Here is a 56909-nt window from a genome sequence, read left to right as displayed (position 1 = left end):
GACGCCTATATCGGAGCTACGGCATCGCGCACGCAGATGCTGCTGCTCGAGCGTCGCGACGATGATCTCGTCGTGCTCGGCCCACTGGATATTCCGCCGATCTCCATCGGATTGGCGGTGCCTCGGGACCGCGCGATGCTGCTGCAGATCCTGCGCAAGGCCGAAGCGACGGTTACCGCGGACGAGGTGGCGCGCCTGCGCTTGCGCTGGGGCCTCAACACCGATCCCTCCGTCCCCCTGGCGCGTGAACCCACCACGTCCGAACGCGACTGGCTGCGTACCCTGCCGTCGCTGCGAATGGGGTACGAGACCGATCGCTATCCCTACACGTTCCGCGACAGTCGAGGGCAGTTCGATGGCCTGGCTGCCGACTACATGGAGATCCTGCAGAAGCAGCTCGGGCTGCACATCGTCGCCGTGCCGGCGAGGGATTGGGGCGATCTGCAGCGCATGGTGCGCGCTGGCGAGATCGACCTGGTCGCGGCGGCGATGCCTGAGGACTTCGATCCGCAGTTCATGGTGTTCAGCCGCAGCTATGAGCACTTCCCGACGGTCATCGTGGGACGGACCCATGGCCCGACCCTGTTGGGTCCGGAGGATCTCCCGGGACATGCGGTAGCCGTGCGCAACGAGGCCAGCCTGCTGTCGCGACTGCGCGGCCTCGCGCCCGGCGCGCATTGGCTATCCGTGGGCAGCAACGAAGAAGGGCTGGCCATGGTCGCTTCCGGTCAAGCGGATGCCTACGTCGGCACGCTGCCCGCGCTGGACGCGCTGATTCGCGATCGCTACGCGGCGACCCTGCGAGTGGTCGGCCCCGCGGGCGTTGACCAGGACTTCACCGTAGGCATCGCCAACCGCTACGACCGGCTGGCACCCATGGTCAACCGTGTTTTCGCGAGCGTGAAAGACAGCCAGCGCCAATCGATCCGCGGTCGCTGGCTGACCGCCCAATACCACTACGGCGCGCCATGGAAATGGGTGCTTGTCGGCCTGGCCGCAGCGCTGGTCGTCGTCGGCCTGGTGAGCATTTCCTATCTGCGGCAGCGACGCGCCATGCGTGCGCAGCGCGAGGCGGAGCAGGCGCTGGCCGCCCAGTTGAGGTTCCAGCAGGCGCTGCTGGAGACGATTCCCTATCCCGTCTTCGTCAAGGATGAGGAGGGGCGATATCTCGCCGTGAATCGTGCCTATGAAGACATGTTTGCTTGCTCGCGCGAATCCCTGCTTGGCCACACCATGATCGAGACGCAGCACGCGATGGGCGTGGACGCCGCAGCCTTGCATGAGGCCGACATGCAGGCGATGGCGCGCAATCAGGGCGGTCTCCGCGAGCTCTACATCGGCCCGCCGGAAGAGGGCGGTGAGGCGCGCGACGCGCTGCTGTGGCGGCACACCTTCGAACGCGGCGTCGGCCAGGGCCGAGGCCTGCTGGGCACCCTGGTGGACGTGAGCGACCTGCGCCGCGCCGAAGCGCGGGCGCTGGCCTCCGAACAGAAGCTCATCGACACCAACGAAAGCTTGCCCGGCGTGGTCATGCATGTCCGCTACGCACGCGATGGCTCGAGTAGCTTTGACTATGTCGGCGGGCAGACGGTTGCCCTGTTTGGCCTGACGCATGAGGACCTTCTGCTGGGGCGCCGTCGTCCGTTCGACGTCATGGTGGAGGAAGACAAGCCAGACGTGCGCCATGCAATCGAGCGACTGCGCGCCGGGGAAGGGGCGCACAGCACCGAATACCGCGTGGTAGCTCCCCATGGCAGGCGCTGGGTACGCGCCTCATTCGGCCCGCCGCGCAGGGAAGACGATGGGGTGGTCAGTTGCAGCGTGTTCTGCATCGATATCACCAACGAGAAGGCGCAGGCGCAGGCCTTGATCGAGGCGAAGGCAGCGGCCGAAGCAGCGGTGGCGGCGAAGAGTGCCTTCCTGGCCATGATGAGCCATGAAATCCGCACGCCCATGGCAGGCGTGCTGAGCCTGGTCGAACTGCTCGGCAAGACGTCGCTCGACGGCGAGCAGGTGCGCATGCTGGACATGGTGCACGACTCGTCCGAAACCCTGCTGCAGATACTCGACGACATTCTCGACTTCTCGCGCATCGAGGCGGGCCGGCTGCAGTTGAACGAACACGCATTCGACCTTCGCGTCATGACGGACGGCGTGCTCGGCCTGTTCGCGTCGCTGGCGATGGAAAAAGGCGTGCGGCTGTACGCCAGCCTCGACTGGCGCCTGGCGGCCGAGTACCGCGGTGACATGACGCGCGTGCGGCAGATCATCACCAACCTGCTGAGCAATGCGCTGAAGTTCACCGCGAAAGGTCGCGTCGAAGTGCACATGGAGCTGTTGGAGGACGCCGGCGCGAGTCACCGCCTGGGCATTACCGTGTCCGATACCGGCATCGGCATGTCGCAGGACCAGCTTGACCGGTTGTTCCAGCCCTTCGTCCAGGCAGAGGCCTCCACCTCCCGTCGCTACGGAGGCACTGGCCTTGGCCTGACCATATGCCGCCGCCTCGCGCACATGATGCAGGGCGAAATCCGCCTCACGAGCACGCCAGGCTTCGGCACGCAGGCGATCTTCGAAGTGCCGCTGGCCGTGGAACAGGTACTGCGACCCCAACCGGCGCTGGCCGGAAAACAGGCGCTGCTTTGTACCGGGGACATCCTGCTCGAACGCGAACTGTCCAATACGTTGTCGGCGCTTGGCATGTCCATCGTCGGCGCCGACGCAATGGATCTCAAGGAATACGCTTCCGAAAGCATCGACATCTACGTGGTCGACCTCGAACTTGCGTCCCGTGGCGCACTTCCGGATGGAGCGCATGCGATCCGGTTGCTGGATGCACCCGATCCGCGCGGTTTTTATCTCGAGCATGGCGAGGTGATGCTGAGCGGCCAGCCCTTGCTCTGGCGGTCGGCCGTGGAAGCCTGTCACGTCGCGCTGCACCTGGCGCCGTCGCCCCGCCCGGCGGCAGAAAGCATCAGCCCTCAACGACACGATGCACGCATCCTGGTCGCGGAAGACCATCCCATCAATCGTGCCGTCATCAGCCGGCAGCTCGACCGGCTGGGCTATCCGCATACGATTGTGGAGAACGGGCAGGAAGCCCTGCGCACGCTGGCCACGGCACGCTACGACCTGCTCATCACCGATTGCCACATGCCTGTTTTGGACGGCTATACGCTTGCACGGCGGATTCGCGAGAACGAGCGCGACGCGGCTACGCACCTGCCGATCGTCGCGTTGTCCGCCAGCGCCTTGCCCGAGGAGGTGTCGCGTTGCCGCGAAGCGGGCATGGATGAATTCCTCGCCAAGCCGGTACAACTGGCTGAACTCGGAGCCATGCTTTCCACCTGTCTTGGCATGCGCGTCTCGCGTTCCGCGGAGCGCGGACCGACGGTGGCGACGGATCGATGGCGACTGCTGCTGGATACCTTCGGTTCGCCCGCTCGCGTGCGCGACGTACTGCGCAGCCTGGTCGCCGCCACACGACAGGATCTGGAGGAACTGGAGCGCGCATTCCAGCTCGGCGACACCGGGCAACAGAGTCAGCTGCTCCATCGTATTCGCGGCGCCTTGCGCCTTCTGGGTGACGACGCGCCGGATGGAGCGGGCGACCACCTCCATCAGCGCAACGAGCTTCTGCACTACATCGACGAACTCGAGGTGCTGCTCGATCGCTACGACCAGCGGACAGGCCAGAGTCCCGCCGCGTAGGCGGGTTCATGGGGTTCGTGCATCGGGTGGGCCGCAAGAACTAACGCCGGCATCCATGACCTTTGCCACGTACTCCATCACGTAAGTCATGCGTAAGCTCCATTCGTCATGGCCTTCCACGCCTACGGACGTGTCCCCGCACGCCCACATCCCCCTTCCTGCGTGGCGAGGCCCGGAAATGGAGTCCGCGCATGGCCGTGCTTGTCGGTATCTATCTTCTGAGGGTCGAATCCGTCGAGATCCGGCGTGAAGGCGCGAGCTCCTGGGCGGCCAGCTGGACACTGCTGCGTTCTCCATCAGGCAATCAGCTCGATTGGGAACCGTTGACGCAACGCGATACCGAAAGGACCTTCGCGCGCGAAGCAGACGCATTGCGCGCGGGCGAGAACGAAGGCGCAACGTTCGCGCGCATGCTGCAGGGCGACGAGGGACTCGAGCCGATGACGTGGAACGAACTCCACGAAGCGGTGCCCATGCGCGAGGTCACGCTTCCTGCCAGGCGGTCTTGCGTGGTCCACTGATGCGCGTCGCCCGCGGGCGTAGCGATACCGCCACGTGTTGGCACAAGGCCTGCCTGACGCAGGCCTTTTTCATTCGGGTCGTGGGTGCCGACCTGCGCCGAGGCAATGACCCCTCATTGGCCACGCTGGCCGCGCGACAGGCGCCCCCGTTCAAAGAGTGCACAAGCATCGCATCGAGCAAGTCGATGCCACGGCAAGCCAAGGGTTATCAGGACGTGTCGATGGCGCATCGAGTGGCTGGGCGGTAACCGGTTCAGCTCGCACGGACATCGCCCCGTGTGGCGGGCGAGGATCTCATCATGGCTCGCGACTGGCTCGGAGACGTACGGCGCACGCCAGAATCGGCTCCGGGACGAGCCGCGTACCCGGCTCGCCGCCAGCATGTTTTCAGGGGCGGGTAGGGTGGATGGCATGCTGCTGCATCTAACCAAAAACAGCCTGTAAAAGGCTGTCTCCTACGCATCTCTCCTCACGTTGCATCCTGCATGCCGGTGGGTCGATGATGTGCCCACAGACCATCTGCAGCGGCATCCGGCATGGCTCATCGCCACGACGATATTCTAGAGGCGACGCGGGATTTTTCCGCGGACGGCGATCGGCGGGCCCACGGTTTCGCGGCGTTCGCGCGCCTGCAGTATGGAGGCCTGCTGAGCTTCCTGCGCCGTCGCACGGCCAACGAAGAGGATGCCAGGGATGCCACTCAAGAAAGTCTGATGCGGTTGATGCGTTACCGCGACACCGAAACCGAAGCTGCATGGAGGCCGCTGCTCTACCGCATTGCCATCAACGTCGTCGGTGAGCAATACCGCCGCGGCAGCGCCCGCCAAAGAAGTCACCACGTGCCGATTGATGACCTCGAGCTGATGTCCGATGAGCCGACGCAGGAGGATCTGGTGGTGCATGCGCAACAGGAGGCTCTGCTTCGTCAGGCACTCCTGTCGTTGCCGCCGCGTTGGCGGCAGGTTTATCTGCTGAGCCGGATGGAAGGCATGACGTATGCTCAGATCGCCGTCCATTGCGGCATTTCTGTGAAAACCGTCGAGAAACACATGACCAACGCCCTGGCCGCGTTGTTCGACAGGGTAGGGTCGGGAGCTTCTGATGCATCGTAGGGAACATGAACAGACGTCTGTCACGGATAGCCAGGCGCGTGTGCCTATGCTTGGTGCAGGGGCATCGAAATAGCATGACGGTGCCATCTCCCAATGCGGAAATCCGCGCCACCGCACAGCGGTGGTTTGCGCGGTTGCTGGCGCACGATTGCAGCCAGTCCGAACGTGCCGCATTCGCTCGCTGGCGGGCAGCCGATCCGGCGCACGACGCCGCCTATCGCCAGATCGGGGATATCTGGGAGCGCAGCGCCCGATTGCGCGAGGACCCTGCCATTGCCATGGCCTTGGCGGAAGCGCGGCGTCCCGTCAAACGGCATCGCCCCGCCTGGAGCGTCAAGTGGCTGTCGCTGGCTGCGGCTGCGGCTGCGGTGGTTGTGTTGGCGGCCACCGCTTCGTGGAAGTTCTGGCCTGCGGAGGCGCCAGCCATCCGCTATGCGACCGCACTGGGCCAGCAGCGCACGATAGCGTTGGAGGATGGCTCGCAAGTCGTGCTGGATACCGATACCGAGCTAACGGTGCGCTTCAACAGGCGCGCGCGCGATCTCGTCTTGGCGCGCGGGCGCGCGGACTTTACCGTGCATCACGATGCCAAGTGGCCGTTCGTTGTACGCACCGCCCAGGGCTCGGTCACGGCGACGGGCACCCGCTTCCAGGTTCGTGTCCAGGACGGCACGAGCACGGTGGCGTTGCTGCAGGGTAGGGTAAAGGTCGCCACGAAGGATGATGCCCAGTTGGCCGCGTTGGCGCCCGACCAGAGCATCACCTTGGACGCCGCTGGCCGGCTTGGCGAACTGCGCGCGATTCCAGATGCGGAGCTGGGCAACTTGCGTGGCTGGACGCAAGGAAACCTGGTCATCAAAGGATGGCCATTGTCGACAGTGCTCGCGGAAATGAATCGCTATTCCCGTACCAAGCTGCGCCTGGGCGATCCAAGCCTGGGCAGCACGTCGATCAGTGGCGTGTTCAAGGCTGGCGATCAGCAATCGTTTGCCATGGCCTTGGAATACGGATGGCCAATTCATGCCGATCAACGACCCGCCGCCAGCGAGATCGTGTTGACCCGTCGATAGCAGGTCATCTGCGCCTGCGATTTCAGCAGGCATGTCGAAGTTGATGCCGCCAAAAAATTTTCCGCTCCCACAGTAGGGTCTGCTCCTCTCCCGTGCATTACAGATTCGTGACGGCCCGGCGTTCGTTGCGTACGTGATGACATCGGCGGCCGGCGACCTATCCAGTGGGGGAGGGGACATGAAGGCTGGTTGCAACAAGAACACTCGTAGGAACTGGGGCATTTCGCGGCATCCGCTGTATGCGGGTCTGTTTGCCGCACTGGCCGGACTGACAGTTGATTTGCCGGCTCAAGCACAACAGGCGCACTCCGAGAGCGCAGCGCCGCAACAGTTCAGCATTGCGGCGGGAGAACTGGGTGATGCGCTCAATCAGTTGGCCACCCAGAGTCGTTTGCAGATCATGTACGCGCCTGAGCTGGTGCGTGGTAAGGCCGCGCCACGCGTCAGCGGTGAACTGACATGGCGCCAGGCGCTGGAAAAGCTGCTGACGGGCAGCGGCCTGGAGTGGAGCCTGGTTGGCCACAACCTGGTGGCCATTCGCAAGGCACCGGAATCACCGCAGCCGTCGCGGGGTGAGCGCGGCGCGTCCACTCAAGGTCCTGCTCAGGCGGCTGCGCCCGCGGCGGTTACGCTCAAGAAGGTGACCGTGCTGGGCTCGCTGATTCCGCGATCACAGATCGAAACCGCCAGTCCGTTGATCGTGATCTCCGCGAACGACATCAAGAATCGCGGCTTTTCCAGCGTCGCCGACGCGCTGCAGAACCTTACCCTCAACACCGGCTCGATCAACAACACCGCAATCAATGCGGGCGACGTTTGGGCGGCTAAAACCGTCAGCCTGTTCGGCCTCGACCCGAGCTTCACCAAGTTCCTGATCGACGGCCGACCGATGCCGGTGTTTTCCCAGGTCGCGCAGAACCAGGTGACCGATCAGTTGAACACCAACCTGAGCGGCATCCCGATCGATCTGGTCGAGCGCATCGAGATCCTGCCGGGTGGCCAATCGTCACTGTATGGTTCCGATGCCATCGCCGGCGTGATCAACATCGTGCTCAAGAAGCACGTGCGTTTCGGCACGGTCGACGCGCGTGAAGGCTGGTATTCGGACGGTGGCGGCCGCGAGCGGATGCTGAGCGCTTCGGACAGCTTCCAGATCGGCAAGCTCAACCTGATGGTAGGCGGGCAGGTGAGTGACCAGCAGCCGATGTGGGACTTCCAGCGGCGCATTACCGCGCAGAACTTCGCGGGTGGTAGCAGCCCACAGCAGCCGGGTGTGGACGGCAGCGTCTATGGTTTTTCCGGCAACAGCTACTTCCCGGCGCAGGCCGGCGACTGCAGCAAGCTGACGGGCCTGTGGGGCGGCAGCGAACGCTATTACGCGAGTCCGTACGGTGCTGTTTGCGGCTCGGTAAGGGATGGTGCATACGGCACCTTGATCAACAAGGACCGGACGGCGAGCCTAAGCGTTCACGCCGATTACGCCGTCAACGATAGCGTGCAACTGTATGCGGACCTGCTCGACAGCTACGAAGAACAATCGCACGAGACGGTCGGTGATTTCTTCGGCCTGATCAACGACGCCAACCTGCATGACGACGTGGTGATCTTCCGCGCTTTCGCGCCCGAGGAGAGGGCTCACAGCCTCGACGGTCTGTTGTCGCAAAAAAGCTACGAGAACACCTATACGGCAACGGTCGGCGGCAAGGTCGATTTTGGCAAGGGCTGGAACCTGGATGTCGGTCTCACCAGCTCCTACGAGCGCGACGACGATCGCCAGAGTGGATTGCTCAATACGTCCGTGCCGGGTTCGTATGGCAGCGCGCTGCTCGGTCCGCAACTGGGTGCCGATAGTTTCGGTTTTCCCATGTACGCGCCCAATTACAGCCTCCTGACCCGTCCCCTCACGCCAGAAGAATACGCGTCGTATACGGGCGCTGCTTCGATCGAGAGCAACAACCGCACTGACCAATTGCGCGCGCAGCTGACCCAGGCTTCGCTCTTTGGATTGCCTGGCGGCGACGCAGGGTTGGCGCTTGTCGCCGAAGAAGGCTACGAGTCGTGGAAGTACCAGCCTTCACCCTTGCTGGAAGGAGGTGGAAATGCCTACCTGCAAGGCCTCTCGTGGAATCCGAGCAACGGTCATCGGAACCGCTATGCAACGGCTGCGGAGCTGAACCTGCCGGTGTTCAAGATGCTCACGGCCGATCTCTCAGCTAGGTATGACAGTTACGACGCCGAAGGTGCGCATTTCAGTCATCCCACCTGGAACGCAGGACTGGAGTTTCGCCCGTTTCAGGAGTTGCTGTTGCGCGGCCGGTATTCCACGTCATTCAAGGCGCCGTCGCTCATCGACGAATTCGAAGGCGGCAGTACCTATCAGGATTTCGTGGTGGACCGGGTCAATTGCGCCCGTCTGGGTTTTACGGGGCCAACGCTTTCTTCTTGCCCAGGCCAGTACCAGGATGAGCCACTGACAGTGACGCAGACCAGCAATCCTCATCTGCAACCGATGACGTCGAAGAACCTCTCTTACGGCGTGGTCTGGTCACCGGTGCCGAACCTGTCGATGAACGTGGATTACCAGCATCTTTCGATACGCAACGAGGTCGTGCTGGAAAGTCCGGGCTCGCTCCTGCAGTTCCAGTGGTATTGCATGCAGGGCGCGCTGGATCCTTCATCGCCGACTTGCCGGGCCGCCAATGCCCAGATCACACGTGTGCCGGTTCCATCCGGTTCTCCGCTGCTTGGGCGCATCACCGGGTTGCTCGTCACCAAGGCCAACGTCGCGCATGAGGTGAACAACTCGATCATTGCCGGTGCGAGCTATCGCTTCGAAGCCGGAGCCTATGGCCAGTTCGGCGCGCATGTGGCCTACACGCGCGTACTGAGCCATCGCCAGCAGCAATTCCCCGGGGATCCGGTGCTTGATTACCTCAATGCACCGGCATACAGCACGGAGTTCAAGACCAAGGCCAACGCCGAGTTGAACTGGAGCAGGGGCAAGTGGAACGCGACACTGTTTGGCACGTATTTCGGTCCTACGCCTAACTACGTCGCGCGAATCACCAACGGCTACGACGCGCCATACGCCGCAAAACTCGCCGCATGGCGCATCTACAACGCCAGCGTCAGCTACGCGCCGACGGCGTCCTGGCAGCTATCGCTGCGCATCAACAACATCAAGAACTCCATGCCGCCGGTTGACCTCACGTATCCCGGCACGAGCAACCAGCCATTCAATCCCGCCAACTACAACCCGTACGGCCGCGAGATCTTCCTGGAGGCGCGCTACAGGTTTGGTCACGGTGGCAGCGACTGATCTGTTCTTTCCCATCTGTCATCAACGAGAGTATCCATGAAACACCACCTCCCCCATCTCGTGCTGGCCTTCAGCGCGCTGGTTTGCGGCGCAGCATCAGCCGCAACCGCGTTCACGGACATCGATCAGGCACTCAAGGCCGCCAAGGCCAAGCAGGAACCCGTATTCGTCGATTTCTCTGCAAGTTGGTGCCATGACTGCCATGCCATGGATGCAAAAGTGTTGAACGGTCCGGAATGGGAAGCAGAACAAAGCCGTTTCGTGCTGGTGCGCAGCGATGCGGACTCGGTAAATGGCGTCGCGTGGACGAAAAAGCTGAAAGTACCGGCACTGCCGAGCTACATCGTGCTCAATGCCGATGGCAGCGAGCGTGGCCGCCTGATGGGATTCATCCCGAGCGAGAAGTTCTATCCGGAACTCAACCGCATATTGAGTGGCGAGGACGCGTTCGACAAGCTCAAGCAGGACGCCCAGCACGGCTCGGTCGATGCCGCCGCCAAGGTACTGGCTGCCTATGGGGAGCGCGACCAGGCCGCGGACGGTGTGCGTTGGTACGCGAGCTTGCCCATGGCCACGCGTAAAGCCGTTTCGGCCGATCCCCATGCGGCCTTGCGGCTTGCCGTTGTGCAAATGACTGCGGAGAGCCGGAAAGCCTTGATGAGTAATCCTCCACTCCCCGCAGCCGAAAGCGCCCGTCTCGAGAAGGACTGCCGAACCCACGCGCAAGAGGCGTTGAGCGGGCCGATTGCACTCGATGAGTACTTCGACACGGCTCGTACACTTCTCGCCTGTGCCCACTCTCTGCCCGAGTCCGAGCGCAAGGCGCTCGCCACGGCACGCTTGCCTTCCCTCACGGCGCTCTACGACAGCCAGGTGCCTTCTGCGGAATCGGGAATAGTTCGCGATGCTACCTACGCCTTGGCGTTTTACTACAAGGCACTGGGCGACAGCGCCAAAGAGCAGGCCATCTACCAGCGCGCCATCGCCATCGGCCGCAAGTCGTTGGGCGATGGGCATGGCGGATTCGACGTCAAGCGCGACCAGGCCATGGCCCTGGTGCTCAACGAATTCCTGGCCAATCACGGTTCGCAGACCGAGGACATCGCCCTGCAGAAGGCGATGGTCGCGGCGTATCCCGACAATTATTTCTATCAGTCCGAGTATGGCGACAGCCTGCTCGAGCAAGGCCATGCGGCGGACGCGTTGCCTTATCTGCAATACGCCGCGAACAACGCCAGCGCACAGGACAAGCTCCAGGTCACCCATTCGTTGGCCAAGGCCCTGATCGCACTCAATCGCCGTCCCGAAGCAGAGAAGCTGTTCGACGCGGCGCTGCACACGGCCGAGAAGCAGTTTCCCGAGATGACCAAGATGCAGATGGCGTATTGGAAGCGATCCGGTGGCGTGCTTTGACCGTCGCCACGCTGCCGGACATGAGAAACCACGCCCCTAGACGCCTTGGATGGGTATGTCGTGGGCACGCCGCTGCTCTTTCTTTTTCCATTCACCTTGCAAGGGATCCACGATGAAGCATCACGGCAGAATCACTCCATTGGCACTGGGCGTCTTCTTGACGCTCGGCTTGGCGGCTGCGTACCCACCGCCCCTCCGTGCCACGGGAATGGCGGCATCGGCGCAGAGCGACAACGTGATGCGCACGACGTTGGACAACGGCCTGAGGGTGGTGGTCGTGCGCGATACGCTGGCGCCGACGGTGACCACCCAGATCACGTACTTGGCCGGCAGCTACGATGCACCGGCAGGCTTCCCCGGCACCGCGCATGCGCTGGAACATATGATGTTCCGTGACAGCAAGGGCATGGCCGGCGCGCAGTTGAACGAGATGGTCGGCAAGATGGGCGCGACGGACAATGCGTTCACCACCAATGACGCCACGCAGTTCTATTTTGTGGCGCCCGCGCAGTACCTGGACGTGCTGCTGCACATCGAGGCGACGCGCATGCGCGGCGCGCAGTTGTCCGACAAGGGATGGAGCCTGGAAAAAGGCGCGATCGAACAGGAAGTCTCTCGCGACATCTCCGATCCCGGCCAGTTGGCCATCGAGGAAGCCGAGAGGATTCTCTACGCCGGCACCGGCTACGCGGAGGATCCGCTGGGCACGCGGCCCAGCTTCGACAAGACCACCGGGGCGACGCTGCAGAAGTTCTACAACCAGTGGTATGCGCCCAACAATGCGATCCTGGTGATCGTGGGTGATGTCGATCCTGCGGCCACGCTGGGCAAAGTGAAGCAGGTGTTCGAGCCGGTTCCCAGGGGCAACGTGCCGGAGCGTGCGCCGGTGAAGCTGGCTCCATTCCAGCCTGTCACGATCGCCAAGACCACGCCCGCTGCGACCGGCACGGTGCAGTACCTGTTCCGCATGCCTGGTCAGCAATCGAAGGACTATGCGGCGGCAGACGTGCTGCTGGATGTGCTGGGCAATTCGCGCAGCAGCCTCTCCGATCTGGCGGCACGCGGCAAGGTGCTCTCGGCGGCTGCCCAGGCGCTTCCGTTTGCGCATGGCGGCCTCGGCGTGGTCGAAGTCGGCTTTCCCAAGGGCGGTGACAGCAAGGCGGCGCAAAGCCAACTCGACGCCGTGATCGACGACCTGCTGAAAAACGGCGTGCCGGCCGATCTGGTCGAAGCCGCGAAGCGCCAGGAACACGCGCAGTACGAGTTCAGCCGGAACAGCGCGACGGAGCTCGCTCAGTCGTGGTCGCAGGCTCTGGCATGGCAGGGCCTGGATTCTCCCGAACAGGCGCAGGCGCAGATCCAGGCGGTAACGGTGGAGGACGTCAACCGTGTCGCGCGCGAATACCTGAAGCCGGACCAGCGCGTCACCGTTGTGCTTACGCCCAGTGCGGACGGCAAGCGGCCGCCCAATAGCTCCGGTTTCGGCGGCACCGAATCGTTCGCCAGCAGCAATGCCGCGCTGGACGGCCCGCTGCCGCAGTGGGCGGCACAGGCGTTGGGCAAACTGGAGATGCCGCACTGGACGCTTGCACCGGCCAGAATGACGCTGGCCAACGGCATCACGCTGATCGTGCAGCCCGAATCGATCAGCAAGACGGTCACCGTGATGGGCCATGTCGATCATGAAGACAACCTGCAGGAGCCCGCGGGCCAGGAAGGCGTCGGCCAGTTGCTCGGTTCGCTGTTCGACTACGGCACCACCACGCTGGACCGCAACGCTTTCCACAAGGCGCTGGACGAAATCGCCGCCACCGAGTCGGCGGGGCCCGATTTCATGCTGGCGGTGCCGGCAGAAAACTTCAGCAGGGGCATGCAGCTGCTGGCCGACAACGAACTGCATCCCTCGTTGACGGCATCCGCATTCGCCGTGCAGCAACAAACCCTTTCCCGCACGCTGGCCGGCCGATTGCAGTCGCCGCCTTACAAGATGATGCGTGCGCTGGAGAAGGGGTGGCTTCCTGCTGGCGATCCTGATCTGCGTGAAGCCACGCCTGCCACCGTGGACAAGCTTTCCCTGGCCCATGCGAAAGCCTATTACGAGCAGACCTATCGACCCGACATGACCACGATCGTGGTGGTCGGCGACGTGACGCCCGAGCAGGCCCGCGCCGAGGTCGACAAAGTCTTTGGCTCGTGGTCGGCGACCGGACCCAAGCCCGGCGTGGTTCCGAAGCCCGTGCCGGTGAATGCGGCAAGCCACGCCGTGGTGCCCAATGCCTACGCCTCGCAGGACACCGTACTGATGGGGCAGAGCCTGGCGCTGGATCTGCACAATCCCGACCGCTACGCCCTGGAACTGGGCAACTACGTGCTGGGCGGCAATGGCTTCGCTTCGCGCCTGATGACGGACATTCGCGTCAAGCATGGCTATGCCTACACCGCTGCGTCCATGACGCGTTTCGATCGCTCGCGTTCGAACTTCATGGTCTATTACGGCAGCGACCCCGACAAGGTCGCTGATGCCGACAAGCTCGTGCGCCAGAACCTGGCCCAGATGCGCGATACGCCGGTGAAGGCCGAGGAGCTGGACAATGCGCGGCAGGCGCTCATCCGGGAGATTCCGGTAGGCGTATCCAGCGTCAACAGCATCGCCAGGTCACTGCTGACTTGGAGTTACAAGGGCGAGCCGTTGGACCAGCCGATGGTGGCCGCAAAGTACTACCTGGATCTGTCCGCACAGCAAGTGCAGGGCGCGTTCAAGAAATACTTGCAGCCCGACCACCTCGTGCAGGTGGTACAGGGGCCGACACCCAAGCAGCAGTGAGAGGCCGGCGGTTGCAGCGGTTCGTCTCGCGCGAGCAGACCGGACGCTGTAACCGCGGTACCGCAAAGGGCCGCGTCGCTGCGGGAGTTCGCACCGGCAGCGACAACGTCATCGAAGGCGACGGCTTTGCCGAGCGCTGACACGCACCGAATCGGCGACGCCAAAGAGCGATGGCGGCGCTGCCCGAACGGCGCAAAAACGTGGAAAAAAATATGCCAACCAGAAAAGCGATGTCGTCGGCGCCTTTTGCAAGCCGTCGCCCGATGCCACTCATGCAGGGTATGCCCCGTCTGTCGATGCAGGCGGTGGTGTTGCGAATGATTGGCTCGTTGGCGGTATGGAAAGCACTGTTCGTTGCTTCCGAGGCGGGTGTCCTGAAAGCCTTCGCACGCATCGGCTGGATATTGTTCCTGCTCCTGGTGGGCGGCTTGATTCATGCGCAAGACCTGGCCGGACTGCTGCCGATCGGCGAGGCGTACAAGCTCAGTGCGGACACCGGCACGCCTGGCGTGATCAAGCTGCACTGGACGATCGCGCCAGACTACTACCTCTACCGCGGACAGATGCAGTTCACCGGCGGCGAAGGCGTGACGCTGGGCACGGCGCAACTGCCGGACGGCAAGAAGTACCACGACGAGTACCTCGGCGACGTCGAGACCTATCACAACAGCATCGACGCCAGCATTCCGTACACGCTCGCGCAGGGCACGCAGCGCATCAGGCTCGCGGTGCGCTACCAGGGTTGCCACGAGGTCGATCCGAAGATCTGTTATCCCCCGCATGTCGAGGATCTCGACCTTCCGCTGCCTGGCGGTGCGACGGTCCCGGCGACGCAGGGAAGCACCGCGCCCGGCGAGGGCTCGAACCCAGCCGACGCCGGCCTGTTGCTATCGCTGCTGCTCGCCTTTGCGGGCGGGCTGGTGCTTAACCTGATGCCCTGCGTGTTGCCGGTGCTGTCGATCAAGGCGATTGGCCTGCTCGAAAGCGGCGAGAGCATCCAGCGGGCGCGTCGGCATGCGTTGGCCTACACGGCCGGGGTGCTGTGCTCGTTTGCCGCGATCGGATTCGCTGTCGTGGCTTCGCGTTCGGCCGGGCATGCGCTGGGCTGGGGCGCGCAATTGCAGCAGCCGCTGGTAGTGGGCGTGCTGGCCTGCGTGATGGTCGCCATCGGCCTTTCGATGTCGGGCGTGGCGCAGTTCGGTGCGTCGTTCGGCAACCTGGGGCAAGGCCTTGCCTCACGTCCGGGGTGGGCCGGCGATTTCTTCACCGGCGTGCTCGCGGTGGCGGTGGCCAGCCCCTGCGTCGCGCCCTTCATGGGAACGGCGCTCGCCTATGCGTTCCTTGCGCCGACGCCCGCAGCCCTGCTTGTGTTCCTCGCGCTGGGCCTGGGCCTTGCGCTTCCGTTCCTGCTGATCGGTTTCGTTCCGGCGCTCGGCCGGCTGCTGCCGCGGCCCGGTGCGTGGATGGAAACACTGAAGCAGGTGCTGGCGTTCCCGATGTACCTCACTGCGGTGTGGCTGGTCTGGGTGTTGGCGCATCAGCGCGGCGCCGACGCGGTGGGTCTGGTGCTCGTTGCCGTGGTGCTGCTTGCCATGACCCTGTGGTGGGTCGAGCGCAGCCGTCATCGCGGCGCATGGGCCAAGCTGCTCGCATGCGTCCTGGCCGTGTTCACGGTGCTGCCGCTGTATGGGTTGTGCCGCCTGCAGCCGATGTCCGCCGTGGCGACGCAGGAAGCGGGCGCCGTTCCGTTCTCGCCGCAGAAGCTGGCCGAGTTGCGCCACTCGGGCACACTGGTCTTCGTGGACATGACCGCGGACTGGTGCATCACCTGCAAGGCCAACGAGCATGCCGTGCTCGACACGGCTACGTTCCACGACCTGCTGCAGCGCACGGGCACCGTTTACATGAAAGGCGATTGGACCAACGTCGACCCGACGATCACCGCGTTCCTGCAGGAATATCACTCGCCCGGCGTGCCGCTCTACGTGGTGTTTGCCAAGGGAAGCCGCACCGGGAAGGTGTTGCCATCGGTGCTGACCCTTCCGCTGATGCGAACAGCGCTTGAGACAACTTCGACGCAGGCAGCTCAGTGAGGCGGATGGCGGCGGCTTACTAGAACCAGCAAGGACAAGCGATTTTCAGCCCTTCGGTGAGGTCGAGCTCACTGATTGACCCGCATTTGATTTCTTCCACGGCGCGCAGCACACGTAGTGCGTGCACATCAGCGATTTCAGCGGTTTCCCTCAGCCGGCTGGCGGTGGCCTCCGGCTTTTTTTCGTTGTGACGCGGCACCTTTTGGCCTTGTGCCGGCATCCCCAGCGTGCAGTCGGAAGGAATGCCGGACGGCACTGATGACGCATCCTTCGTCGTCTGCTGGATCCCAGGCCATCGCGATGAGTCGCTAGAGCCGCCATTGCGGAAAATCCGGGAATCACCAAAGAAAAAGGCCCCAAAAAGGGGCCTAAATCATTGGTACCGGTGATAGGACTCGAACCTACACTCTGTCGCCAGAAGCGGATTTTGAGTCCGCCGCGTCTACCATTCCGCCACACCGGCACTGCAGCGAACCATTATGCCGGGTTCAGTGCACCGGGTCGAGACCCAGCTGGCGATCGCTGCGCTGATAGTGGTCCTGGCCCAGGGGCTGGAACACGGCACAATGGGTCATCGGGCCGGAGTAGATGTGCAGGCTCACCGCGACGGCGTCGTCGCTGGGGTTGCGGATGGTGTGGTATTCGTGCGGCGGAATCAGGCTGCCGGCAGAGCCGGGGCCGGCCTGGATGGAGCCCACAGGCTGGAAGCGGTAGTGGCCGTCTTCATCGGCGAGGCGCTCGTACTGCACGACTTCCAGCGCACCGCTCCAGACGCCTTCCACGCACCACATGCCGCAATGGTCGTGGATCGGCGTGCCCTGGCCCGGACCCCAGGTCATCGCCACCACGCAGTAGCCGTGATCCTCGCTACGGTACAGCTCGCGGCGCGCGTAGCGGCCTTCCGCGGTCTCGAACACGCATTCGGGCAGCTTCACTTCCTTGCCTCGAATGAGCTTGCACAAGCTGTTGCGCAGGCTGTCCGTGACGGCGCGGGTGGAGTTCTCCGCCACGGCGGCGTCGATGGCGTCGATGAGCTGGCGGGAGCCGGGAAAGTCGAGGGTGAGCATGTCGTTCTCGGATGGTGATGCTGCTGCCCCATCTTAACAGCGCGGCACTGGGGGCGCAGTCGGCCGTTCAGAGTCGGCCGAGGAAGCCGCCGATGGCGCGACTGTAGTTGGGGATGTCGACCAGGAAGGCATCGTGGCCCTGCGGGGAATTCAGCGCCACGAACTCGACCTCGGCGCCCGCGGCGCGCAGGCCATCGGCAATCTGTTCCTGCTGCTCCAGCGGAAACAGGATGTCGGTACTGACGCCGATCACCATCGCCTGCTTGATGCGGATGCGCTTGAGCCCTTCCATCACGCTGCCGTTGCCGTATTCGGCAATGTCGAACCAATCGCTGGCGCGCGACAGATATAGATAGCTGTTGGGGTCGAAGGTATGCACGAAGCGTCGCGCGTGGCCTTCGAGGTACGACTCCACTTCGAATTCCAGGCCGAACGGATTGTCGTCGCGTTGCTCGGGGTCGAGCCGGATGCGCGCGAAGCGACCATTCCATTCCATCGCCGAGCGGTAGGTGATCACCCCGAGCTTGCGCGCGATGCTCATGCCGGCTTCGGGATAGTCCCCATCGTCGTAGTGGCCGTTGTTCCAGTGCGGGTCGAGCCGAATGGCTTCGCGCTGCAGCGAGCGGATGGCGATGGCGAACGGCTGCGCCTGGGGCGCCGTATCCACGCTGATGTGTGCGCGTACGCTGCCCGGGTGCAGCACCATGTAGGCCAGTGCGCTCATGCCACCCATCGAGCAGCCGATGAGGCAAGCCAGCTGTTCGATGCCTAGGCTATTTACGACGCCATGGGCCGCGTGGGCGACGTCTTCCAGCGACAGCTCGGGAAAATCCAGGCGATACGGCTCACCTGTCGCCGGGTTGATCGAAGCCGCACAGGTGGACCCTTTGTCGCTGCCCAGCGAATTCACGCAGATGACATACCAGCGCGAGGTATCGATGGCCTTGCCAGGGCCGATCATCGCCTCCCACCAGCCGGGCGAAGGATCTTCGTCGTTGGAAGCGGCGTGTGCGCTCGGCGAGAGGCCGGTGAGGATCAGCACCGCATTGTCACGCGCCGCGCTCAGTTCGCCCCAGGTTTCATAGGCGACGCGCGCGCCGTGGAGTTCTCCACCGCGCTTCATCGCGAATGGCGAAGGCAGGGCGAAGTAGCGGCGCGCGTCGTGATTCATCAATGAACCTTGTCGATGGTGATCCTGATCGGAGTACGCGTGCCGACGTCGACCACGCCGGCGTCGCCTTCGAGGTCGCCCGCCTGCGGCATGGCCTGCCCACTCTTGCTGATGCGGGCACCGACGAACACGCGCGATGCCGAGGATAGTTTGAACTGAGGCGTCATGCCCATCGCGTCCGTGAGCGTGACCGTGGCGGGAAGGGCGGCGGCGTCCAGCTTCGCCACGGCCAGCGGCATGGGCGGCCCCTGCTCGGCGCGTGCATAGACGAACAGCGTGTCGCCGCGAGCCAGCTTGTCCTTGAGGGCGGGGGAGAGCGCTACCTGGACCTGCAACGCAGGCCCCTGAGCCTCGACGGCAGGCATCTCGGGCGCCGTCTTGCCGGGGTTGCCCGCACGCGCGTCAGCCACGGCGATCTGTTCGGCGACGGCCTTGGCCACGTTGGAGCCCGGGTCCAGCTGGGGCTGCAACTGGCGCCAGGTGGTGGCGGCCTCGGCGTAGTGGTCATGTTGGAACTGGCTGATGCCCAGCAGCCAAAGGCCGCGCTGGCTCTGCGGGTCCAGCTTCACGGCGCGTTCGAGCAGTTCCAGCGCGCGCCCGTCGATGCGATGGTCCTCGCGCTGCAGGGAGTCGGCTTCCGCCCAGCCCACCATGGCGGCGCTGTTGTCAGCGTCAATGCGCAGCGCCTGGCCGTAGGCATCGCGTGCTTCGACGGCGCGATGCATCACGCCGTAGGTCTGCGCAAGCAGCATCCAACCCTGCAGGTCATCCGGTTGCTGCGCCAGATGAGCCTTCAGCTCACCGACGGCATCGTCGATGCTCATGCTCTTGGGCTGGTGCGCCACGCCATCGAGCGCCGCCGGCGTGCCCACGCCGAGATACAGGCTGATGGCCGCGATCGGCAACAGGAAGGCCAACGCCAGCGCCAGCGCGAAGACCTTGCGGGAGCGGCCCTGCTGGCGGCCATGACGCATCAGCGGCCATAGCAGCAGGAACAGCGCCGCGGCGATCATCGCTGCGGCGATCAGGAAAAAAGCCAGTTTCACCAATCGTCCCCTTCGTCGTTCGGCTTCTCGTCCTGCACCGCGACCGGCGCGGCACGGCCACGACGACGCACCGTGACCACGACCACCACGGCGCCGGCCAGCAGGATCGCCAGCGGGCCGAACCACAACAACACCGTGCTGGACTTCACCGGTGGGTCGTACAGCACGAAATCGGAATAGCGATCGACCAGGTACTGCTTGATCTCGTCGTCGCTCTTGCCCTGCTGCATCAGGTCGAACACTTCATGCCGCAGGTCGCGCGCGAGGTCCGCGTTGGAATCGGCCAGGTTCTCGTTCTGGCAGACCAGGCAGCGCAGTTCGCGCGTGAGTGCCTGGAAGCGGACCTCCTGCGCGTGGTCCTTGAACGGCAGCGGATCGATGGCCTGTGCGAAGGCGAGGCCCGTGAAGAGCAGCAACCCCAACTGTAGGAGCGCACCCAGTGCGCGATGACGGAGTCGCCGCCGCATAGGCTTTTCGCGCACTGGGTGCGCTCCTACAGAAAGACGCCGCGTGTTCACGGGGCGGGCTCCTTCGCCAGTGCCGCGATCGCGGGTTTCAGTTCCTTCTCGATCACTTCCGGCGTCAGCGGGCCGATGCGCTTGTAGCGGATCACACCCTTGCCATCGACGAGGAAACTCTCGGGGGCACCGTACACACCGAAGTCGATCGCCGTGCGGCCTTCCAGGTCGGCGATGACCATGTCGTACGGATTGCCGTGCTTGGCCAGCCAGGCCTTGGCGTCGTCCGGCGCATCCTTGTAGTTGTAGCCGACGATGGGCACGCCGATCGACTTGCCCTGCGTCATCAGCACCGGATGCTCCTCGCCGCAGGCGATGCACCAGCTGGCGAAGACGTTGATGAGATACGGCTTGCCCAGCAGGTTGTCGCGACTGACCGTCTGGGACGGATCGTCCAGCTTCGGCAGCACGAAGGCGGGTGCCGGCTTGTTGATCAGCGGCGAAGGCACTTCGCGCTGGTCGTGCTGGGTGTTCCACCAGATGCCGAAGCCGAACAGCGCCACGAGCAGCAGGAAACCGAAGAAAGGCAGCAGGCGGCTCATGCGCGCGATTCCTGCAAGGCAGCTGCCGGGACGGTTTCGGTTTCAGCCACGCGCTTGGTGCGGAAGCGGCGATCCGCGGCGGCGAAGAAGCCACCGAGCATCATGAACAGGCCACCGGCCCAGATCCAGCGGACGAACGGCTTGTCGTAGAGGCGCAGCGCCCACGCGCCTTCGGGCTGGGTGCGATCCATCGGTTCGCCCAGGGCCACGTACAAGTCGCGGAACAGGCCGGGGTTGATCGCCGATTCCGTCTGTACCTGGCCGCGCGTGTAGGTGCGCTTCTGCGGATGCATCACGGCGATCTCGCGACCCGAACGCATCACCGTCACCGTGCCCTGGTCACCCTGCCAGTTGGGACCGGTGGTGTGCTGCACGCCGTCGAAGCGGAAATCGTAGCCGCCGATGCTGGAGGTCTGGCCCGGGCTCATGCGCACGTCGCGCTCGACGCTCAGCGCATTGGTGAGCAGCACGCCGGCGAGGAACACGCCAACGCCGAAATGCGCCAGCAGCATGCCGGCCATCTCGGCCGGGTAGCGGCGACCCGCGGGCATCTCGCGCCAGCGCTTGAACACATAAAGCAGCGTGCCGAAGCCACACCATACCGCGGCCGCCGTGCCGGCGATTGCCTTGCCTTCGCCATCGGTGATGAAGGCGGCGACGATCGCGCACGCCACGGCAGCGAGACCAGCACGCCACATCACGCGCTTGAGCACCGGCGTATCGCTCTTGCCCCAGCGCAGGTACGGGCCGAACGGCAGCAGCACCACCACCGGGATCATCAGCAGAGTGAACAGGAAACCGAAGTAGGGCGGGCCGACCGAGATCTTGCCGAGGTTAAGCGCGTCGCCGAGCAGCGGGAACAGCGTGCCCAGCAGCACCATCGCTGCGGCTACCGTCAGCATCAGGTTGCCGATCAGGATGGCCGTCTCTCGCGACAACACGTTGAACGGCTTGCCGCCGGCGACCTTGGGCGCGCGCAGCGCATAAAGCAGCAGCGAGCCACCCACCACCACGGCGAGGAAGCACAGGATGAACAGGCCGCGCTTCGGATCAGACGCGAAGGCATGCACCGAGGTGAGCACGCCTGAGCGCACCAGGAAGGTACCCAGCAGCGACAGCGAGAAGGCGAAGATCGACAGCAGGATGGTCCAGGCACGCAGGCCGCCGCGCTTCTCCGTCACTGCCTGCGCGTGGACCAGGGCCGCGCCCACCAGCCACGGCATGAAGCTGGCGTTCTCCACCGGGTCCCAGAACCACCAGCCGCCCCAGCCCAGCTCGGCATACGCCCACCAGCTGCCGGCGACGATGCCCGCGGAGAGAAAGCCCCAGGCCACGTTGGTCCACGGACGCGCCCAGCGCACCCAGGCCTGCTCCAGTTCACCGCCCAGCAACGCGGCGATCGAGAACGCGAATGCCACCGAGAAGCCCACGTAGCCCATGTAGAGCACGGGCGGGTGGAAGGTCATGCCCGGGTCCTGCAGCACCGGGTTGAGATCGCCGCCGTCCGGCGGCATCGGCAACAGGCGCAGGAACGGATTGGACGTGAAGATGATGAAGGCGAGGAAGCCGACCGACACCAGGCCAAGCACGCCGAGCACGCGTGCGATGAAGACCTCGGGCAGACGACGGCTCAACACGGCCAGCGCCAGCGTCCACAGGTTGAGGATGAAGATCCACAGCAGCAGCGAACCTTCGTGCGCGCCCCACACGGCCGCGATGCGGTAGTACCAGGGCAGCGCGAGATTGGAGTTGTCGGCAACGTACTGCACCGAAAAATCGAACTGCAGGAACGCCCACACCAGCAGCAGGAAGGCCATGGTGACGAACACCGCCTGGCCCGTCGCGGCGGTGCGTGCCACGGCCATCAGCGCACGGTTGTTGCGCCATGCGCCGACCAGCGGCAACACGCCCTGCGCGAACGCGAGCAGCAGGGCGAGGATCAGGGCGAGTTGCCCGAGCTCCGGAATCATTGCGGTTTGTCCTGGCCGGCGGCCTCGTTGACCTGCTTGCCCTCGTGCGCCTTGGCCATGGCGTCCTTCAGCTCCTTGGGCATGTAGGTTTCGTCATGCTTGGCGAGCACTTCGGTGGCGATGAAACGCGCGTTGTCCATGTGGCCCGTGGCGATCACCGACTGGTTGTCGCGGAACAGGTCGGGAAGGATGCCGGTGTACTCCACCGGCATCGAACCGCTCGCATCGACCACGGTGAAGGTGACTTTCAGCGAGTCGCTGCTGCGCTGGATCGAACCGGCCTTCACCATGCCGCCGAGGCGGAACGTCTTGTAGCTGCGTGCTTCGCCCGTCTGCACCTGGCTCGGGGTGAACAGGTAGTTCATGTTCTGCTGCAGCGCGAACACGGTCAGTCCGACCGCGACGACGGCCGCGGCGACCACGAGAAGAACGATGATGAGTCTGCGCTTGCGGGTGGGATTCATAAGACTCGGTAGGTGCCCATTACGGCACTGAAGGGTTGCGTTGCTGCCGCGCGGCCTGTCGCGCGATGCGTCCGCGCAGTTCGCGCAGCTGGCGGCGTCGACGGAAGCTCGGGCTGAGGTAGTCGGCGATCAGCACGATGAAGAACACCGCGAACGCTGGCCACACATAAGCGGCATAGCCGCCCATGGCGAGGAAGTGATCCCACGAGAACGGCGTCACCGCTGGCCCTCCTGCTCTGCGATTTGGCGCACCCAATCCTTGCCGCTTTCCAGCGAGAGCAAGTCGGTGCGCACGCGCCCGAACAGGCTCGCGATGTAATAGAACTTGGTGGCGGCCATCATGGTGAGCAGCGGCCACAGCATGTCACCGCTCATCTTCGACGGGCCGAGGATGCGTACGGTGGAGCCCTGGTGCAGCGTGTTCCACCAGTTCACCGAGAAGTGCACGATCGGCACGTTGATGATGCCGATGATCGCGAGGAAGGCCGCGGCGCGCGCGCCCTGGCGGCGGTCTTCGAACGAGTGATACAGCCCGATCACGCCCAGATACAGGAACAGCAGCACCAGCTCGGACGTAAGCCGCGCATCCCAGGTCCACCACGTGCCCCACATCGGCTTGCCCCACAGCGAGCCGGTGACCAGGGTGATGAAGGTGAAGGCCGCGCCGATCGGTGCCGATTCCATCGCCACCACCTCAGCCAGCTTGATGCGCCATACCAGCGAGATGAACGCGGCTACCGCCATCACGCCATAGATGAAAAGGCTCATCCACGCGCTGGGAACGTGGATGAAGATGATGCGGTAGGCGTCGCCCTGCTGGTAATCGGCGGGCGCCAGCACCAGGCCGCCGTATAGGGCGATGGCGCCGAGCACAAGGGCCAGCGCCAATGCCCAGGGGCGCAGGACGCCGGCAAAACGGTAGAAGTTGGGTGGCGAGCTGAGCTTGTGAACCCAGAGCGGGATCCAGTTGGCCATAAAAGCGGGTCTCACGCGTCCAGAGCTATCCGAAGGGCGGCGGCGCAGGCCAGCGGCGCCAGCACCAGGGCCATGACCAGCGCGGCCCCCAGCCAGGCGATGGGAGCGAGCCACGGCAGCCCCTGTTGTGCCGCGGCGACGGCGCCGGCGGCGAAGATCACCACTGGCACGCAAAGCGGCAGCAGCATCAAGGCAAGCAGCATACCAGAGCGCCGACTGCCGGCCGTCAGCGCCACCAGCACCGCGCCCAGGAGGCTCAGCAAGGGCGTGGCGAGCAGCAGTGCGTAAACGAGTACCGGCATTACCGACGGCGGCAGGTGCAGCATGCCGGCCAGCAGCGGCGCGATCACGATCAGCGGCAGCGCAGTGGTGATCCAGTGCGCCAGGATCTTCATACCCAGCATCAGCGCCAGCGGTTGCGGCGAGAGCATCAGCAGTTCCAGCGAGCCGTCCTCGATGTCGCTGCGGAACATCGCATCCAGCGCGAGCAGCATGGCCAGCAGCATGGTCAGCAGCACGACGCCGCCGGCGATGCGCTGCAGCAGGGCGTCTTCCGGACCCAGCGCGAACGGGAACAGGGTGACCACGATCAGCGCATACAGCACCGGCATGGTGATGTCGCCACGGCGGCGCCAGGCCAGGGTGAGGTCGCGGCGCAACACGGCGGCGCAGGCGGAAGCGAGCGTCGCGTGACTCATGCGTGCATGCGTACCCGTGTCGGTTCACCGCCCAGGAAGCTCACCGCGCCGTGGCTGGTCACCAGCGCGGCACCTCCCTCGGCGGAGTGCTCGGCCAGCAGGCGGTTCACCAGTTCGATACCGGTGCGGTCGAGATTGGCGTACGGCTCGTCCAGCAGCCACAGCGTCGCCGGCAACAGCAGCAGGCGTGCGAGGGCGGCGCGTTTCTTCTGGCCGGCGGAAAGGCGGCGTACGGGCTCGTCCTCATAGCCGGCAAGGCCGATGCTGGACAGTACGCCGGCCACGTCACGACCCTCGCGCGTGCCATAGGTGCCGGCGGCGACGGCGAGGTTCTCGCGAGCGCTGAGATCACCCTTGAGGCCCAGGTGATGGCCGAGGAACAGGGTGTCGCCCAGGTGTTCGATGCGCCGCCAAGGCTGGCCGCGCCAGCTCAGCGCACCTTCGTCCAGATGCAGCAGGCCGGCGAGGATGCGCAGCAAGGTGGTCTTGCCGCTGCCGTTGTCGCCTTCGACCAGCGCCACCTCGCCTTCGCGCAGGCGAAAGTCCAGGGGGCCGAACACGGGTTCGTCCTGGCGGTAGAAGGCGAGGCCCCGCGCTTCCAGCAGGATCGGGGCAGTGGCAGACAGATGAGTCATCGCGCGATTGTCCGCAAACGCTGACAGGCTTGTCCATGCGGCGTGCTGCCGCCAAGCGCCCGGGGTGGGCGGCAGGTGCCTGGGTCAGGGCAGGCGCAGTTGCGCGGGCTGCTGACCGTGGCCGTGGAGGTAGCCATGCTGGCCGAAGCGTCGGGCCAGTGCGTCGAGTGACTCCACGTCGGGACCGACCACGAACAGGCTGCCTTCGCGCCATCCGTTTTCGCCGACACCGACGCCCGCCGCGATGAAGTGCGTGGCAGGCAATTCACGCAGCGCGTGCAGCAGCCGTCGCTGGGCTTGGCGGTTCTGCGAAGGAGGGCGCGGCTGCGAGCGCGGATTCCAGGCCGTGATGAAACCCCACGGCTCTCCTGTCACGAGGCCGGTGAGCGCGACCGGCAGGGGATGGCCGATGCGGATGCTCGCATACCCGCCGCCACCGAGCCGCACCCGGTAATCGGTGCGCCGGTAGGCGGCGAGCAGCGTCTCATCCATGCAGGTCGGGCAGCGGCGGCAAGGTGGCCCGCAACGTGGCCGCGGCCGCGTCCAGGTCGACCGAACCTGCCTGCGTCGAGCCGCGCAGCAGTTGTTCCAGCAGCACGTCCTGGGCGCGGCCGCGCTCATAGGCGTAGGCATAGGGCAGGTGGGTAAACGTGACCATGCGATAGCGCGCCATGAAATGCTGCGGCGCGCGCTCGGCCAGCAGGGCGCCGAGTTCGCGCTTGGCCAGGTAGTGCGGATCCGCCACCGAATCGCGCATCTCCACGTAATTTTCCAGCGCCATGGCGGCGATCGCATCGCTGTTGGGCTGGCGGATGCGCTGGAACTCGGCGAACACATCGGCAGTATCGCCCGGTGCCCCAGCCATCAGCGAGGCCAGCACGACGGTATCTTCGAAACCGCAGTTCATGCCCTGGCCGTGGAACGGCACGATGGCATGCGCCGCGTCGCCCACCAGCAAGGCCTTGCCGCCGAGGTGCCACTGCTGCAGGTACAGCGTCGACAGCGTGCCGACCGGATGACCGTCGTAGTCGTTCGCGAAATCGGGAATGAGCGGCAGCACGTCCGGGAAGTCGTGTTCGAAGAACGCACGCGCGGCGCGAGCATCGGGCAGCGTCGCGAAGCTCGGATGAGCGCCCTGAGCGGGCAGGAACAGCGTGACGGTGAAGCTGCCTTCGGTGTTGGGCAGGGCAATGCACATGTAGCCGCCGCGCGGCCAGATGTGCAGGGCGTGCGGCTCCAGCGCGAACTGGTCGTGGCCGCCGCTGCGGTCGACCAGTTCGGAGGGGAGCGTGCCCGCAGGCGGAATCTCCAGCTCCTTGTAGGCGTGCCCCAATGCCTCGACGCGCTCGCCCAGCGGGGTGTGATGGTTCATCGCCGCGCGCAGCGCCGATCCCGCGCCGTCGGCGCCGATCACCACCGGGGCGTCGATGCCGCGTGCGACACCGGCTTCATCGGCAAGCCGGATGCGGCCTCCGTCGAAGTCCGCATCGACCAGCGACTGCCCGAAATGGAAACGCACGCCCGCCGCTTCGGCGGCATCGAGCAGCAGCATGTTGAGTGCGCCGCGCGAGACGGACCAGATCACTTCGCTGTCGTCGACGCCGTAGCGTTGCAGCCCTGAGCGTCCGTCACGCGTGTGCACCATGCGCCCACGCATCATCACTGCGCGTTGCAGCACGTCATTGGCAAGGCCGGCCTGGCGCAGGGCGTGCAGGCCACGTTCGGCCAGCGCGAGATTGATCGAGCGGCCGCCGACGAAACCGGCGATGCGCGGGTCCGGGCGCTTCTCGAATACGTCGACCTTGAAACCACGCCCAGCGAGCTGCTGGGCCAGCAGCGCGCCAACCAGGCCGCCGCCGATAAGGGTGATGTGCTGCGCCATGGGGCTCCGCTGAAAGTGGCCAACGCGTCGGGCGCCAAGAGTAGCGGGTTGCCTTCGCACAGGCGAAGTGGCGGACATCTGCCGTGTCGGAACACAGCACGGGGCGTGGTGGTGCGCACCGCTGGAATGATCGGAGCCCGATGCGGGCAAGGCCGCCGGGCAGGGGCTGACGACGACCCTAGCGATGCCGCCCGACTAGCCGGATTCAGAAGCTCATGAAGTACCCGCCGTTGACCGGCAGGTTCGCGCCCGTGATGTAACCCGCATCATCGGCCGTCAGAAACGCCACGGCGCGCGCGATGTCGCCCGGCGAACCCAGTCGGCCGACCGGGATGTCCGAAATGATCTGCTCGCGGATGTTTTCCGGCACGGCGGCGACCAGCGCGGTATCGCAGTAGCCAGGCGAGACGGTGTTCACCGTAACGCCCTTGCGTGCGGTTTCGCGTGCCAGTGCCATGCCGAAACCATGCACGCCAGCCTTGGCGGCGGAGTAGTTGGTCTGCCCGAACTGGCCGGTCTGCCCATTCACCGAGCTCAGGTTCACGATGCGGCCAAAGCCGCGTTCGCTCATCCCTTCGACCACGTTGCGGCACATGTTGAACACGCCATCGAGGTTCACGCGCATCAGCTCGTGCCATTGCTGCGGGGTCATCTTGCGCAGGCTGGTGTCGCGCGTGATACCGGCGGCATTGACCAGGATGTCCACGCTGCCGTGCTGTTGCTGCACGCGCTCGACCACGCTGGCGCAGCTTTCGAACTGGCTCACGTCAGCGGGCTCGAACTTCACCGCGCCATCGAGATCGGCGAGTTCGCACTGGAATGCATGCAGACGCTCTTCACGCGCGGCGAGGTCCACCGCGATCACCTGGCGGCCGGCCTGCGCGAGCTGTCGGCAGATTTCCGTGCCGAGGCCGCCGATGCCTCCAGTCACGATGGCAACGCGCGGATAAGGGGCGGAAGAGCTCATGTGAAGGACTCGTGCACATGTCGCAGGGCAGCACGTGTTGTGCTGCAGCGGCGTATGAAACGGAACGGCCGGCAAAACTGCCGGCCGGAGGTTCAGGGCTTCTTGTTGCCGCGAGGCGGCTGGCCCTGGCTAGCGGTGTCGAGCAGACCGCGCTGCATGTTGCGCCAGGCTTCCATGTTGCGCTCGGTCAGATCGTTGAGCATCGACCAGGGCGTCTGGCCAAGCAGGCTGTTGAGCTGGGTGCGGAACTGCTGCTGCTGGTCGAGGAAGACCTGCAGGCTGCGTTCCAGGTAGGGACCCATGAAGCCCTGCAACGAATCACCGTAGAACCGGATGATCTGGCTGAGCAGCTGGGGCGACAGCATCGGCTGCCCCTTTTCCTCATGCTCGGAGATGATCTGCAGCAGCACCGAGCGTGTCAGATCCTCGCCGCTCTTGGCGTCGCGGACCTCGAAGGTTTCGCCGTCCAACACCAGCTGACGGACTTCTTCCAGCGTGATGTAGCTGGAGATCTCCGTGTCGTAGAGCCGACGGTTCGGATACTTCTTGATGATGCGGATCGTTTGTGCCATGCACACAAACTAGCAGAAGGTATTGCGGCGCACCAGTCATCCGTGACTAAGGTCATGCTGCACTCGGGAGTGCAGCAATCGTTAAATATCAGTGACCTACCGCGCCACCCGCGCTGCCGAAGGGTGGCTTGGCGAACCAGAGCACGGGGATCAGCAGCACGAACAACACCGTGCACATCCAGAAGATGTCGTTCACGGCCAGGGTCAGCGCTTCCCGGTTCACCAGCTGATCGGCGATCCCCAACGCCTGCGTCTGGCCGAAGCCACCGTGGCGCAACCCCTGCAACACCTGTGTTGCGGCCGGGTTGGAGGGCGCCACGTACTCGCTGAGGGTGGCGTGGTGCAGGATGCCCCGGTGCTGCCACAGCGTGACCGTCACGGCGGTGGAGACGCTGGAGCCCAGCGTACGGAAGAAATTGGCCAGGCCCGAGGCGCTGGCGATCTGATCCGCGGGCAAGCCGGCCAGGTAGATCTGGTTGAGCGGGATGAAGAAGCAGGGAATCGCAATGCCCATCACGAAGCGGGGCAACACCAGCGAGCTGAACGATGCCGAACTGTCGAAGGTGGAGAACCAGTACGAGGTGGCTGCAAACATGATGAACGAGAAGGTCACCACCGCCCGCAGCTCCAGCTTGTGCATATTGCGGCCCAGCACCGGCGAGAGCAGGAAGGCCAGGATGCCCACCGGCGCCGTGGCCAGGCCCGCCCACGTGGCCGTGTAGCCCAGCGTGGTCTGCAGCCACAGCGGGAACACCACATTGATGCCGAAGAAGGCGAACATGCCCAGCGACAGGGCCGTCACGCCCACGGTGAAGTTGCGCTGGCGGAACAGGCTGAGGTCGATCACCGGGTGCTTGGCATGCAGCTCCCACACCACCAGGAAGACCAGGCAGACCAGCGCAATCAGGCCCAGCGTGGTGATCATCGGCGACGAGAACCAGTCATGGTCGTTGCCGTTGTCCAGCATGAACTGAAGGCAGCCCACGCCGGCCACCAGCAACACCAGGCCAACGACGTCGATGGGCGTCTGGAAGGTCTTGGTCTCGCGCTTGCGCAGCAGCGACCAGGTAATGGCGCCGGCGGCAATGCCGACGGGCAGGTTGATGTAGAAGATCCACGGCCACGAGAAATTGTCGGTCAGGTAGCCACCAAGGATCGGACCGAAGATCGGCGCCACCACCACGGTCATCGCCCACAACGCGAGCGCGATGCCTTGCTTGGCCTTCGGGTAGCTCGCCAGCAGCAACGTGAGGGACAAGGCCACCATGGGGCCCGATCCCGCGCCCTGCATCAGGCGGGCGATCACCAGCATCGGCATCGACGTGGCCAGGCCGCACATCATCGAGAACACCACAAACAGGAACACCGAGAAGACGAAGGTCTTCACTTCACCGAAGCGCCGCGCGATCCAGCCGGTGAGCGGCTGCATGATCGCGCTGGCGAGCGAGTACGAGCTTATCGTCCAGGTGCCTTCACTCGCGCTCACGCCCAGGCTGCCGGCGATATGCGGCACCGCGACGTTCACGATGGTCATGTCCAGCACTTCCATGAAGGTGCTGAACGCCACGGCGATGGTCAGCAGGACCAGCGCCGTGCCGTGCAAAGGCGGCAAGCCTTCGGCGGTCTTTTCTTCGTTCGAGGGGTCGGCCATGGCGGCGTATCCGTATCAGTCCGCGTCGCCGCGGCGAACGTTTGCCTTGATGATCTTCTCGGCCTCCACGTCCGCCTTGCTGGTCATCTGTTCGTAGACATCGGTCTGGGCGATCGGCTGGCCGCTGCCCTGCGGCGCCATCATCGCGCCCTTGTCGTTGGTGATGTCCACGGTCACTTCGGTGGAGAGACCCACGCGCAGCGGATGCTGGTCCAGTTCCTTGTCGTCAAGCGCGATGCGCACCGGCACGCGCTGGATCACCTTGATCCAGTTGCCGGTGGCGTTCTGCGCGGGCAGCAGCGAGAACACGCTGCCGGTGCCGGCACCCAGGCCGATCACCTTGCCGTGGAACTCCACGCTGCCGCCATAGACGTCCGATTCGATCTTCGCCGGCTGGCCGATGCGGATATGGCGCAGCTGGTTTTCCTTGAAGTTCGCGTCCACCCACAGGTCATGCAGCGGCACCACTGTCATCAGCTGCTGGCCCGGCTGCACGCTGTTGCCGAGCTGCACGCTGCGCTGGGCGACATAGCCGGTCACCGGCGCATAAATGCTGTTGCGCTGTGCGGCGATCCACGCGGCGCGGAAGTTCGCACGCGCCTGCTCCACCGCCGGGTTGTTGGTGACCACCGTACCTTCGATGGCCGCGTGAGCGGCCTGCGCCTGCGCTTGCGCCGCATCGAGCGCCGCCTGCGCCTGGTCGACGCCATCGCGCAGGTGCTGCACCACTTCCGGCGCTTCGGCCTGTTCGGCGATCAGCGGCTGGCGACGGGCCAGGTCGGCCTGCGCCTTCTTCAGATCCACCTTCGCCCTCGCCACCTGGGCGTCGGCGCTGCTGGCGGAATCGGTCTGCTGGCGCACCTGTCGAACCGCCTGCGCCAGCGCACTGCTGGCCTGCTGCAGGCGCACGTCGGCATCCGTGTTGTCGAGCTTCACCAGCACCTGGCCGGCTTCGACGCGTTGCGTGTCATCCGCCAGGATGGCCACTACCGTGCCCGGCACCTGGGCGGAGATCGCCACCTGATTGCCGCCGACGTAGGCGTTGTCGGTCTTCTCGCGGGTGGAGAACACGAACAACCACAGCAGTACCCAGATGACCGCGGCAAGTACGAACACCGCTACCACGATCAGTAGCGCGCGGCGACGCTTGGCCGGATCCTTCGCGGCCATGCCGCTGTCGTTGTCCTGCGGTTTGGCGTTGGAATCAGTGGCGCTCATGGGCGGCGTCTCCGGAAAGGTTCGATGCGGAAGATGAGGTGTCGCTGGCGGCCTGCTCCGGCGTGACGGCGCGGTAGCCGCCGCCCAGGGCCTTGATCAGCGAAATGTCGGTGGATAGCGCCTGCGCATGCAGGGAGAGCTCGTCATCCTGCTGCTGCAGCAACTGCCCCCTGGCGGCGAGGGTTTCGCGCTGGTCGCTCACGCCGCGGCGCACGCGCGATTGCGCGTTGGCCAGCAGGGTCTGGTTGGCGGCGATCTCGCTGGCCTGCTCCTTGCGGCGACCTTCGATCTGCTGTGCGGTAAGGCTCTGCGTGGCGACATCGCGCGCAGCCCCGAGCACGGTGCTGTTGTACTGCGCGACGGCCGCGTCGAGCTGTGCCTTGCTCACGCCGTAGTTCGCTTCGAGCAGCCCGCCGGTGAAGATCGGCAGGTGCAGCGCTGGCGTCAGCGCGAACACGCGGTTGCCGGCATTGAACATCTTGTCCAGGTCAATGCTGGAGAGCCCGGCCATCGCGCTGATGCTGATGTCGGGATAGAACTCTGCACGCGCCACATCGGTCTGGCGCAGAGCCGCTTCCACCTGCCAGCGACTGGCAGCGATGTCGGCACGGCGCGCCATCAGGTCCACGCCCACGTTGTCGGGCAAGCCGCCGGTCACGTCGGGCAGGGCGCGCGGCTGAAGCGGCGGCAATTGCGACGGAGCCACGCCCACCAGGCTGGCCAACGCGGCCTGGCGGATCTTCGCCGAGCTCTGCAGTGCAACCAGCATCTGCCGTGTGGCGGCAAGCTGCGCCTTCGCCGACTGCACGGTGTCCGGACGATCGACACCTTGGCGTACACGCAGTTCGGCCATGCGCAGCAGTTGCTCCTGCGTCTGCACGGCCTGCTGCGCCAGGTCGATGCGCGCCTCGTCGGCGAGCCATCCGAAATAGGTATCGGCGACCGTGCTCTGGATCGCGAGCGCCGCGGCGCTGTGCTGCGCTTCGGCAGCATGCGCCTGGTCCACGGCGGATTCGATGGTGGCCCGCTTCTTGCCCCACCAATCGAAGTCGTACTGTGCCTGCACGCCGATGTCGCCCTGGTTGTACCAGGTAAAACCGAGGAACTTCGGCGGAATGAGTCCGTTCTCGCTCAGTCGCTGGCGTTCAACTTGCGCACTGCCGTTCACGCTGAGTCCGGCCTGCGCCGTCGCGGCGCGAATGGACTGCTGCGCCGACGCAACGCGCGAGCGCGCCTGCTCAAGATCCGGCGAGTCCTTCATCGCAAGCGCGATCAGGGAATCGAGCTGCGGGTCATCGTACTGGCGCCACCATTCGGCATCAGGCCAGCCGGCGCGGTGGCCGGCATCGAGGCCCGCGAGCGGGACATCATCGCGGATGGCGGGGTGCCCAAGCTTGGCCGGAATGGAGCAGCCGGCCATGGCCAGGGCGATTGCGCAGCCGAGCAGCACGCGTGGCAGCTGGCCGTGGCGAATCGGAACACAAGAACTCATGGACTGGAATCCGAAGATTGAAGAGAGTCGATGTTCAGTGCGACCTGGCGCAGCAGGCGCTCAAGCGTGCGCTTGTCGCTCGCGCTCAACGACGCGTAGGCGCCAAGCACCTTGGGAAAGAGCGGCGGAAGAATCCTGCGCACCAGGCGCTTTCCCGTCGGCGTGATGTTCAGGACGATGCGCCGCCGGTCTTCCGCGCTGTGCGAGCGAGCAGCAAGTCCTGCCTTCACCAGCGCGTTGCCGATGCGCGTCATGTTGGTGGCGCCCTGTTGCGCGAAACCACACAGCTCGCTGGGCGTGGCGCCGTCCGGGCTGCTGTAGAGCGCCATCAGCGTGCGGAAATCGCTGTCGTTGAGCCCGTGTGGCTTGAGGTAAGCCTCGACCTCGCCGAGCAGGGTGCCGCCCACCAGCAGCAGCAGGCGGGTCAGCCGGACCTCCTGCTGCGGAGCCTCGGGAATCATTTCGCCCACGCGGGCGATCCCGGCGTCCATGCGGCTGAGTCCTTCGCGAAGGTTGCTCATTTCATCAAGGAATATTTCACTGGTGAAATATTACGATACATGTCTCGCGACGAAGATCACAAGTGCCGCGTCAACGCGCGGCGAATCGCGGGTTCACGAAACGATGCGTGCAGGTCAAGCGCGGGTGAAGCCGAACAGCGCGCTCGCGTTTGCCGTGGTGGCCAAGGCGATGGCTTCTTCGCTTTCATCACGCAGCCGAGCGATCGCCTCGAGCACTTCGGCGATGTGGGCCGGCTCGTTGCGCTCGCCACGGTGGCATGTGCCGGGCTGGTCCGGCGAATCCGTTTCCAACAGGAGGTGCTCGATGGGCATGGTCGCCACGATATGGCGAAGACGTTGCGCGCGCTCGTACGTGACGGGTCCGCCGATGCCGATATGAAACCCCATGTCCCACAAATGCCCGGCCTGCTGCTCGCTGCCCGAAAAGCTGTGCACCACGCCACGCAGGCCGCCGATACGTTTCATGGTGGAGGTGACTTCGTCCATCGCCCGGCGTCCGTGCACGATGACCGGAAGGTCGAAATCGCGGGCAATGCGCAGCTGGCGATGGAAATACTCGCGTTGCCGTTCACCGTCCAGGCCGGGGACGAAGAAGTCGAGCCCGATCTCGCCGACGGCCACCGCGCGATGGGTTGTCAATTGCGTGCGGAGCGCATCCAGGTGCTCCGGCCGATGCTGGTCGAGGAACATGGGATGCAGGCCATACGCAGGATGTGCCTCGGCGTATGTGTCGCAAATCTCGCTGATGCGGTCCCAGGAGGCACGGTCGACGCCGGGAATCACGATGTGCCTGACCCCAGCCGCGCGCGCGCGGTCGAACACGGCGGCGCGATCGGCCGCAAAGCCAGCATCATCGATGTGCGCGTGGCTGTCAGTGAGTTCGAGCACAGATTAAGGCTTCCTGTCCGTTGAAAATGGCGGGCTGCGATCTAAGCGAGCATTCAGTGAATCAAGGGTTCAATTGAGGCACGTAGGGATCGATTCAGGCGGTTGCGGGGTGCTCCGCCGGTCCAGACAGGAGAGCATTATGAACAGGTTGGTCGCTTCAGCGCTGCATGTGGGCATGGGCGCTGTGCTGGTATTTGGTCTTTCGGCGTGCAACCGCGACGCCAATGCCGACGGCGGCGTGGGTGCCACGGCGCAGCAGGCCGCAGGCCAGAGCGGGCCGAAATACGCCCGCGTGCTGAGCGTGACGCCGGTGCGCGAACAGGCGTCGGCGCCGCAGCAGGTATGCCACGACGAAGTGGTGACACAGCACAAGCCCGTGCAGGACACGCATCAGATTGCAGGTACCGCCATCGGCGCGGTGGCCGGTGGTTTGCTCGGTAACCAGATCGGTGGCGGCAAGGGTCGCACGCTGGCCACGGTGGCCGGTGCTGTCGGCGGCGGTTACGCCGGCCATGAAATCCAGGCGAACCATCAGCGCAATGCCACGACGCAGACCACCCAGCGTCGCTGCGAAACGGTGCAGGGCAATGGTGGCGACAAGGTGGTGGCGTACGACGTGAGTTACGAGTACAACGGTGTGACCCGCACGGTGCGCATGGATCACGATCCGGGCGACAAGCTGCAGGTACAGGAAGGTGTGGTAGCCGTTTCCGACGCTCACTGAGGATTCACGCCATGCAGACATTGCTTAGACATTTGGCTGTCGTTGGATTGATTTCAGTTCTGGCGCTTCTTTCCGGATGCGAGACGCCGCCGCAACGGCAGGTGGTCTACAGCGGAAGTTCCAATCGTTGTGAGCAGTGTGGCGTGGTAAGTGACGTGCGCCAGATACAGACGCAGAAAGGTTCGTCCCCGCTGGGCATGGTCATCGGCGGCATCGCCGGTGGCGTGATCGGCAACCAGTTCGGTGGTGGCAGTGGCAAGGCCCTGACGACGGTGGCCGGTGCAGTGGCTGGTGGTGCGATCGGCAACCAGGTCGGCAAGAACTCCGGCGGTCCCGATGTCGCGTGGCAGGTCACGGTGAAGCTGGACGACGGGCGGTACGCAACCGTCACGCAGGCGGCGGACCCGCAGGTACGCCCCGGCGATTACGTGCAGATCCGCGACAACCTGGTCTATCGACTGTGACGTAACGGACGTATAGACGTCCAAACGAAAAAGGCCCTCTTGCGAGGGCCTTTTTTATGGACGGGAAGTTGATCAGTTGACCGCGTAAAACGCGTGGTCGCCGATCGTCTTGACGACGCGCTTGGTCGACCATGCCGGGGCCACGGCGAGCGTGGCGAAGTGATCGGCCTGCGGGACGTACACCGTGCGCTCTCCCTTGGGCAGGCTCCAGTTGCTGATGGAATCACCAGCAATCTTCCACGCCTTGGTCCAAGAGTTGACGTCGGTCACTTCAAAGTTTTGCGCTGTCGTTGTCAGCGCGAACTGACGCGGAGAGGTCACGACCTCACAGACGCTGTCGCCCCAGGTGCCGCGGTCACGGCGGCGAAGGGCAACTTCGGCCACGGCATACTGCCCGATGGTCGACTCACTGCGTGCCTCGAGATACACCGTCGTGGCCAGGCAGGTCTGGTCCGCGAGGGGCTGGGGCAGCACGGACGCTAACCACAACAGCATCGAAAGTTTCATTGTCTGCCTCCAACGTGCTGTACGCGAAAAGCCGGTGTTGCGTGACTTCGAGCGCCGTTGCGATGGACGGGCGGGCAGGCCGTTCCATCTGGATTGAACACCTTGGCCGAAACTTGTGGTCAAGGCGGTTTGCCACGGGATTGTGGCCAGTCGAGCGGCTGATCCGGTGCCACTCTCAACTTGTTCGTGCTGCAAAGGCCTGGTGCGGGTACGACGACCGCGTTGCCTGCAACTACACCGCGTCTATGGCGGCTTCTACTCCGGCGTTATCAGCCGGGTCGCGCTGATCCGGACCCCTCCGGTTCGTCGCGTATGTCGGCACCCGTGGGCAATGGGTGCCACTGAATTGGCTGGCGGAGACTAGTGGCGCGTTTCCGATCTGGCAAGTGCCTGGCAGTTCGGATTCACATTATGCTCACGTTGACTGAAGCGTTCGCGAATTCGTCCGCAAGCATTTGCTTCATGCCGACCAGCTCTTCTCGATGTGCATCGTGATGCCTTCGTCGGTGATGTCGACCGTGCCGTTTTCCAGCGACGTTACGAGTTGATCATCGATGACGGCGAGGGCGAGCGTGCGCTCTCCGTCATGGGCGACATCGAGCAATTGGACGGCTCTTTCGTCGCCATGGCGCAGCAAGGTGCCCCCAGTCAAGTGGTGCGACAATACGACGCAATGCATATGCCGCTTGTGACCTCCTCGGTAATGAAGGCGGGCCACGATCTCCTGGCCTGGATAGCAGCCCTTGTCGAACGACACGGCTTGCAGCCGTTCGAACGAAAGGGCGGGAGGAAGCAATGTGCCAAGCACGTTGTCCGGTAGCCAGGGCCATCCGGCGAGAACTTGCGGAGCTTGCCATGCGTCGTCGTTGCGCTCGGCGCCGACGAGAAGGCTGTGGTCGCCGCAGCCCAACTTGTAAGCATCGTTTTCACGAGCGGCAGCGTAAGTGTCGAACGCCGGGCCGGTGCCGAGGTGGCGGGGTTCGTGCGCGGTCAGCCTGACCTTGGCGCGGAACACGAAGCGCTGCAGTGACTGCGCCATGGGCGCAGCCTCACCTCCCCGCAACAGCAAGAGCAGGGCGTCGTCGGCAGCGCGGGCAAGGTGAAACAGGGCGAGTACCCTGCCTTGCGCATCGAGCCACGCACTGAATTGCCATTGCCCGACGGCGAGTGCCTGGACATTGCTGCTGAACTGGGATTGGGCGAACGCAACAGCGTCGGCGCCTTCGATCGACAGGGTCTGTGCGGAGTGGTGTGTAACCATAGAGGGGCGAGGTGAGGGCAGGGCGTCCGTCATACAAGTGTGGTCCGCTTACTGTCAGACGATCACGTCGCCGTCAAGGTTGTGCTGAATTTACGCAAGTATTACGCTTTTACGGCTTTCACATACCATGTCCGATACGTCCTCCCAACCTAAGTCCTCGCCGGATTCCGCGCCCGCGGAACCAGCGGCCGTGCCTGCCGTTCCGGCCACGGAAAAGACCCCGGCTGAGCGGCCGGCCCCGGATCCCACGCGCTACGGCGATTGGGAAAAGAACGGGCGCTGTATCGACTTCTGATCCTCGCCGCGCCGGCCCATTGCGCCGGCGTCGTCGGAGATAGGGAAGGGCGGTAAAGGGCATCAGCGATTCCACCCAGGATAGCCGCCATGGCAGACACGCAACGACCGCTCTCTCCACACATGGGCATATATAAGTGGCAGGTGCAGATGGTGACATCCATCGTGCATCGCGCTACCGGCATTGCCCTCTCCGTCGGAACCCTGATCGTACTCTGGGGAGTGTTCTCCCTCGCCAACGGCGAAGACAGCTACAACCAGTTCAAGACCTGCATCGGCAGCCCGATCGGGCTGATCCTGATGTTCGGCTGGACCTGGGCGCTGTTCTATCACCTGTGCAACGGCATCCGTCACCTGCTGCAGGACGGGGGCATGGGTTATTCCATTCCGCAGTTCGTGCGCTCCAGCTGGCTGTCGATCATCGTGAGCATCGTGTTGACGGTGCTGGTGTGGGCCTACGTGCTGACTTCCGGAGGTGCTGCATGAGCGCGAACGGACAGCGACATGACGTGCGCAGCGATCTGCGCAATCCGCTCAAGCGCGCCCGCGGCCTCGGCTCGGCGCAGTCCGGCGTCGGCCACTGGTGGACGCAGCGCGTCACCGCGACCGCGCTGGTGTTTCTTGGCGTCTGGTTCGTGCTGACCGTGCTCGGCATGGTCCACGCCGATTACGCGACGGCCCGCTCGGTCGTGGCCAAGCCGTGGAACGCGGTGCTGCTGGTGGCCTTCGTGCTCACCATGTGCTGGCACGCGGTACTGGGCCTGCAGATCGTGATCGAGGACTACGTGCATACGCGCTGGAAGGAAGTCGCCCTCCTGGTGCTGGTGAAGTTCATTGCAGTGCTTGGCACGCTGGCCACGCTGATGGCGGTGCTGCGCGTGGCGCTGGGAGCCTGATTCCATGGAAAGCTACAAGATCCAACAGCATAAGTACGACGTGATCGTGGTCGGCGCCGGCGGCGCGGGCTTGCGCGCCACCTTCGGTCTGGCCGAGAAGGGCCTCAAGGCCGCATGCATTACCAAGGTGTTCCCGACCCGCTCGCACACCGTGGCGGCGCAGGGCGGCATCTCCGCCGCGCTCGGCAACATGGGCGAGGACGACTGGCGCTTCCACTTCTACGACACCATCAAGGGCTCCGACTGGCTCGGCGACCAGGATGCGATCGAATACATGTGCCGCGAGGCGATTCCGGCCATCATCGAGCTGGAACACTACGGCGTGCCGTTCTCGCGTACCGAGGAAGGCAAGATCTACCAGCGCCCGTTCGGCGGCATGACCACGCACTACGGCAAGGGCACCGCGCAGCGCACCTGCGCCGCCGCCGACCGTACCGGCCATGCCATCCTGCACACGCTGTACCAGCAGGCGCTGGCGCATGACGCCACGTTCTTCATCGAGTACTTTGCCATCGACCTCATCTTCGACGAAGAAGGTGTGTGCCGAGGCGTGCTCGCGCTGGACATGAACGAAGGCACCTTGCACTTCTTCCGTGGCCAGTCCGTGGTGCTCGCCACCGGCGGTTACGGTCGTGCCTACTTCAGCGCCACCTCGGCGCATACCTGCACGGGCGACGGCGGCGGCATGGTGCTGCGCGCGGGCCTCGCGCTGCAGGACATGGAGTTCGTGCAGTTCCACCCGACCGGCATCTACGGTTCGGGCTGCCTGATCACCGAGGGCGTGCGCGGCGAGGGTGGTTACCTCACCAATTCCAACGGCGAGCGCTTCATGGAGCGCTATGCGCCGAACGCCAAGGATCTCGCCTCGCGTGACGTGGTCAGCCGCGCCATGACGATGGAAATCCGCGAAGGCCGCGGCGTGGGCGAGCACAAGGATCACATCCACATCAACCTGATGCATCTGGGCGCGGAAGTGATCCACGAGCGCCTGCCGGGCATCGCGGAGTCGGCGCGCATCTTCGCCGGCGTGGACGTGACCAAGGAACCGATTCCGGTCATCCCGACGGTCCACTACAACATGGGCGGCATCCCGACCAACTACCACGGCGAAGTGGTGCAGAAGAAGGGCGACGACGTCGACGCCGTGGTGCCGGGCCTGTTCGCCATCGGCGAAGCGGCCTGCGTGTCGGTGCACGGCGCCAACCGCCTGGGCTCCAACTCGCTGCTCGACCTGGTGGTGTTCGGCCGCGCCGTGGCAAACCGCTGCGCCGAGATCGTCACCCCGGGCGCGCCGCACAAGGACCTGCCGGCCAGCGTGCTGGACAAGGCGCTGGCTCGCTTTGACGGCCTGCGCAACGCCAAGGGCAGCCAGCCGACCGCGAAGATCCGCGCGGAAATGCAGCGCACCATGCAGTCCGACGCCGCTGTGTTCCGTACCGGCGAATCGCTCAAGGAAGGCTGCGAGAAGATTTCCAAGGTGCGCGAGTCGTTCAAGGACGTCGGCGTCAGCGATCGCTCGCTGGTGTGGAACTCCGACCTGATCGAGACGCTGGAACTGGCCAACCTGCTCGACCAGGCCGTGGCCACCATGTACTCGGCGGCCCAGCGCGAGGAGAGCCGTGGCGCCCATGCCCGCGAGGACTTCCCTGAGCGCGATGACCACAACTGGCAGAAGCACACGCTGGTGGCGGTCGACGAGAACGGCAAGGCCAGCTTCGACTTCCGTCCGGTGCACATGTACACCATGACGAGCGACGTCGAGGTCGTCCCGCCGAAGAAGCGCGTTTACTGATCGCAAGCGGGGAACCTTGATGGTTCCCCGACGTTGTACCGGCGCTCGCTAGACGAGCTGTTACGGCAAGCACGAATTTAAGTGAGGCAAACGTGGCAGAGTTTTCGCTACCCAAGAATTCCAAGGTCCAGGCGGGCAAGCACTTTCCTGCCAAGGACGCGAAGAAGCCCCGTACGTTCCGCATCTATCGATGGAGCCCGGACGACGGCCAGAACCCGCGCATCGATACGTACGAGGTCGACCTTGCGGCGTGCGGCCCGATGGTTCTGGACGCGCTGCTGAAGATCAAGAACGAGATCGATCCGACGCTGACGCTGCGTCGTTCGTGCCGCGAAGGCATCTGCGGTTCGTGCGCCATGAACATCGACGGCACCAACACCCTGGCCTGCACCAAGGCCATCGGTGATTGCGAGTCGGGCGACGTCAAGATCTACCCGCTGCCGCACATGCCGGTGGTGAAGGATCTGGTGCCGGATCTCACGCACTTCTACGCGCAGTTCGCCTCGATCAAGCCGTGGCTGCGCACGCAGAGTGCGGCGCCGGACCGCGAGCGCCTGCAGTCGCCGGAAGACCGCAAGAAGCTCGATGGTCTTTACGAATGCATCCTGTGCGCCTGCTGCTCGACCAGCTGCCCGAGCTACTGGTGGAACGGCGATCGTTACCTTGGTCCCGCCATCCTGCTGCAGGCCTATCGCTGGATCGTCGACAGCCGCGATGAGGACACCGGCGCCCGCCTGGACGATCTGGAAGATCCGTTCAAGCTGTATCGCTGCCACACCATCATGAACTGCGCTCGCACCTGTCCGAAGGGTCTGAACCCGGCCAAGGCGATCGCGGAGATCAAGAAGCTGATCGTCGAGCGTCGCTCGTAAGCGTCGCGTTTTTCCCTCTCCCCTCCGGGGAGAGGGCAGGGTGAGGGGTCAATCTCGCGATAGCGCCAGTCCAGAGCTGGCTTTGTAGCGGCGCCATCGCAAGCACCCGCCCCTCACCTCGGTCCTCTCTCCCGAGGAGGGGACTACCTTCGGGTCGCCCGGAGGGGAGAGGAAGAAAGCAGGAGGCAACCCGCGATGGACGAAGCCCGCATCAAACGCCTCCGCTGGCGCACCCGCCGCGGCACCCGTGAGCTCGATGCGCTGTTTGGCGGCTGGCTCGACGAACGCTTCGCCGCCGCCGACGAAGCGCAACGCCAGGCCTTCGACGAACTTCTCGACGTTCAGGACCCGGACCTTTGGGACTGGGTGATGGGGCACGCCAAGGCGACGCGCCCGGATTGGCAGGCCATCATCGATGACATCCGCGCCCGCCATCGGCTTTGAATACCGGCCGTCGCGCTGGCTGGGGCATGTCCTCCTGGTGATGGCCACGCTGGCGTTGTTGGCGCTCTCGCTGAGCGCTGTTCCAGTCATCCTCAAGGGCGCGTTGGCCGTCGTGCTGATGGCCGCGACGATCCGGGCCTGGAGGGGTTTTGCCCGTTCTTCCGTCATCGCGGCTGGCTGGAGCCAACGTGGTGGCTGGACGCTGCGAATGGCCGATGGCGAGGATCAGCCTGCGTCGCTGCGTGCGTTTCGAGTGGCGGGGGAGCGCATCGTATGGCTGCATCTCGTCGCTCCTGGGCACAGGAGCGTTTCCCTGCTGCTCGCTCCGGACAACAGCGATGGTGATATTCGCCGACGGCTTCGCATGCGCCTGGCCCTGGCCTCGAAAAGCGAGCATCACGCCGCCGGGCACTCTGCCGGCTGAACGCGGTCCTACGGTTTGGCCGCGTCTCGGGCGATAATCGTCGCCACTCGGGCGGCCAGCCCCAAGAAACTACAAGCGACCGCCCTAATGTTCCGACCGCTCGAGCTATTCATCGGCCTGCGTTACACCCGCGCCAAGCGTCGCAATCAGTTCATCTCCTTCATCTCCACGGTCTCGATCGTGTGCATCGCCATCAGCGTCACCGCGCTGATCACGGTGATGTCGGTGATGAACGGCTTTGACGACGAGCTGCGCTCGCGCATCCTTGGCGCCATCTCGCACGCGACCGTGTCCGGCATGCCGGGGCAGAGCGTGCAGGACTGGCCGCGTGCGGTGCAGATCGCCGAAGCCAACAAGCACGTGAAGGGCGCGGCGCCCTACGTTGAAACCGAAGCCTTCCTGCAGGCGCGTCGCCCCAGCGGTGCGGTGGTGCGTGGCATCGAACCCGCACAGGAACCGAAGGTGTCGGACATCGGCCAGCATATGGTCGAAGGCCAGCTGAGCGAGTTGACGCCGGGCAGCTGGAACATCGTGCTGGGTCGCGAACTGGCCATGACGCTGGGCGTGGCCGTGGGCGACAAGGTCATCATGGCCGTGCCGGCGTTCCACTCTTCGCCGATCACCGGCAGCGTGCCGAACCTGCGCAGCTTCAAGGTGGCCGGCGTGTTCGAGATGGGTATGCAGGAGTTCGACTCCGGCTTGGCCCTGGTCAACATGGCTGACGCCGAGCGCATCAACCAGATCGATGGCCCCACCGGTATACGCCTGCGCCTGGACGACATGTTCAACGCACGCAGCGTGGCGCACGAACTGGCCGACCAGCTGGGACAGGTCTATCGCGTGGAAACCTGGATGGACAGCCACGCGAATTTCTTCTCCGCCATCTCGATGGAGAAGAAGGTGATGTTCATCATCCTCTCGTTGATCATCCTCGTTGCCGTGATCAACCTCATCTCGATGCTGATGATGCTGGTGACCGACAAGCAGGCCGACATCGCCATCCTGCGCACGCTGGGCTCCACGCCGCGCAGCATCATGGGCATGTTCATGGTGCAGGGCGTGCTGGTGGGCTTCGTCGGCATCGGCTTCGGCGTGACGCTGGGTTCGCTGCTGTCGTGGAAGTTGCCGGGCATCGTGAAGTGGATCGAGCACGTCACTGGCGTGACCTTCCTCTCGCCGGACGTCTATTACATCAGCGAGCTGCCGAGCAAACTCGACGCGAGCGACGTGGGCTGGGTGGCCTTGATCACCTTCCTGTTCTCGCTGCTGGCCACCCTCTATCCCGCATGGCGTGCGTCGCGCACCCAGCCCGCGCAGGCGCTTCGCTATGAGTAATGCCATGACCAACGACATCGTCCTGCGCGCCAGTCACATCGCCAAGGTGTACGAGGAAGGCGACCTGAAGACCGACGTGCTCGCCGACGTGAGTTTCACGCTGAAGCGCGGCGAGACGCTGGCCATCGTGGGCGCTTCGGGTTCGGGCAAGAGCACCTTGCTGCACATCATCGGCGGCCTGGACACGCTCACGCGTGGCGAGGTGGAGGTGGAGGGCAAGAACCTTTCCCGCCTTTCCGACGCCGAACGCGGCCGTGTGCGCAACCGCTCCATGGGCTTCATCTACCAGTTCCATCACCTGTTGCCCGAGTTCACCGCGCTGGAGAACGTCTGCATGCCGCTGCTGATCCGCGGCGTGTCGATCTCGGAAGCCGAGCGCCAGGCCAGCGAGCTGCTTGGGCGCGTGGGCCTGAGCCAGCGTCTTGGTCACAAGCCTGCCGAATTGTCCGGCGGCGAGCGCCAGCGTTGCGCGGTGGCGCGTGCACTGGTGACGCGTCCGGCCGTGGTGCTGGGCGATGAACCCACCGGCAATCTTGATGAAGGCAATGCCGCGCAGGTCTACGACCTGATGCTGGAACTCAATCGCGAGATCGGCACCAGCTTCATCCTCGTCACGCACGACAGCCGGCTTGCGAAGCGCATGGACCGCACGCTGGAACTGCATAACGGCATGTTGCTCGACAAGATCTACGCCTGATCTTCCGCTCCTGTCGGCCTCGGCGAAAAGAGCCGGCGCCTACATCGTTTTCCGCCGTCGAACCTGCGTTCCCGCTCTAAGCTGATCCCTTCCTTGGGAAGGGGATAAGTGTGCGCAAGGATGGTGCGGTCACGCCGGCGATCATGCTTTTGATCGGCGTGCTGATGGTGCAGTGGCTGCCGACGTTGCCGCCGCGCTGGTTCTGCCTGGCATTGGCGGCAGTGTCTCTTTCGACGGGTGTTCTCGCTCCGCGCTGGCGTTGGCTGGCATGGTGCGCGTTCGGTGTCGCCTGGGCGTGTTGGCGGGGCGGCATGGCGATGGATGCCCGGCTTCCGCGTGAGCTGGAAGGCATGAATGTACGTATCGTGGGCCGGGTTATCGACCTGCCTTCTGTACGCGACGACGCGACCGGCTTTCTGATGACGATCGATAGCGCGACGCTGGGTGAGCGTGATCTGGCGTTGCGCGGGCGCCTGCGCGTGAACTGGTACAACGGTGCGCCGCCATCCCTCTCGCCATGCAGCCGCTGGCAGCTCGTGGTGAGGCTCAAGCGACCACGCGGCCTGATGAATCCCGGTGGTGCGGATGCCGAACGCAGCTCACTGGAACGGGGCATCGTGGCGACGGGGTACGTTCGCGACGATCCGGACAATGGTCTCCTGACGGTGAGCCGCTGCGTCGATGGGATACGCGCGGCCATCAGCGGCGCCATCGCCGCGCGCGTGCAAGACACGCGCGACGCCGCACTGCTGCAGGCGTTCGCCGTGGGCGATATCCGTGGACTTACGCCACGCGACTGGGCCGTGGCTCGAGCCAACGGTATTCCCCACCTGCTGGCGATCTCGGGATTCCACGTGGGCGTGGCGGCCGTGTTCGGCGTGTGGCTGGCGAGGTTGTTCTATGTGATTTGGCCAACGCTTGCGCTACGGGTGCCGCGCGTGCCCGTGCAGGCAGCGTCGGCCTTGCTGGTGGCAGGCATCTACAGTGCACTGGCAGGCTTCGGGCTGCCTACGGTGCGTACCTTGCTGATGATCGCCGTGGTCGCGCTGGCCCGGGCGTTGCGTCGTGCGCCGAACGGACTGCAATCGCTGGCGCTGGCCTTGTTCGTGGTGCTGCTGTTCGATCCGCTTTGCGTGTTGGCCGCGGGCTTCTGGTTGTCGTTCGTCGGCGTGGCGTTCCTGATGGTGTGCATGACGAATCGCGGGGATGGGCCGCGCGGCTTCGTGAAGGAACTCGGCTCTACGCAACTGCTGATGACGGTGTCGCTGCTGCCGCTGACGATGTGGTTCTTCGGTCAGGCTTCGCTGGTGGGCGCCTTGTCCAATCTGGTCGCCGTGCCGTTCGTCAGCTTCGTGATCGTGCCATGCACGCTGGTGAGCATGATCCTGCTCGGCATCTGCCCGCCGCTGGCCTCCCCGGTGTTGTGGCTGGCCGCACACCTGGCGCATGCGCAATGGTGGCTGCTCGACGCGATGGCGACATGGCCGGGTGCCCTCTGGTATCTCCCCGAAGTGCGGTTGTGGGCCTTGTTGCTCGCCATGCTGGGCGCGTTCTGGCTGTTCATGCCGCGCGGTGTGCCCGTGCGCTGGCTGGGTGGCCTGTTGTTCCTGCCGCTGCTGTTGCCGATTCGTGACCTGCCGGCGCATGGCGGGTTCCAGTTGTGGGGTCTGGATGTGGGGCAGGGGCTGTCGGTGCTCGTGCGCACCGAGCACCACGCACTCGTTTACGACGCCGGGGCGCGGTTTCCTTCCGACTTCGACATGGGCGAGGTGGCGGTGCTGCCGTCGTTGCATGCGCTGGGAATCCGACGATTGGACGTCCTGATAGCCAGCCACGCCGACAACGACCACTCTGGCGGAATACCCGCCGTGGCTGCCGAATACCCCGACGCCGAGCGCTACTCGGGCGAACCCGAACGCCTGACCCTGCCCATGAAGCCCTGCACGCCCGGGCAATCGTGGTCCTGGGACGGGGTCACGGTGAGCGTGCTGCCCTCCGGGGCGACCGATGGCCCTGCCAACGATCGCTCATGCGTCCTGTTGGTCGAGGGGCGCGGTGGCCGTGCGCTCTTGACGGGCGACATTACCTCGCGCATCGAACCCACCGTGCTTGCTGCCATACCGCCGGGGCCGCCGCTGGTGCTCACCGTGCCACATCATGGCAGCCGCACGTCGTCGAGCGCCGCGTTCCTGGCGGGCACCGATCCAACGCTTGCCCTGATTTCTTCCGGGTGGCGAAATCGCTTCGGTCATCCGCATCCGCTCGTCGTGAAGCGCTATGAGGATGCCGGCATTCCATGGCTGAATTCGGCGACCAGCGGGGCCATCGAGGTGAACTTTCCACCGGATGCGGCGCCCTACGTGGCCACCCGCTGGCGCCAGCGCCAAAGCCGTTATTGGCGCGAATGAGGCTGAGACTGGGCCGGCGCGTGGCGCAACTGCCACCGGTGCCGCGGAACGGCGAGGCTAGACTGTTATGATGCCCCCCTTCCTAAACGATCGAGCGGTCCGGAGTCGTTGTGCTGGAAATACTGATGGCTGGTGGCTGGGCGATGCTGCCCATCCTGATCTGTTCAGCGGTCGCCCTGGCGATCGTGCTGGAGCGTTGCTGGACCTTGCGCCGTCGTTCGGTGCTGCCGCCCGGGCTGGGCGACGAAGTGCGCAACTGGGCGCGCTCGGGCCAGCTCGACCCCAACCATCTCCATACCCTCGCCAGCGGTTCGCCGTTGGGCGAGCTGCTGGCTTCCGCGCTGGCCGTGCGCAATCGTCCGCGTGAGCTGATCAAGGAGCGCATCGAGGACACCGGCCGCCATGTGGTGCACCGCATGGAGCGCTACCTCAACACGCTCGGCACCATCGCGCTGATCGGCCCGTTGCTGGGCCTGCTCGGCACCGTGATCGGCCTGATCCGCATGTTCATGGAGGTGATGCGTGGTGGCGTCGGTGATCCGATGAAGATGGCCGGCGGCATCGGCGAGGCGCTGATCTGCACCGCCACGGGCCTGATCGTCGCCATCCCGGCCTATGTGCTGCATCGCTATTTCCGCTCCAAGGTGGCTGGTTACTGCGTGGAGATGGAGAAGCAGGCCACGCAGCTGCTCGACGAACTGACCGTCAACCAGCCGGCCCCTCGTTCGCGCGCCCCGCGCGCTACCGAGTCGAGCGCGAGCTGACGCATGCGTATCGGCAACGACCGCCGGCAGGATGATTTCGAGATCAACGTGATCTCGCTGATCGACGTGCTGCTTACCCTGCTGATGTTCTTCGTGCTCACCACCACCTTCATCCAGCACTCGCGGATGCAGGTGACGCTGCCCAAGGCCAGCGCCGAGGAACGCGACATGCAGGCGCCCGCGCTCACCGTGGTGGTGGATCGCGACGGCCACTTCTTCGTCGGCAGCGACGAAGTGCTGGGCGAGGGTGTCGAGCCGCTCAAGCAGGCCATCGCCAACGTGGCCGGCGACGATCGCGAACGCCAGGTCACCATCCGTGCCGACGCGATGACGCCGCACCAGAACGTGGTGACGGCCATGGATGCGCTGGGCCAGCTGGGCTTCACCAAGCTGTCCATCGCGACCACGCCGAGCGAGGCGGACAAGCGTCCATGAGCGACCGCAAAGTCGCGATCTGGGACGCGCACACGCGGGAAATCTACAAGCGCCTGCTGGGCTATACCCGGCGGTTCTGGGTGGTGGGCGTCATCGCCCTCGCCGGCATGGCGATCGATGGCGGCGGCCTGGCGGTGTTCACCAAACTGCTGGTGCCGATGATCGACAAGCTGTTTGCCGAGAAGGATCAGGTACTGATCTTCTGGATGCCGATCTGGATCATCCTGATTTTTCTCGTGCGTGGCATCGGCACCTTCGCCAGCAGCTACGGCGTGGCCTACATCGGCCGCAACGTGGTGCAGTGCCTGCAGCGCGACGTGTTCGCCTCCTATCTGCGCCTGCCGGCGAGCTTCTTCGGGCAGGAACATTCGGGTCACCAGGTTTCGCGCATCACCTACACCAGTGAACAGGTGGCCTCCGCGTCGACCGACGCGGTGAAGGTGGTGGTGACCGAGGGCATGACGGTGATCGGCATGCTGTACGTGATGCTGAGCACCAGCGCCTACCTCACGCTCGCGTTGTTCATCATGGTGCCGCTGATCATGCTGATCGCCACCATCGTGAGCCGCCGCTACCGCAGCATCAGCCGGCGCATCCAGGGCATGATGGGTTCGGTGACCGGGACGGTGGAAGAGTCGGTCGAGGCGAATCGCGAGATCCGCATCTACGGCGGCCAGCGGCACGCGGCGAACCGCTTCGACGAAGTGACCACCCACACGCGCCGCCTCAACCTCAAGGTCGCTTCGACCAACGCGCAGTCCAGTACGGCCATCCAGACGGTGGCGGCATTGGCGCTGGCGGCGATGGTGTTCCTGGCGACGCGGCCGGGACAGATCGAGCAGATGTCCGCGGGTGTGTTCATCGCGGTGCTCACGGCGATGGGCGGCATGCTGCCGTCGCTCAAGCGCCTGGCGAATATCCAGTCGAATATCCAGAGCGGCATCTCGGCGGCGGAGAACCTGTTCGAGATCATCGATATGGCGCCCGAGGTCGACGCCGGCACGCAGGTGCTCGAGCGTACGCGCGGCGACATCCGTTTCGAGGACGTGGGGCTGGTCTACCCGCGTGGTGATTTCCAGGCCTTGCGTGGCGTCGACCTGCATTGCGCACCCGGCACGGTCACGGCGCTGGTGGGGCGCTCGGGCAGCGGCAAGAGCAGCTTGGTCAGCCTGCTGCCGCGCTTCAATGCGCCCACGAGCGGGCGCATCCTGGTGGACGGCGAGAACTACGAGTCGTTCACCCTGGCCTCGCTGCGCCGCCAGATCGCCTGGGTCGGGCAGAACGTGGTGCTGTTCGACGGCACCGTGGCGGAAAACATCGCCTATGGCGAGTTGGCCGGCGCGACCGAATCCGACATTCTCGCCGCGGCGGAAGCCGCCAATGCGCTGGAATTCATCCAGCGTCTCCCGCAGGGCATCCATACACCCATCGGGCAGGGCGGCAACCTGCTGTCGGGCGGCCAGCGCCAGCGTCTCGCGATCGCGCGCGCGATGCTGAAGAACGCCCCGATCCTGGTGCTCGACGAAGCCACCAGCGCGCTCGATACCGAGTCCGAGCGGCTGATCCAGCAGGGCCTGCAGCACCTGATGAGGGATCGCACGACGCTGGTGATCGCGCATCGTCTTTCCACCATCGAGCATGCCGACCAGATCGCCGTGATGGACCAGGGGCGCATCGTCGAGCGCGGCACGCACGCCGAGCTGCTTGCGCGGGGCGGCCATTACGCCGCCTTGCATCGCATGCAATTCCACGATGCCCCGGCCGACTGAAGGCCCCGGAGTGACACTGGCCGAACGCCTCGAATCGGCCTGGTACGGCGTTGGCCGTACACCATGGTGGACCGCGCCACTGGCGCTGCTTTACGGCGTATTGACCGGGCTGCGCCGCGCGCTCTACCGGATGGGCGTGTTGCGCAGCGTGCGCCTGCCGGTCCCCGTCGTGGTCATTGGCAACCTCACCGCGGGAGGCACGGGCAAGACGCCGCTGACCATCGCCATTGCGGAGTCATTGCGCCGACGCGGCTATCGGCCCGGCGTGGTGAGCCGTGGCTATGGCGGATCACAGCGGGAACCCGTGTTGCTCGGCGAGTCGCCGGATCCTGCCGTGGTGGGCGACGAGCCCTGCCTGATCCGTGCCAGCGGCGTTGCCGTGGCGGTGGGGCGCGAGCGGCCCGCTGCTGCGAAGCTGCTGATCGAGGCCGGCTGCGATGTGGTCATTGCCGATGACGGATTGCAACACTATGCGTTGGCGCGCGACGTGGAAATCTGCGTGATCGACGGCGTGCGCCGTTTCGGCAACGGCCGCCTGCTTCCCGCCGGGCCGTTGCGTGAGCCACTGTCCCGATTGGCCCGGGTAGATTTCCGCATCTGCAACGGTGGCGCAGTGGCGCCGGGCGACGTCCCCATGCAATTGCAAGGCGGCCAGGTGCGTTCCCTCGTGGACGGCCAGCACAGGCCGCTCGCTGATTTCGCCGGCCAGGACGTGCACGCGGTCGCGGCCATTGGCCATCCACAACGCTTCTTCGCCAGCCTGCGTTCGCAAGGCCTGCAGGTGATCGAGCATCCCTTTCCCGACCATCATGCGTTCGCCCGTGACGAGCTCAGCTTCGGCGACGACAAACCGGTACTGATGACGGAGAAGGATGCGGTGAAATGCCAGGCGTTTGCCCAGCCGCACTGGTGGACGGTCCCGGTGCGGGCGGTGCTGCCCCAGGCGTTCTTCGACGAGCTCGACGATCGGATTCGCAAGGTGCCCGCACGTCGAGGCGGCGCCCACTAATGAAAAAGCCGGCCACGAGGCCGGCTTTTTCGTGGGACGTACGTGGCTGTTACTGGATGCGCACGACGTTGCCGTTCGGGTCGATCTGCACCAGGTCGCCCACGCGGATGGCGCTGGCGTCGGGCACGGTGACATTGCTGTAGGCACCATTGCCCATCTTGATGCGCAGGGTGAAGTTCTGGCTGCCGCGGCCGCTGTTGGCGCCGATGCGGTTGCCGGCATAGCCGCCGCCCACCGCGCCGGCTACCGTGGCCAGCGTCTTGCCCTTGCCGCCACCGACCTGGTTGCCGAGCACGCCGCCGGCGATACCGCCGATGATGGTGCCGGCCATGCTGTGGTCGTTGCCCTGGGTGACGTTCTGGTCGATGGCTTCCACCGTGCCGCACTGGTCACAGCGCAGGTAGATGCCATCGTTGCGGACCAGTACACCGTTGCGGCTGGACTGGGCGCTGGCGGCCATCGGACCGGCCGCCAGCAGGGCGGCCATCGACAGCACGAGAATACGGGGGTTAAGCATGGACTCTCTCTCCTTGGGGTCGGGTTCCGGCGCCAGTCTATCCGCAGAGACTGAACCGTCGGTCAAGACCCCGTTATCATGTGCGCTTCAAACCAGCGGCACCGTGATCGATACGACACGACGGCGCCCACTGTCATCCGCGGAGTTTCCATGAGCCTCATCCAAGTTCCGGTTTCCTACGGCGAGCTGATCGACAAGATCACCATCCTGGAGATCAAGTCCAAGCAGATCACCGACGCGGCCAAGCTGGCCAACGTGCGCACCGAGCTGGATCTGCTCAATGGCACCTGGGCGGCGCATCCGGCCTCGCGTACGGACATCAGCGACGAGCGTGCCCGCCTGCTGGCGGTGAACGAGGTGCTGTGGGACATCGAGGATCGCATCCGCCTGAAGGAAAAGGCCCAGGCATTCGATGCCGAGTTCATCGAGCTGGCCCGTGCGGTGTATTTCCGCAATGACGAGCGCGCTGCGGTGAAACGCGAGATCAACCTCAAGCTTGGTTCGCAGCTGGTCGAAGAGAAGTCCTACCAGGATTACCGCGCGCCCTGAGCGCGCCCCGCCCGCTGTTGCAGGAGCGCACCCCGTGCGCGATCGGCGCCGCGGCTTTACCGCTCCGTCGGCCTTTCGCGCACTGGGTGCGCTCCTACAGGAAAGATGTTACGCCAGGCCCAGGTGTGCGGCGCATGCCTCGAAGCGCTCGATCACTTCATCCACGCCGATGAGGTCCATCACGCCCGGCTTTTCGATCTTGCTGCCCCAGGGAATGTCGCTGGCCGGCTTGCCCAGGTACTTGCGCGAGGCTTCGTCGTACTTGTCCACGCACCAGCGCCGGTCGGAATAGGGACCGGAACGGTTCGGGTTGCTGGCGGCGTGCAGGCCAAGCACCTTGCAGCCGACGGTGTTGGCCATGTGCATCGGGCCCGAATCCGGCGTCAGCAGCATCGGCGCGCGGGTCAGCATCGCCATCATCTTCTTGAGCGTGTCCTTGCCCGTGAGGTCCAGCGGAGCGCGCTTGCACGCCACGAGCACGGCATCGGCCATGCTGCGTTCCAGCGGCGACGGGCCGCCCACCAGCACCACGCGCCAGCCACGTGTGCTTGCATGATCCATCACCGCGGCATAGCGCTCGGGCTGCCAGTTGCGAAGCGTGTGGCTGGAGGTCGGGCTGACCAGCAAGGTGGGCGTGTCGCCGGGTAGCTGCTCGGCGGCCCAGGCGTGCGCCTCCTCCGGAATCGGGATATCCCAGCGCACCTGCGTCTGCTTGAGGCCCAGCGGCTCGCAGAAGCTGCCGATGGCATCGAGCACGTGCTCGCCGGTGCGGGCAGGGATGCGTTCGCCGATCACCAGTCCGTGGCCGTCCTTGGCACGCGCCTTGTCGTAACCGATGCGTCGGTCCGCTTTCACGAACAGGCTCAGCAGGTTGGAGCGCAGTGCCACCTGCATGTGCAGCAGCGCATCGAAGCGTTTGCCTTCCAGCGCCTTGCCGACCTCACGCATGCCGGCGAAACCGGCGCCCTTGTCGAACGTCACGAAGTTCACGCCGGGCAGATCGCCCACCAGGCGGCGTTCGAGCTTGCCGACGATCCAGGTGGGCTCGGTCTGGGCCCAGGCGGCCTGCAGCGTGCGTACCAGCGGCACGACATGGGTGACGTCGCCGATGGCGGAGGTACGCAGCAGGCAGATCGAGGCGGGAGGGGTCATTAGGCTAGAATCGCTGGAATAGGGCTTGGAGCGGCATCGGAAGCACAAGGTATGGCGATGCAGGAACGAATCCGCGAAGACGCCGCCGGAGCGATTCTGTTCGACGCCGCGGTGTCGCCACAAGTCGACGCCGACTGGTTCGATCCCGAAGCGTGGCGCGTGCGCAACGCCCTGCGCCAGCAAAGCGGTGGCCGCGGTGGCGTGGCCATCATCGACACGCCCGCCGGCGAATGCGTGCTGCGCCATTATCGCCGCGGCGGCATGGTGGCGAAGCTGATGGGCGATCGTTACCTGTGGAAGGGCGCCGACCATACGCGCTGCTTCGCGGAATTCCGCCTGCTCGGGCGCATCGCCGCGCTGGATCTGCCCGGCCCGCAGGCCGTCGCCTGCCGATATCGGCGCACCGGGTTTTTCTATACCGCCGACCTGATCACCCGCCGCATCGCGGATGCGCATACATTGGCTGAGCTGCTCACCGAGGGACGGCTGGACGGCGAAGTGGCCGAACTGGTCGGTGCGCTGGTGGCCCGCTTCCATCGCGCCGGTATCTGGCACGCCGACTTGAACGCGCACAACGTATTGGTGACGGCGGAGCAGTTGTACCTGATCGACTTCGACCGCGGCCGCCAGCGCGAGCCGGCGGAAAGCTGGCAGCAGGACAACCTCCAGCGCCTGCGCCGCTCGCTGGTGAAGCTTGGAGCCGCGACGCAAGGCGAGGCCGCCTTCGAAGAACAGCTTTGGAAACCTCTCGTCTACCGCTACGAGCGTACAGTGAGAGCCTGACCATGGTTTCCTGGCAGTCCTCGTTGTCGTCGGGTGCTCGCTTGGCGACCACCCGACAACCCATCGGGCCGGGTCGTTTTGCGCCCAGGCCGGCGTCATCGCTCAGTCGTGTATTGACATACACTCCTTCACTCTTCCTTGCCCTGCACGTAAACCGATCCTGGCGCGGGCCACGAGGAGACCATAGTCAGGCTCTCTGCGCATGAATTGGACTCTGCATTTTCTTGGCGTCGGCGCCGCGCACGCGGTGGAGCTGGGCTCGTCGTCCGTGGTGCTCGAACGCGATGGCGCTCCCGTGCTGCTGATCGACTGCGGCCCCGACACGCTGGACCGGTATCTCGCCGCCTATGGCGAGCCGCCGCGTGCGCTCTACATCACGCATACGCACATGGACCATGTGGGCGGCATGGAACGGCTGTTCTTCCGGCTCTGGTTCGACGAGCAGTGGCGCGGTCGTACACGCGTGTTCATCCACGCGGGCCTGATGACCTGGTTGCAGGGGCGGGTCGCCGACTATCCGAGCGTGCTGGCCGAGGGCGGCGCGAATTTCTGGGAGGCTTTCCACCTGGTGCCATGCACGCGCGGCTTCTGGCTGGAGGGGCGGTGGTTCGATGTGTTCGGCACGCGGCATCACATGGCTGGCACGTCGTATGGCGTGGCGCTGGCCGGCAGCTTCGCCTACACCGGCGATACGCGGCCGATTCCCGAGGCGCTGGCACGCGTGGCTGACGGCGGCGAAGTGATTGCCCACGATTGCGGCTTGGTCGGCAACCCGTCGCACACGGGCATCGACGACATCGAGCGGGAGTATCCGGCATCGGTGCGCGAGCGGCTGCGCCTCTATCACTACGGCAGCGAGGCGGATGGCGCCGCGCTGCAATCGCGCGGCTATGCGATTGCGCGCGCGGGTGAACGCATCGCATTGCCCGCGCCGGCGCCACTGCGCCCCGACGCCGGCTGATTCATCGATTCGGAGGCAGCCATGTCGTCCAGTCAGCTGCAGAAGCTGCTCCGTTACCGGGCCTGGGCGGATCGCCTGACCTACGCCGCCGTGGCCGCCTTGCCGGAAGGTGCGGCCACCGCGCCGCGCGCCACCATCTTCGGCAACATGCTGCGCACGCTCAGCCACAGCTGGGTGGTCGATGACATCTTCCAGGCACACCTGCAGGGTCGTGCCCACGGCTACACCAGTCGCAACACGCCCGAACCGTTGCCGTTCGATGACCTGTGGCAACGCCAGCAAGCCATGAACGCCTGGTACCTCGACTATGCGGAAAGCCTGACGCCCGAGCGAGCGGTGGAAATCGTGCACTTCCGGTTCATTGGCGGCGGGGAAGGGCGCATGAGTCGAGAGGACATCATCCTGCACGTGGTCAACCACGCCACGTATCACCGCGGCTTCGTGGCCGACATGTTCTACCAGGTGCCGGCCAAGCCGCCGGCCACGGATCTGCCGGTATTCCTGCGCGATGTACCGCAACCGGCGGGCTGAGACGCGCCCTGGCTATCTTGTACGAATGGCGCCGTGCCAGTATCCTTTCGCCTCTTTGCCGGGCCCGAGTGCCCTGCAGGCAGGTTTCACCATTGCGGAGAGGTGTCCGAGTGGTTGAAGGAGCATGCCTGGAAAGTGTGTATACGGCTTATCCCCGTATCGCTTAGGGTTCGACAAATTCGTCTGGAACGAATTTGGACAACCGGAGGTTGGCCCCGAGCGTGAGCGAGGGGTGAGGCCCAGGAAGGGCCGAACCATCCCGCCCGTCGCGGATGGTCGCAGTAAGAGTTTTGCGTGCGGAGAGGTGTCCGAGTGGTTGAAGGAGCACGCCTGGAAAGTGTGTATACGGCTTATCCCCGTATCGCGGGTTCGAATCCCGCCCTCTCCGCCAGTTTCAAAAGCGCGACGATCCAGCATCGGCGCGAACATCGGGACTAGGGAATACCTTGTCCACGTCTATGGTGGCCCTGTCGGTCCCCCCGCGACGATAGTTCGTAAACTCCGCCAGGCCCGGAAGGGAGCAACGGTAGCGAATGATTCGGGTGCCGGGGTGTGGCTGGCAGGGCCGCCGCCTTTTCGGCACCGGCCCGGACCTGAGGCGATCGTTACTGACTTGCCCGCGGTGACTTGGCACAATCGGTTCTTGCCCCAAGATCAGGCCTCGAATGTCCTATCAGGTCCTCGCACGCAAATGGCGCCCCCGCAAGTTCGCTGAACTGGTCGGGCAGGAACACGTCGTGCGCGCGCTTACCAACGCGCTCGACACCGGGCGCATGCACCACGCCTACCTGTTTACCGGCACGCGCGGCGTGGGCAAGACCACCATCGCGCGCATCTTCGCCAAGTCGCTGAACTGCGAACGCGGTGAATCGGCCGATCCCTGCGGCGAGTGCGCGGTCTGCACCGCGGTCGACGCCGGCCGCTTCGTGGACCTGCTCGAGATCGACGCGGCCAGCAACACCGGCGTGGACGACGTGCGCGAAGTGATCGAGAACGCGCAGTACGCGCCCGCCCGCGGCCGCTTCAAGGTGTACCTCGTCGACGAGGTGCACATGCTCTCCAAGCCTGCCTTCAACGCCTTGTTGAAGACGCTGGAGGAGCCGCCGCCGCACGTGAAATTCCTGCTCGCCACCACCGATCCGCAAAAGCTGCCGGTGACGGTGCTGTCGCGCTGCCTCAAGTTCAATCTCAAGCGCCTGCTGCCCGAGCAGATCTCGGGCCAGATGCGCCACATCCTGGGCGCGGAAAACATTCCCTACGAGGACGCGGCGATCGCCGAGCTGGCACGCGGCGCCGACGGTTCGCTGCGCGACGGCCTGTCGCTGCTGGACCAGGCCATTGCCTACGGTGGCGGTTCGCTGCGCGCGGACGACGTGCGCGCGATGCTCGGCAGCGTGGCGCGTGGCCAGGTGATGGGCGTGCTGCAGGCGCTGGCGGAAGGCAACGGTGAGACGCTGATGGCCGAATGCACGCGCATCGCCTCGTTCTCGCCGGATTTCGGCGGCGTGCTGGACGACCTCGCCAGCGTGCTGCATCGCCTCCAGCTGATCCAGCTGGTACCGCGTTATCGCCCTGATGACGAGGGCGATGACAGTGCGCTCGCCGTGCTGGCCCAGCAGTTCGCTCCCGAGGACGTGCAGCTCTATTACCAGATCGCCACGACCGGTCGCCGCGATTTGTCGCTGGCGCCCGATGCGCGTACCGGCTTCGAAATGGCGCTGCTGCGCATGCTCGCGTTCCGTCCCGCCGATGACGGCGGTACGCCGGTCGAGCGGCCGTCAGGCACGGGTGCGCAGCGCGCGCCGGCACCGGCGCCTTCCCGCTCCGCGGCGCCTGTGGCAAACGAACGGATGCACGTCGCCAGTGTGGCCGAAACCCCTCGCGCCGCGCCGCCAGTCGTTGCTGCGCCCGTGGCACCGCGCGAGCCGGTGGCGCGTGACGCGTCCGGCCTGCCGCACTGGGACAGCCTGATCGAACAGGC

The 56909-nt window shown here is 65.0% G+C and carries 54 protein-coding genes, 2 tRNA genes and 1 other RNA gene (2 of these 57 cut by a window edge); 31 read left to right on the top strand and 26 right to left on the bottom strand.

Annotation, left to right across the window (positions count from 1 at the left end):
• The 8 genes from CA260_RS13690 to CA260_RS13650 all read left to right on the top strand — a co-directional run.
• Positions 1–3711 carry the 3' portion of an ATP-binding protein gene (locus CA260_RS13690; protein ID WP_172461843.1) on the top strand. It extends 579 nt beyond the left edge of the window, so 3711 of the gene's 4290 nt are visible here — the last part of the coding sequence; its start codon lies off the left edge, out of view; the stop codon is at positions 3709–3711.
• A gap of 191 nt (positions 3712–3902) precedes the next feature.
• Positions 3903–4232, top strand: a complete 330-nt coding sequence (locus CA260_RS13685; protein WP_111983631.1) for a hypothetical protein — start codon at positions 3903–3905, stop codon at positions 4230–4232.
• A 536-nt stretch (positions 4233–4768) separates the two neighbouring features.
• Positions 4769–5344 (top strand): RNA polymerase sigma factor, encoded by a 576-nt coding sequence (locus CA260_RS13675; protein WP_111983629.1) that lies wholly within the window; start codon positions 4769–4771, stop codon positions 5342–5344.
• 74 nt (positions 5345–5418) lie between these two features.
• A complete protein-coding gene (locus tag CA260_RS13670) occupies positions 5419–6414 on the top strand; it encodes a FecR family protein (RefSeq protein WP_172461842.1) in 996 nt (331 codons plus the stop codon).
• Positions 6415–6592: 178 nt separating this feature from the next.
• Positions 6593–9733: a TonB-dependent receptor gene (locus CA260_RS13665; RefSeq protein WP_172461841.1), complete on the top strand. Its 3141-nt coding sequence runs from the start codon at positions 6593–6595 to the stop codon at positions 9731–9733.
• A gap of 36 nt (positions 9734–9769) precedes the next feature.
• Positions 9770–11146 (top strand): thioredoxin family protein, encoded by a 1377-nt coding sequence (locus tag CA260_RS13660; RefSeq protein ID WP_111983626.1) that lies wholly within the window; start codon positions 9770–9772, stop codon positions 11144–11146.
• Positions 11147–11384: 238 nt separating this feature from the next.
• A complete protein-coding gene (locus CA260_RS13655; protein WP_238149762.1) occupies positions 11385–13970 on the top strand; it encodes a M16 family metallopeptidase in 2586 nt (861 codons plus the stop codon).
• Positions 13971–14242: 272 nt separating this feature from the next.
• Positions 14243–16063 (top strand): protein-disulfide reductase DsbD family protein, encoded by a 1821-nt coding sequence (locus CA260_RS13650; protein ID WP_238149761.1) that lies wholly within the window; start codon positions 14243–14245, stop codon positions 16061–16063.
• A gap of 19 nt (positions 16064–16082) precedes the next feature.
• Here CA260_RS13650 and CA260_RS20950 read toward each other — a convergent pair whose 3' ends face one another.
• From CA260_RS20950 to CA260_RS13545, 22 genes are all read right to left on the bottom strand, one after another.
• On the bottom strand, positions 16083–16319 hold the full coding sequence (locus CA260_RS20950) for a hypothetical protein (RefSeq protein ID WP_146745351.1): 237 nt from the start codon (positions 16317–16319) through the stop codon (positions 16083–16085).
• Between the two features lie 121 nt (positions 16320–16440).
• Positions 16441–16526 (bottom strand) — tRNA-Leu (locus CA260_RS13645).
• Positions 16527–16551: 25 nt separating this feature from the next.
• Positions 16552–17130, bottom strand: coding sequence for a cysteine dioxygenase family protein (locus CA260_RS13640; RefSeq protein WP_111983624.1), 579 nt, complete (start codon positions 17128–17130; stop codon positions 16552–16554).
• Positions 17131–17197: 67 nt separating this feature from the next.
• Complete coding sequence (gene metX, locus CA260_RS13635; protein ID WP_111983623.1) at positions 17198–18301, bottom strand: homoserine O-acetyltransferase MetX; 1104 nt, start codon at positions 18299–18301, stop codon at positions 17198–17200.
• Positions 18301–19347, bottom strand: a complete 1047-nt coding sequence (locus CA260_RS13630) for a tetratricopeptide repeat protein (RefSeq protein WP_111984383.1) — start codon at positions 19345–19347, stop codon at positions 18301–18303. Before CA260_RS13630 ends, metX begins: the two co-directional genes overlap by 1 nt.
• Entirely contained in the window at positions 19344–19814 is a 471-nt protein-coding gene (locus tag CA260_RS13625) for a cytochrome c-type biogenesis protein (RefSeq protein WP_111983622.1), read from the bottom strand. The genes CA260_RS13630 and CA260_RS13625 overlap by 4 nt, the downstream gene beginning before the upstream one ends.
• 47 nt (positions 19815–19861) lie before the next feature.
• Positions 19862–20407: a DsbE family thiol:disulfide interchange protein gene (locus CA260_RS13620; protein WP_111983621.1), complete on the bottom strand. Its 546-nt coding sequence runs from the start codon at positions 20405–20407 to the stop codon at positions 19862–19864.
• Entirely contained in the window at positions 20404–22377 is a 1974-nt protein-coding gene (locus tag CA260_RS13615; RefSeq protein WP_111983620.1) for a heme lyase CcmF/NrfE family subunit, read from the bottom strand. The genes CA260_RS13620 and CA260_RS13615 overlap by 4 nt, the downstream gene beginning before the upstream one ends.
• Positions 22374–22841: a cytochrome c maturation protein CcmE gene (ccmE, locus tag CA260_RS13610; RefSeq protein WP_111983619.1), complete on the bottom strand. Its 468-nt coding sequence runs from the start codon at positions 22839–22841 to the stop codon at positions 22374–22376. Before ccmE ends, CA260_RS13615 begins: the two co-directional genes overlap by 4 nt.
• A gap of 19 nt (positions 22842–22860) precedes the next feature.
• On the bottom strand, positions 22861–23028 hold the full coding sequence (gene ccmD / locus CA260_RS13605; protein ID WP_111984382.1) for a heme exporter protein CcmD: 168 nt from the start codon (positions 23026–23028) through the stop codon (positions 22861–22863).
• 29 nt (positions 23029–23057) lie between these two features.
• The gene (locus CA260_RS13600) at positions 23058–23816 is read right to left on the bottom strand and encodes a heme ABC transporter permease (protein ID WP_111983618.1); all 759 of its coding nucleotides are present in this window, start codon (positions 23814–23816) and stop codon (positions 23058–23060) included.
• 11 nt (positions 23817–23827) lie between these two features.
• Positions 23828–24514 carry a heme exporter protein CcmB gene (gene ccmB, locus CA260_RS13595; protein ID WP_111983617.1) on the bottom strand — a complete coding sequence of 229 codons (687 nt, stop codon included), beginning with the start codon at positions 24512–24514 and terminating at the stop codon, positions 23828–23830.
• Positions 24511–25149 (bottom strand): cytochrome c biogenesis heme-transporting ATPase CcmA, encoded by a 639-nt coding sequence (ccmA, locus tag CA260_RS13590; protein WP_111983616.1) that lies wholly within the window; start codon positions 25147–25149, stop codon positions 24511–24513. The genes ccmB and ccmA overlap by 4 nt, the downstream gene beginning before the upstream one ends.
• Before the next feature lie 84 nt (positions 25150–25233).
• Complete coding sequence (locus CA260_RS13585; RefSeq protein ID WP_111983615.1) at positions 25234–25641, bottom strand: DUF3293 domain-containing protein; 408 nt, start codon at positions 25639–25641, stop codon at positions 25234–25236.
• Positions 25634–27031, bottom strand: a complete 1398-nt coding sequence (locus tag CA260_RS13580) for an FAD-dependent oxidoreductase (protein ID WP_111983614.1) — start codon at positions 27029–27031, stop codon at positions 25634–25636. Before CA260_RS13580 ends, CA260_RS13585 begins: the two co-directional genes overlap by 8 nt.
• 205 nt (positions 27032–27236) lie before the next feature.
• Complete coding sequence (phbB, locus tag CA260_RS13575; protein WP_111983613.1) at positions 27237–27998, bottom strand: acetoacetyl-CoA reductase; 762 nt, start codon at positions 27996–27998, stop codon at positions 27237–27239.
• A 92-nt stretch (positions 27999–28090) separates the two neighbouring features.
• On the bottom strand, positions 28091–28570 hold the full coding sequence (gene phaR / locus CA260_RS13570; protein ID WP_111983612.1) for a polyhydroxyalkanoate synthesis repressor PhaR: 480 nt from the start codon (positions 28568–28570) through the stop codon (positions 28091–28093).
• A gap of 88 nt (positions 28571–28658) precedes the next feature.
• Positions 28659–30221 carry a DHA2 family efflux MFS transporter permease subunit gene (locus CA260_RS13565; RefSeq protein ID WP_111983611.1) on the bottom strand — a complete coding sequence of 521 codons (1563 nt, stop codon included), beginning with the start codon at positions 30219–30221 and terminating at the stop codon, positions 28659–28661.
• Positions 30222–30236: 15 nt separating this feature from the next.
• Complete coding sequence (locus CA260_RS13560) at positions 30237–31439, bottom strand: efflux RND transporter periplasmic adaptor subunit (protein ID WP_111983610.1); 1203 nt, start codon at positions 31437–31439, stop codon at positions 30237–30239.
• Positions 31426–32931 (bottom strand): efflux transporter outer membrane subunit, encoded by a 1506-nt coding sequence (locus CA260_RS13555; RefSeq protein WP_111983609.1) that lies wholly within the window; start codon positions 32929–32931, stop codon positions 31426–31428. Before CA260_RS13555 ends, CA260_RS13560 begins: the two co-directional genes overlap by 14 nt.
• A complete protein-coding gene (locus CA260_RS13550; RefSeq protein WP_238149760.1) occupies positions 32928–33422 on the bottom strand; it encodes a MarR family winged helix-turn-helix transcriptional regulator in 495 nt (164 codons plus the stop codon). The genes CA260_RS13555 and CA260_RS13550 overlap by 4 nt, the downstream gene beginning before the upstream one ends.
• Positions 33423–33566: 144 nt before the next feature.
• Entirely contained in the window at positions 33567–34340 is a 774-nt protein-coding gene (locus CA260_RS13545; protein WP_111983607.1) for a TatD family hydrolase, read from the bottom strand.
• A 139-nt stretch (positions 34341–34479) separates the two neighbouring features.
• Between CA260_RS13545 and CA260_RS13540 the strand changes: the two genes are divergently transcribed.
• Both CA260_RS13540 and CA260_RS13535 read left to right on the top strand, forming a co-directional pair.
• A complete protein-coding gene (locus tag CA260_RS13540; RefSeq protein ID WP_111983606.1) occupies positions 34480–35064 on the top strand; it encodes a glycine zipper 2TM domain-containing protein in 585 nt (194 codons plus the stop codon).
• Positions 35065–35219: 155 nt separating this feature from the next.
• Positions 35220–35528, top strand: a complete 309-nt coding sequence (locus tag CA260_RS13535; RefSeq protein WP_238149759.1) for a glycine zipper 2TM domain-containing protein — start codon at positions 35220–35222, stop codon at positions 35526–35528.
• A gap of 72 nt (positions 35529–35600) precedes the next feature.
• On the opposite strand, the gene CA260_RS13530 is transcribed toward CA260_RS13535, so the two are convergent.
• Together CA260_RS13530 and CA260_RS13525 are read right to left on the bottom strand one after the other, a co-directional pair.
• Positions 35601–36035 (bottom strand): cell wall hydrolase, encoded by a 435-nt coding sequence (locus CA260_RS13530; protein WP_238149758.1) that lies wholly within the window; start codon positions 36033–36035, stop codon positions 35601–35603.
• A 460-nt stretch (positions 36036–36495) separates the two neighbouring features.
• On the bottom strand, positions 36496–37329 hold the full coding sequence (locus CA260_RS13525) for a YgfZ/GcvT domain-containing protein (protein WP_238149757.1): 834 nt from the start codon (positions 37327–37329) through the stop codon (positions 36496–36498).
• 94 nt (positions 37330–37423) lie between these two features.
• Between CA260_RS13525 and CA260_RS13520 the strand changes: the two genes are divergently transcribed.
• The 14 genes from CA260_RS13520 to lpxK all read left to right on the top strand — a co-directional run bounded on the left by CA260_RS13520 (position 37424) and on the right by lpxK (position 50435).
• The gene (locus CA260_RS13520; protein WP_111983602.1) at positions 37424–37591 is read left to right on the top strand and encodes a DUF1674 domain-containing protein; all 168 of its coding nucleotides are present in this window, start codon (positions 37424–37426) and stop codon (positions 37589–37591) included.
• 89 nt (positions 37592–37680) lie between these two features.
• Positions 37681–38076, top strand: coding sequence for a succinate dehydrogenase, cytochrome b556 subunit (gene sdhC, locus CA260_RS13515; RefSeq protein ID WP_111983601.1), 396 nt, complete (start codon positions 37681–37683; stop codon positions 38074–38076).
• Positions 38073–38486: a succinate dehydrogenase, hydrophobic membrane anchor protein gene (gene sdhD, locus CA260_RS13510; RefSeq protein WP_111983600.1), complete on the top strand. Its 414-nt coding sequence runs from the start codon at positions 38073–38075 to the stop codon at positions 38484–38486. Before sdhC ends, sdhD begins: the two co-directional genes overlap by 4 nt.
• 4 nt (positions 38487–38490) lie before the next feature.
• Positions 38491–40278, top strand: coding sequence for a succinate dehydrogenase flavoprotein subunit (gene sdhA, locus CA260_RS13505; RefSeq protein WP_111983599.1), 1788 nt, complete (start codon positions 38491–38493; stop codon positions 40276–40278).
• A 92-nt stretch (positions 40279–40370) separates the two neighbouring features.
• Complete coding sequence (locus tag CA260_RS13500) at positions 40371–41150, top strand: succinate dehydrogenase iron-sulfur subunit (protein WP_111983598.1); 780 nt, start codon at positions 40371–40373, stop codon at positions 41148–41150.
• Positions 41151–41345: 195 nt separating this feature from the next.
• A complete protein-coding gene (locus CA260_RS13495; protein WP_111983597.1) occupies positions 41346–41594 on the top strand; it encodes a succinate dehydrogenase assembly factor 2 in 249 nt (82 codons plus the stop codon).
• Complete coding sequence (locus CA260_RS13490; protein ID WP_111983596.1) at positions 41566–42018, top strand: protein YgfX; 453 nt, start codon at positions 41566–41568, stop codon at positions 42016–42018. The genes CA260_RS13495 and CA260_RS13490 overlap by 29 nt, the downstream gene beginning before the upstream one ends.
• A gap of 87 nt (positions 42019–42105) precedes the next feature.
• Positions 42106–43353 carry a lipoprotein-releasing ABC transporter permease subunit gene (locus CA260_RS13485; RefSeq protein ID WP_111983595.1) on the top strand — a complete coding sequence of 416 codons (1248 nt, stop codon included), beginning with the start codon at positions 42106–42108 and terminating at the stop codon, positions 43351–43353.
• Between the two features lie 4 nt (positions 43354–43357).
• Positions 43358–44050, top strand: a complete 693-nt coding sequence (gene lolD / locus CA260_RS13480) for a lipoprotein-releasing ABC transporter ATP-binding protein LolD (RefSeq protein WP_111983594.1) — start codon at positions 43358–43360, stop codon at positions 44048–44050.
• A gap of 110 nt (positions 44051–44160) precedes the next feature.
• The gene (locus tag CA260_RS13475; RefSeq protein WP_111983593.1) at positions 44161–46458 is read left to right on the top strand and encodes a DNA internalization-related competence protein ComEC/Rec2; all 2298 of its coding nucleotides are present in this window, start codon (positions 44161–44163) and stop codon (positions 46456–46458) included.
• Between the two features lie 125 nt (positions 46459–46583).
• The gene (locus tag CA260_RS13470; RefSeq protein ID WP_111983592.1) at positions 46584–47222 is read left to right on the top strand and encodes a MotA/TolQ/ExbB proton channel family protein; all 639 of its coding nucleotides are present in this window, start codon (positions 46584–46586) and stop codon (positions 47220–47222) included.
• Positions 47223–47225: 3 nt separating this feature from the next.
• The gene (locus CA260_RS13465) at positions 47226–47657 is read left to right on the top strand and encodes an ExbD/TolR family protein (RefSeq protein WP_111983591.1); all 432 of its coding nucleotides are present in this window, start codon (positions 47226–47228) and stop codon (positions 47655–47657) included.
• Positions 47654–49426 carry a lipid A export permease/ATP-binding protein MsbA gene (gene msbA, locus CA260_RS13460; protein ID WP_111983590.1) on the top strand — a complete coding sequence of 591 codons (1773 nt, stop codon included), beginning with the start codon at positions 47654–47656 and terminating at the stop codon, positions 49424–49426. Before CA260_RS13465 ends, msbA begins: the two co-directional genes overlap by 4 nt.
• A complete protein-coding gene (gene lpxK, locus CA260_RS13455; RefSeq protein ID WP_425479747.1) occupies positions 49410–50435 on the top strand; it encodes a tetraacyldisaccharide 4'-kinase in 1026 nt (341 codons plus the stop codon). The genes msbA and lpxK overlap by 17 nt, the downstream gene beginning before the upstream one ends.
• A 49-nt stretch (positions 50436–50484) precedes the next feature.
• On the opposite strand, the gene CA260_RS13450 is transcribed toward lpxK, so the two are convergent.
• Complete coding sequence (locus CA260_RS13450) at positions 50485–50952, bottom strand: glycine zipper 2TM domain-containing protein (protein WP_111983588.1); 468 nt, start codon at positions 50950–50952, stop codon at positions 50485–50487.
• Between the two features lie 150 nt (positions 50953–51102).
• On the opposite strand from CA260_RS13450, the gene CA260_RS13445 reads away from it, so the two are divergent.
• Positions 51103–51501, top strand: coding sequence for a DUF6165 family protein (locus tag CA260_RS13445; RefSeq protein WP_111983587.1), 399 nt, complete (start codon positions 51103–51105; stop codon positions 51499–51501).
• A 108-nt stretch (positions 51502–51609) separates the two neighbouring features.
• Here CA260_RS13445 and CA260_RS13440 read toward each other — a convergent pair whose 3' ends face one another.
• A complete protein-coding gene (locus tag CA260_RS13440; protein ID WP_111983586.1) occupies positions 51610–52653 on the bottom strand; it encodes a glycosyltransferase family 9 protein in 1044 nt (347 codons plus the stop codon).
• A gap of 51 nt (positions 52654–52704) precedes the next feature.
• Here CA260_RS13440 and CA260_RS13435 point away from each other — a divergent pair, with 51 nt between their 5' ends.
• The 6 genes from CA260_RS13435 to dnaX form a co-directional block, all read left to right on the top strand.
• Positions 52705–53436, top strand: coding sequence for a 3-deoxy-D-manno-octulosonic acid kinase (locus tag CA260_RS13435; RefSeq protein WP_111983585.1), 732 nt, complete (start codon positions 52705–52707; stop codon positions 53434–53436).
• 202 nt (positions 53437–53638) lie between these two features.
• Positions 53639–54397, top strand: a complete 759-nt coding sequence (locus CA260_RS13430; RefSeq protein WP_111983584.1) for an MBL fold metallo-hydrolase — start codon at positions 53639–53641, stop codon at positions 54395–54397.
• 21 nt (positions 54398–54418) lie between these two features.
• The gene (locus CA260_RS13425; RefSeq protein WP_111983583.1) at positions 54419–54928 is read left to right on the top strand and encodes a DinB family protein; all 510 of its coding nucleotides are present in this window, start codon (positions 54419–54421) and stop codon (positions 54926–54928) included.
• Between the two features lie 298 nt (positions 54929–55226).
• Positions 55227–55319: transfer RNA gene (locus CA260_RS13420), tRNA-Ser, on the top strand.
• 77 nt (positions 55320–55396) lie between these two features.
• Positions 55397–55493, top strand: an RNA gene (gene ffs, locus CA260_RS13415) — signal recognition particle sRNA small type.
• Between the two features lie 100 nt (positions 55494–55593).
• Positions 55594–56909, top strand: the 5' portion of a protein-coding gene (gene dnaX, locus CA260_RS13410) for a DNA polymerase III subunit gamma/tau (RefSeq protein ID WP_111983582.1). 352 nt of this gene lie beyond the right edge of the window; 1316 of the gene's 1668 nt are visible here — the first part of the coding sequence; the start codon lies at positions 55594–55596; its stop codon lies beyond the right edge, outside the window.

The organism is Dyella jiangningensis, assembly GCF_003264855.1.
Taxonomy (GTDB): domain Bacteria; phylum Pseudomonadota; class Gammaproteobacteria; order Xanthomonadales; family Rhodanobacteraceae; genus Dyella; species Dyella jiangningensis_C.
This window is presented reverse-complemented; position numbering and strand designations above follow the sequence as displayed.

Bases quoted from the DNA above. Each gene is read 5' to 3' on its own strand.
- CA260_RS13685 (WP_111983631.1), top strand. From the start codon at position 3,903: ATGGCCGTGCTTGTCGGTATCTATCTTCTGAGGGTCGAATCCGTCGAG.
- CA260_RS13675 (WP_111983629.1), top strand. From the start codon at position 4,769: ATGGCTCATCGCCACGACGATATTCTAGAGGCGACGCGGGATTTTTCC.
- CA260_RS13670 (WP_172461842.1), top strand. From the start codon at position 5,419: ATGACGGTGCCATCTCCCAATGCGGAAATCCGCGCCACCGCACAGCGG.
- CA260_RS13665 (WP_172461841.1), top strand. From the start codon at position 6,593: ATGAAGGCTGGTTGCAACAAGAACACTCGTAGGAACTGGGGCATTTCG.
- CA260_RS13660 (WP_111983626.1), top strand. From the start codon at position 9,770: ATGAAACACCACCTCCCCCATCTCGTGCTGGCCTTCAGCGCGCTGGTT.
- CA260_RS13655 (WP_238149762.1), top strand. From the start codon at position 11,385: ATGCGCACGACGTTGGACAACGGCCTGAGGGTGGTGGTCGTGCGCGAT.
- CA260_RS13650 (WP_238149761.1), top strand. From the start codon at position 14,243: ATGCAGGGTATGCCCCGTCTGTCGATGCAGGCGGTGGTGTTGCGAATG.
- CA260_RS13640 (WP_111983624.1), bottom strand. From the start codon at position 17,130: ATGCTCACCCTCGACTTTCCCGGCTCCCGCCAGCTCATCGACGCCATC.
- metX (WP_111983623.1), bottom strand. From the start codon at position 18,301: ATGAATCACGACGCGCGCCGCTACTTCGCCCTGCCTTCGCCATTCGCG.
- CA260_RS13625 (WP_111983622.1), bottom strand. From the start codon at position 19,814: ATGCGGCGGCGACTCCGTCATCGCGCACTGGGTGCGCTCCTACAGTTG.
- CA260_RS13620 (WP_111983621.1), bottom strand. From the start codon at position 20,407: ATGAGCCGCCTGCTGCCTTTCTTCGGTTTCCTGCTGCTCGTGGCGCTG.
- CA260_RS13615 (WP_111983620.1), bottom strand. From the start codon at position 22,377: ATGATTCCGGAGCTCGGGCAACTCGCCCTGATCCTCGCCCTGCTGCTC.
- ccmE (WP_111983619.1), bottom strand. From the start codon at position 22,841: ATGAATCCCACCCGCAAGCGCAGACTCATCATCGTTCTTCTCGTGGTC.
- ccmD (WP_111984382.1), bottom strand. From the start codon at position 23,028: ATGGGCGGCTATGCCGCTTATGTGTGGCCAGCGTTCGCGGTGTTCTTC.
- CA260_RS13600 (WP_111983618.1), bottom strand. From the start codon at position 23,816: ATGGCCAACTGGATCCCGCTCTGGGTTCACAAGCTCAGCTCGCCACCC.
- ccmB (WP_111983617.1), bottom strand. From the start codon at position 24,514: ATGAGTCACGCGACGCTCGCTTCCGCCTGCGCCGCCGTGTTGCGCCGC.
- ccmA (WP_111983616.1), bottom strand. From the start codon at position 25,149: ATGACTCATCTGTCTGCCACTGCCCCGATCCTGCTGGAAGCGCGGGGC.
- CA260_RS13585 (WP_111983615.1), bottom strand. From the start codon at position 25,641: ATGGATGAGACGCTGCTCGCCGCCTACCGGCGCACCGATTACCGGGTG.
- CA260_RS13580 (WP_111983614.1), bottom strand. From the start codon at position 27,031: ATGGCGCAGCACATCACCCTTATCGGCGGCGGCCTGGTTGGCGCGCTG.
- phbB (WP_111983613.1), bottom strand. From the start codon at position 27,998: ATGAGCTCTTCCGCCCCTTATCCGCGCGTTGCCATCGTGACTGGAGGC.
- phaR (WP_111983612.1), bottom strand. From the start codon at position 28,570: ATGGCACAAACGATCCGCATCATCAAGAAGTATCCGAACCGTCGGCTC.
- CA260_RS13565 (WP_111983611.1), bottom strand. From the start codon at position 30,221: ATGGCCGACCCCTCGAACGAAGAAAAGACCGCCGAAGGCTTGCCGCCT.
- CA260_RS13560 (WP_111983610.1), bottom strand. From the start codon at position 31,439: ATGAGCGCCACTGATTCCAACGCCAAACCGCAGGACAACGACAGCGGC.
- CA260_RS13555 (WP_111983609.1), bottom strand. From the start codon at position 32,931: ATGAGTTCTTGTGTTCCGATTCGCCACGGCCAGCTGCCACGCGTGCTG.
- CA260_RS13550 (WP_238149760.1), bottom strand. From the start codon at position 33,422: ATGGACGCCGGGATCGCCCGCGTGGGCGAAATGATTCCCGAGGCTCCG.
- CA260_RS13540 (WP_111983606.1), top strand. From the start codon at position 34,480: ATGAACAGGTTGGTCGCTTCAGCGCTGCATGTGGGCATGGGCGCTGTG.
- CA260_RS13530 (WP_238149758.1), bottom strand. From the start codon at position 36,035: ATGAAACTTTCGATGCTGTTGTGGTTAGCGTCCGTGCTGCCCCAGCCC.
- CA260_RS13525 (WP_238149757.1), bottom strand. From the start codon at position 37,329: ATGACGGACGCCCTGCCCTCACCTCGCCCCTCTATGGTTACACACCAC.
- CA260_RS13520 (WP_111983602.1), top strand. From the start codon at position 37,424: ATGTCCGATACGTCCTCCCAACCTAAGTCCTCGCCGGATTCCGCGCCC.
- sdhC (WP_111983601.1), top strand. From the start codon at position 37,681: ATGGCAGACACGCAACGACCGCTCTCTCCACACATGGGCATATATAAG.
- sdhD (WP_111983600.1), top strand. From the start codon at position 38,073: ATGAGCGCGAACGGACAGCGACATGACGTGCGCAGCGATCTGCGCAAT.
- sdhA (WP_111983599.1), top strand. From the start codon at position 38,491: ATGGAAAGCTACAAGATCCAACAGCATAAGTACGACGTGATCGTGGTC.
- CA260_RS13495 (WP_111983597.1), top strand. From the start codon at position 41,346: ATGGACGAAGCCCGCATCAAACGCCTCCGCTGGCGCACCCGCCGCGGC.
- CA260_RS13490 (WP_111983596.1), top strand. From the start codon at position 41,566: ATGACATCCGCGCCCGCCATCGGCTTTGAATACCGGCCGTCGCGCTGG.
- CA260_RS13485 (WP_111983595.1), top strand. From the start codon at position 42,106: ATGTTCCGACCGCTCGAGCTATTCATCGGCCTGCGTTACACCCGCGCC.
- lolD (WP_111983594.1), top strand. From the start codon at position 43,358: ATGACCAACGACATCGTCCTGCGCGCCAGTCACATCGCCAAGGTGTAC.
- CA260_RS13470 (WP_111983592.1), top strand. From the start codon at position 46,584: ATGGCTGGTGGCTGGGCGATGCTGCCCATCCTGATCTGTTCAGCGGTC.
- CA260_RS13465 (WP_111983591.1), top strand. From the start codon at position 47,226: ATGCGTATCGGCAACGACCGCCGGCAGGATGATTTCGAGATCAACGTG.
- msbA (WP_111983590.1), top strand. From the start codon at position 47,654: ATGAGCGACCGCAAAGTCGCGATCTGGGACGCGCACACGCGGGAAATC.
- lpxK (WP_425479747.1), top strand. From the start codon at position 49,410: ATGCCCCGGCCGACTGAAGGCCCCGGAGTGACACTGGCCGAACGCCTC.
- CA260_RS13450 (WP_111983588.1), bottom strand. From the start codon at position 50,952: ATGCTTAACCCCCGTATTCTCGTGCTGTCGATGGCCGCCCTGCTGGCG.
- CA260_RS13445 (WP_111983587.1), top strand. From the start codon at position 51,103: ATGAGCCTCATCCAAGTTCCGGTTTCCTACGGCGAGCTGATCGACAAG.
- CA260_RS13440 (WP_111983586.1), bottom strand. From the start codon at position 52,653: ATGACCCCTCCCGCCTCGATCTGCCTGCTGCGTACCTCCGCCATCGGC.
- CA260_RS13435 (WP_111983585.1), top strand. From the start codon at position 52,705: ATGGCGATGCAGGAACGAATCCGCGAAGACGCCGCCGGAGCGATTCTG.
- CA260_RS13430 (WP_111983584.1), top strand. From the start codon at position 53,639: ATGAATTGGACTCTGCATTTTCTTGGCGTCGGCGCCGCGCACGCGGTG.
- CA260_RS13425 (WP_111983583.1), top strand. From the start codon at position 54,419: ATGTCGTCCAGTCAGCTGCAGAAGCTGCTCCGTTACCGGGCCTGGGCG.